Below are 55756 nucleotides of genomic sequence, written 5' to 3'. Positions count from 1 at the left end.
GTGCCGATCGACACCCGCGGCCTGCCAATCACCGTCCTCAGCGTCGCCCCGCTGCTCGGCGAGGCGCTCGTGCGCATCAACAGCAACGAGTCCGTCACCAGCCTTTTCAAAATCAAAGGCTTCTGAGGGCGATTGCGGAACGAGCGGAGCCGGCTAGTGTCCGACTCCGCCTCCCTTACTTTCCATGAAAGCCAAAGCGTTCGTTCTTTCGTTGTGCGTTGGCCTCGCGGCCGGCCTCATCACCCTCAGCGCTCAGACCAAGCCCGCCGTCGCGAAGGGCGCCAAAGCGTCCGCGACGAAGTCAGAGCTGAAACATCCTGACCTCAAGCTCGACACCACGCCCGTCGGCGAGGGCAAAGCGCCCGTCCTCACGAGCTACGCGGACGTGTTGACCGACGTCCGCCCCGCCGTCGTCTCGGTCTACTCCAGCAAGATCGTGCGCCAGCGCGTGCCGGAATTTTATCGTCAGCTCTTCGGCAACATCCCCGACCGCGAGCAGAAGCTCAGCGGCCTCGGCTCTGGCGTCATCATCTCGCCCGACGGCTACATTCTAACCAACAACCACGTCGTCGAGGACGCCGACGAGTTGAAAGTGGCGCTCTCCGACGACCGCGAGCTCCCCGCTAAACTCATCGGCACCGATCCTAAGACCGACGTCGCCGTCATCAAGGTCGACGCTGACAAGCTCCCGCACGTCACCATCGCCGACAGCGACCGCCTCCGCGTCGGCGACGTCGTGTTCGCCATCGGCAACCCGCTTGGCATCGGCCAGACGGTCACGATGGGCATCGTCTCCGCGACGGGCCGCAAGAACGTCAACCTCCTCACCGACCGCGAGCCCGACGCCTACGAGGACTTCATCCAGACCGATGCCGCCATCAACATGGGCAACTCCGGCGGCGCGCTCATCGACGCCAAGGGCCGCCTCGTCGGCATCAACTCCGGCATCGCCACCACCAACCGCGGCAACATCGGCATCGGCTTCGCCATCCCGATCAATCTCGCGCGCTCGGTCATGACCAGCCTCATTGAAACCGGCACCGTCGTGCGCGGCTATCTTGGCGTGTCGAGCGAGACGCTCACGGCCGAAGTCGCCGAGTCACTCGGCCTCCCCCGCGAGACGCGCGGCGTCGTCATCACCGATCTCAGCCCGAAGGACGGCCCCGCCGCCAAGGCCGGCCTGAAGCGCGAGGACATCGTCACCGCCGTCAACGGCCGCGCCATCGCTTCGCGCGACGACCTCCGCCTGACTATCGCGCAGACGCTGCCCGGCACCAAGGTTCGCATCGATTTTCTCCGCGACGGCAAGCCTCAGAACGCCGAGGTCACTCTCGGTAAACTCGAAGACACCGGTGCCGACGGCGAATTCCTGCCCGGCGTCGTGGTGCAGCAGCTCAATAACGACCTCCGCGGCGAGCTCCGCATTCCCAACGAGGTCGAAGGCCTCGTCATCACCGACATCGCGCCGACTTCGCCCTTCGGCGACGTCTTCCCGGTCGGCGCCGTGATCGAGCAAATCAACCGTGTCCCCGTCGCCGATGTCGCGTCGGCCAAGCGCGCCCTGCGCGAAGGCCGCAACCTCGCGCTCATCTACTACCGCGGCAATTACCGCTACGTCGGCTTCGTGCAGCGCTGAGCGCGCGAACCTCTGAACTCAAAGACGAAGGCGCGCCGACCGGCGCGCCTTTTTGTTCTCCGCTTTATCGTCTCGGTCTTGGAGGGCGCGGCTACTGCCGCGCCGAAAGCACCCGCAGCCCTCGCGTTGTTCGTGGCGCGGCAGTAGCCGCGCCCTCCGAAATTCGCGCATCGTGCAGATCGCCCCGTCGACGTGGCGGCGGCTGCGCGATTGCACTCAGCTGCCCGGCTTGCTCGCCGGAATCGCCGCCAGCTCCGGAGGCAGCTTGTCGGCTTCGTAAGTCGGAAAACTCAGCTCCAGCAGCGAAATCGTCGGCACGCTGAACTTCGCCTTGCCCTCGCTGCGGTCGACGAGCACGGCGACCGCGACCGCGTGCCCGCCCGCTTTCGCGATGATGTCGAGGCATTCCTGCACGCGACCACCGCGTGTGATGACGTCCTCGACGACGAGGATCTTCTCGCCCGGCGCGAGAGTGAAGCCACGGCGCATCACGAGCACGTTGTTTTCCTTTTCCGCGAAGATGAACCGGCTCTTGAACTGCCGCGCGACTTCCTGGCCGATGACGAGGCCGCCCATCGCGGGCGCGAGCACCGTCGTGAACTGGACGCCAGCGAGCCGGTCCTTCAACAGCGCGCCGAGCCGCTCGACTTCGGGCATGTATTGGCAGACCTGGGCGCACTGGAAGAAATGCCCGCTGTGCAGGCCGGAGCGCAGCACGAAGTGGCCCTGCAGGAGCGCGCGGGTGCGTTTGAAGATGGCGATGACTTCAGCCTGGACGTCCATGGGGCCGGAAACGTGTGGCAATCGTTGGCGAAATGGAATTCATTTCTGGTCGACTCCGCATGGACTCGACTGTCGCACCTCCGCTGGAAGACGAGCTGGGTGACGTCCTGGAAAAGGCCGCTCGCCACGCGGCGATGACTTATGAGGCGATTGCGAAGGCGGCCAACGTCGAGCTCACGCGGATTCACGACGCCGTCGACTATCGGCCAGATTTGAAGCCCGCCGAAATCAGCCGCCTCGCGCGCGTGCTGGATCTCAACGAAGTCGGTCTCTGCGCGCTCGCACAAGGGGCATATCCGCGGCCGGAGATCGGCGGGCTGCCGTTTTGCCTGTTCCCGCTGCGCATGCCGTTCGGCGTCGGCGTGGCCAACGCTTACGTCCTGTCGCAGGGCGGCGACACCGGCATCCTCTTCGACACCGGAGCGAGCGGCGCCGAGTTGCGCCGCGCGTGGCCGGCGCGGATCAAGAAGCTCGCGGCGGTTTTCGTGACGCACTACGAGGCCGAGCACATCGGCGGGCTCGAGGAGGTGATGGCGGAGTTCGGCTTGAACCATTTCTACGGACCGCCCACGGGACGCTGGCCGCGCTGTCTCGGGCTGGGGGAGGGGCAAACGGTCGAAGTGGGCGGCTTCACCATCCGGGCGATGCTCACACCGGGACACGCGGCGGAGCACAACTGCTATGTCGTGGCGTGCACGGCGCGGCCGGTGCGGGACGAGTTGGTGATTTCGGGCGACCTGATTTTCGCCGGCTCGCTCGGCGGCGGATATTTTTGCTGCCAGCGCCAGCTGAAGCACGCGCGGCGCGTGCTCGAGGCGTTGCCGGCGGAGGCGCTGATCGCGCCGGGGCACGGCCCGATTTCCACGGTGGCGAACGAGCGACGCTTCAATCCGTTTCTCGGTTGAGCGCTGACTCGCCGCGCGCTCGACAGCGTGCGCGTGACGCGGTCCAATCGGCGCGCGATGAAAAAGATCAAGGTCGCGCAGTTCGGCCTCGGGCCGATCGGATTGGAATCGTTGCAACTCGCCGCGCAGCAGCCGTGGCTGGAGATCGTCGGCGCAGTCGACATCGACCCGGCGAAGGTCGGGCGCTCGTTGACGGACGTGACCGGTCTCGGTCAGCTGGACGGATTGCGCGTCGTGCGCGATTTGGAGGAATTGTTCGGCGACACGCCGCCGGAGGTGATCCTGCACACGGCCTCGTCGAATGCCGCTGTGACGCTTGCGCAGATGCGGCCGGCGTTGGAGCTCGGAGTGAGTGTGGCTTCGACGTGCGAGCAGTTGATTTTCCCGGCGTTGAAGGCGCCCGATCTGACGAAGGAATTCGATGCGCTGTGCCGCCACACCGGGGCGCGCTTGGTTGCGACGGGCGTGAATCCGGGGTTTGTCATGGATGTGCTGCCGATTGCGGTAACCGGCGTGAGTCGGAGCGTGGAGAGCATCTTCGTGGAGCGCGTGGTCGACGCCTCGACGCGGCGTCAGCCGTTGCAGGCGAAGATCGGCAGCGGGCAGGAAGCGGAGGAGTTTCGCGCGAAGCTCCAGTCGGGCAGGGCGGGACACGCGGGCTTGCTCGAGTCTGCCGCGCTGGTCGCGCACGCCATGGGTTGGGAGCTCGACAGTCTCACCGAGGAGGGCGAGCCCGTGCTCGCGGAGCGCGAAATCGTGACGCGCTTCTTCACGGTGCCGCGCGGCAAGGTGTGCGGGATTCGGCAGCGCGCGGTCGGTGCGGTCGGCGGCGTGGATCGTGTCGTGCTCGATATCGCGATGTTCCTCGGTGCGCCTGAGCCGCATGACCGCATCGTGGTCGGCGGGCGCCCGCCGCTCGACGTGTGCGTGCTGGGCGGAGTGGCTGGAGATGATGCGACGGTCGCTGCGCTCATCAACGTCGTGCCGCGATTGCTGGCGGCGGTTCCGGGAGTGCGACTGGCGACGGATTTGACGCTGCCGAAGTGGGCGGGGAATTCGTGAGGCTTGTCGCAAAAATTAGCGGCCTTACCGTGTAGGAATTTCCTATGTTTCATAGGGGAATGGTGTTGACACCACATGCTCCGCGCCAAGGTTTGTCCTTCTGATTTTCTGGCTTCCTAGCTCAATGGTAGAGCAGCTGACTCTTAATCAGTAGGTTCGGGGTTCGAGTCCCCGGGGAGCCACCAAATTTGTTGTTTGAAGTTCCGAAGTCTCAGTGCGCAGCGCGCCTTGCCGGCGTAGCTCAACGGTAGAGCACCTGTTTTGTAAACAGGCGGTTGCGGGTTCGAATCCCATCGCCGGCTCCACTTTCTTGAACCTCCGGCAGGCCCACCCCACGCCGCGCGCACGATCACTTGCCACTGCCCGATGGTGTAATGGTAGCACGAACGACTCTGACTCGTTCTGTCTAGGTTCGAGTCCTAGTCGGGCAGCCATCACAACCAATGCGCGACTCATCGCAATCGCCGAAAAAGAAAGCGCATTGACAGGGCAAAGTGATTCTCAAACTTTTTGGCTCTCGTCCGCACACACCTCTTGCCCCGTAGTTACAACGCTTTCCCCGATACGCGCCCGGCCTGCAACAAAGGCGGTCGCTCGGCGTCTAACCTCCCCGCGCGGGACGTAGTCTAGCGGCGCTTTCCAGATTTCCACCCAGATAAACTTCATTCCCGGAAAATCTAATCCCTAAATCGCACTATGATCACTGCACACCTGCCCTTGGCGTTCCTGATGAACCAGACTCCGATGGAGCTGTTCAAGCACGGCGGCCCCATCATGTGGCCCATTCTGCTCGTGTCGTTCCTCCTCATCACGGTCGCCGTCGAGCGCATCATCTTCATCATCCGTGAAGCGACCCGCCGTCAGCCCGAGGTCGTTGAGAAGATGCTTGAGAAAGTGGAGACCCGTGACGTCGACGGTGCCGTCGAGATGGGCAAGAAGAGCCAGGACTACGTCGCGCGCATCCTCGTCTACGCGCTGACCCACAAAGAGCACTCTCTCGGCAACGCCTTCACCCGCGCCGCCAATCAGGAGCTCCAGCGCTTCTCGCAAGGCCTCCCGACGCTCGACACCTGCATCACCGCCGCCCCGCTGCTCGGTCTTCTCGGCACGGTCACGGGCATGATGAACACCTTCGGCGCCCTCTCCGGCGGCGACATCGCTTCGGCGGCCGGTCAGATCACCGGTGGTGTGGCCGAGGCGCTCATCGCGACGGCCTGCGGTCTCGCGATCGCCATCACGGGCCTGCTCCCCTACAACTATCTCAATGCCCGTCTGGAAGAAGCCCGTCACGAAGTCGAAGACGCTTCCAACTCCCTCGAGATCATCATCAACAAGTCCGAGAGCGTGAACCGCTAAGCGCGGGTCACCTTATCGGTAACCCTCGACCCATCCAGACATGCACGGCGGTGGTGGTGGCACAGGCCCCGGCGGCACCAAGAAGGCGCGCATTGAGATCATCCCTCTCATTGACGTCATCTTCTTCCTGCTCGCGACGTTCGTCCTGTTCACCCTTTCCCTCAACAAATCCAACGGCCTGAACGTTCAGCTCCCGGTCTCCGCGACCGGCGAACCGCGCGATCCCGCCGGCTCGGTCACCATCACGGTGACTGACGAAGGCACCCTCGCGTGGAACAAGGACCTCGTCACCCTCGACGAGTTTCTCCAGCGCCTCCAGCAGTTCAAGGCGTCGGACCCCGAAGGTCGCATTCTCATCAACGGCGACGAACGCGCGTTTTTCGCGCAGGCGATCTATGTTTTCGATGAAGCCCGCAAAGCCGGCTTCACGAAGGTGTTCATCGAAACCCGCGCCCGCTGATCTAAGAAAACGACGCGTCGCGCGTCACTCGTTAAGCACCCTCACACATGCAGCAAGGCACCAAAATCAAAGTCGCGAAGCTCAAGAAGGCGCGCATTGAGATCATCCCGCTCATTGACGTCATCTTCTTCCTTCTCGCGACCTTCGTGCTCTTCACGCTCTCGCTGAACCGCATCAACTCCGTTCCGGTCGACCTCCCCGCTGGCGTGCCCTCCACGAACAACAAGCAGGACGAGCCAACGACCATTCAGGTTTCCGAAGCCGGTAACATCTTCTGGAACCGCGAGCTGATCGACATGCAGGAGCTGCCTGCGCGCATCGCGCACTACAAGTCGCAGACGGAGGACCCGAAAATCCTCATCGCCGGCGACGAGAAGGCGCGCTTCGGCGCGACCGTCCAGGTGCTCGACGAAATCCGCAAGGCCGGCATCCAAAAATTCTCGGTCGAAACCCGCACCCGCCCCACCGGCAAGTAATCCATGCGTAGAGATCTCATCATCGGCCTCGTCGTCTCGATCGCGCTCCACGCGACGTTCCTCTACGGCTTCAACACCAAGCCCAAGCCCAAAGCCAAAGCCGCCGAGGAAAAGACCGAACTCATCCAGATGGAGATGCCTGTCATCGAACCTGAGAAGGAGGAGACGGTGGAGGAGCTCTCCGAGGAGGCTCCCACCAACCAGCTCGCCCCGCCGAGCCTCGCCGACGTTCCATCCGTGTCCGTGACTGCCTTCACGCAGCCGCTGCAGCCTCCGCCGCCTCCCGGCCTCACCGCCGCGAAGGGCGCGATTTCGATTCCGGTCGTGAAACCCGGCACCAAGCTCGGTGCCGGCATGAAGGACCTCTTCGACGTCGCCAACCTCGACCAAGTCCCGGTCGCTCGTGTGCAAGTCGCGCCGAATTATCCGTTCGAAATGCGCCGCGCCGGCATCACCGGCACGGTCACTCTCGAATTCATCGTCTCGTCCAGTGGCGATGTGGTTGCTGTGCAGGTCGTGAAGTCCAGCCAGCGCGAGTTCGAGCAGCCCGCCATGCAGGCGGTCTCGAAGTGGAAATTCAAGCCCGGCAAGAAGGGCGGCCGCTCGGTCAACACGCGCTGCCAGATCGATATTCCGTTCACTCTCTCCGAGGACTCCTAAATCATGTCTTCCCTCCTCTCCCGCTTCTCCGCTCGCGCGCTCGCGGCTTTGGCCGTCGCGCTGCTGACCGGCAGCGCGTTCGCCCAGGCTGAGAAGCCCTACAACCTCTCCGAGCCCGTCAGCGAGTTCCTGGGCGGCCCCTACAAGACCGCTGCGGAAGCCAAGAACTACGACGCGGTCCTCACGGGCGTGGATGCCCAGATGGCCAAGCTCAAGGATCAGGGCAGTTTCGATGCCGCCGTTCTCCTGCAAATCAAAGCGCAAACGCTCCTGCAGAAGACCGACTACAGCGCCGCAATCCCGCCGCTCGAACAAGCCCTCCAGCTCTCCGAGTCGCACACGCCGAACTACTTCGAGGAGCGCACCACGCTCGAGTTCCTCTACTTCCTCGCGCAGCTCTACTATCAGGAAGCGACGACCAGCAAGAATCCGGCCGTCATTGGCGGCTACTTCGATAAAGCGGACGTCTATATGGGCCGCTGGATGAAGCTGAACAAGAAACCGAATCCCGACGCGCTCCTCTTCTACGCTTCGCTGCTCTTCAACCGCGCCGCGCAGGATACCGAGCACCCCGACGTCGAAGCCGTCAAGAAGGCCCTCGATATCGTCGACAAGGCCATGCGCATGTCGACCCGCCCGAAAGACAATCTCTACCTGCTCAAGCTCGTCTGCCTCCAGCACCTCAATCGCAACGCCGAAGCCACCGAATTGCTCGAATTGCTCGTCAAGCAGCACCCGGACAATCGCAACTACTGGCAGCAGCTCGCTGCGCTCTACCTCGGCCAGCAGCAGGACATCCGCGCCATCCTCGCCTTCGAGCGAGCCCAAGCCAATGGCTTCATGAATGCCCCGAAGGACAACTTCAACCTCGTCGGCATTCACTTCAACATCGGTCAATACGAGCGCGCCGCCGAACTTCTCGAAAAGGGCCTCCACAGCGGCACGATCGAGAACGACCAAAAAAACTGGGAACTGCTCGCCTATTCCTATCAGCAGATGAATCGGGACTTCAAAGCCATCGACACGCTCAAGGAAGCGGCGAAGGTTTTCCCGAAGGCCAACGGTCAACTCGAATATCTCATCGCCCAAAATTACTACGCGATGGAGAAGCTCGATGAAGCGCTGCCCTTCCTCCAGTCCTCCGTCAAGAAGGGCGGCGGCAACAAGCCGCACTCCACCTACCTCTTCCTCGCCTTCATCGCCTACGAATTGAAGAAGTTCGACATTGCGCTCGACGCCGCAGAACGCGCGATCGCCACGCCCGAAGGCAAAGCCGAAGGCACCCGCATGAAGCAGGCGATTCAAGACCTCATCAAGGAACGCGAAGCCAAAGCCGCGAAAGCTCTCTAACCCCTTAAACGAAACATGAACAAGATCTACATCCTGGTCCCCCTGCTTGGATTGCTCGCCTTCGGCGGCATCTACTGGAACTTCACCAAGGAATACGAGGCGAAGCAGGTCGCCGTCCGTAAGGCGAAGGACGACGAGAAGAAGGAAAAGGCCAAGAAAGACATCCTCGCTCGCGAAGCCGCAATCAAGACCGCCATCGAGGCGACGGAAAAGCGCAAGAAGGAGCGCGAAGAGAAAGAGCGCCTCGATGAAGCCAAGAAGAAGGCCCGTCTCGAAGCCGAAGACCGCCGTCAGCGCGCATTCGACGACCGCAAGCGCACGCGCGACCAGCTCGAGCGCCTCAAGAAGGACGTCGAAGGCGTCAAGGCCGAGGTTGCCAAGCTTGAGGACGAGAAGAAGAAGAATGCCGATGAGCAGGCCTTCCTCCGCACCTATGTGAAGCAGGCCGAAGCCAACGTGAAGTATTACTACGATCTCCTCGATAAGCTCGCCGCCGCCGAAGCCGCCAAGGCCGCCGCCGAAGCCGCCGCCAAGGCCCAGAAGAGCTAACCCCTTCGTTTCGCACACCCATCATGAACAAGTTTTACATCATCGTTCCCGTCGTGCTGCTCGGCGTGTTCCTGTTTTTCTACAACGGCGCGCTGAAAGAAATGCACGAAAAGGAAGTCGCGAAGCAGGTCCAGAAAGACAAAGAGAAAGCCGCCGACGACGCGCGGCGCGCCGAGATCGAAAAGAAAGCCGCCGCCGACGCCAAGAAGCGTCAGGACGAGCGTGACGCCGAAGATCGCGCCAAGGAACAGAAGAAGATCAAGGAATACGAGGACGCGATGCGCCAGCTGAAGGACGAGGCCGACAAGTATCTCGCCGAAGCCGACAAGAACCAGAAGGACGCCAACGCCCTCGAGCTCCAGCTCAACGATCTCCGCTCCCTCAAGGAGAAGACCAATCGCGAAGCCTTCGAGCTCTCGAAGCAGGTCGAACTCGCCAAGATCGCGCGCCGCAATGCGGAGCTCGAAATCCAGCGCATGGTCGACATGGTGGCCACGAAGGTTGGCGCCAGCTCGTTCGCCGCGATGCCGCCGCCGCCCGCGCCGAAGAACTGATTTCTCCCTGACATGAACTTTCAGCCGCGTCGCGAGACGCGGCTTTTTTCTTTTCCTGCGCGTGACGTGTGCAGCGACAAGATTCTGCTTGCTTCGCCCTCGCGCAGGCGACTGATTAACCGCTCTCTTCCGCTGTCGGGGCGTAGCTTAGCCTGGTAGAGCGCTACGTTCGGGACGTAGAGGTCGTGAGTTCGAATCTCACCGCCCCGACCATTTTCGCCGCCTTTTCAGGCGGCGTTTGTGTTTCTGGTCGTCGCTTGGGCGGGATCGCGGTTTGGTCGGTAGAGCCTCACGAAGTCGCTTTCCACCCGCCTCGCCCCGAGAAAGAGAAACGCCGCGCGTGCGAAACCACTGAATGCCCCCAATCCGACGCCGAGCCCGAGATGCCGTCCGTCAGGATATGCGCAAAGTGCGGGGAAAAATAGAAAGGAGGCGAGCAGCCAGATCGACTCTCTTTTCGATAGATACTCCAGGCTCAGCCAAACAGAGATGCGAGAATCCTGATCGGCGCGAAGCAGCACTTGCGCTGGATAGCGAAACGGACCGGAACGGCCGTGGGGAGGCGCAGAGCACAGCAAGTCAGCGCCGTCCCGTCTCAGCGTGCCTCGAATGTGTTTCCAGTGCTGCATGGCCTTTCCCAAGGTCGACAAGGCCTCATCAGTGGTGCGGAAGCCTTGGGCGAGGAGCGTCTCTTTCGTGAGCATTTGATGCCGTCTGATCTGGCTGAGATGGTGATGCTCGAGTCTTACGCCTTTCAACCACGTTCAGATGAAGCTTCTCGAGGTGCCAAACGAAACAACCCGCGCTGCACCGCGCGGGTTGTGTTTTGCAGTTGGGACTATGGCCCCAGGTTCACTCCCGCCAGAGCTGGAGCGAACGAAGGTAGTTGCCGCGTTCGTAGGCTTCGGGGTCCGGGCAGTTGCGCAGGCTGAGCGCGCCGCGCATCTCGGACACCGAGGTGTATTCGAACTTGTCCATCCAGAGCTTCAGCTCGGTGAGGATGTTGCCGAGCGTGTCCGGGCCGTCGCGCAGGAGCGCGGCGACCACTTGGACGGCGTCGGCGCCGGCGAGCAGAGCCTTCACAACCTCGGCGGCGCTGTGCACGCCGCCGGAGCACGCGAGGCTCAGCTTCACCTGGTCGCGGAGCAGCGCAAGCGCGCGGAGGCGCAGGCGCAGGTCCTCGGGCGAGGAGAGGCCGAGTCGCGGCACGACGTCGAAGGTCTCGATGTCGATCTCGGGTTGGAAGATCCGGTTGAACAACACGACGCCGTTCACGCCGACCGTCTCGAGTTCGGCCACGAGATGGACGGGCGAGGTGAAGAACGGCGAGAGCTTCATCGCGATCGGGATCTGGACGCTGGCGCGCACGGTGCGGGCGATCTCGAGCACCCGGTCTTCGATCTCGGCGGACGATTCGTCGCGCCGGGTGGCGAAGAAGTAGGTGTTGAGTTCGATCGCGTCGGCGCCGGCCTTCTCCATCAGGCGCGCGTAGTCCGTCCAGGAACCGAGGTGCGTGCCGTTGAGCGACGCGATCACGGGCAGGTTGGTGGCGGCCTTGATGGCGGTGAGGCGGTCGAGGTATTCGTCCGGCCCGAGCAGGTAGTCCTGCCCTTGCGGGAAGAACGACGTCGCTTCGGCGAAGTTGTCCTGCCAGCGCTCGATGTGGCGCGAGACCGCGACGGCGTTGCCCTCGATCTGTTCGGCGAACAGCGAGTGCATGACGATCGCGGACGCGCCGGCATCCTCGAGCTTGCGGATGTTATCCAGGCGCATCGCGAGGGGCGACGCGCCGGGCATCAGCGGGCTCTTGAGCTCGAGGCCGAGATACTTGGTCGTGAGGTTCATGGGGTGGGGCGGGGTTCCTCAGTTGTTCGGTTTGACCTCGGTCGCCGGCGCGGCCGGGGCGGCGGGCTTCGGTGCGGCGGCGTTGGCCGCGAGCTGCTGGTAGCTGGCGACGCGCTTGTCGACGGCCTTCTGGGCTTGGTCGGCGAGGTTCGCGGCGCGCTCCGGGTTGGCCTTGAAGAGGACCTGGTAGCGCAGCTCATTCTTCGTGTAGGCGCTGAGCGGCTGCTTGGGGGCGCCGGAGTCCATGATGTCGACCGGCAGGTTCTTCGCAGCGCGCTCCGGATCGTGACGGAACAGCGGCCAGTAACCGGTATCGACCGCGAGTTTTTGTTGGTCGAGGCCGGCGGAGAGGCCGTAGCCGTGCGCGATGCAGTGCGAGTAGGCGATGATCAGGGACGGGCCGGGGTGTTTTTCGGCTTCGATGAAGGCCTGCACCGTCTGGCTGTCCTTGGCGCCGAGAGCGACGCGGGCGACGTAGACGTGGCCGTAATGGGCGGCCATCTGCGCGAGGTCCTTTTTGTCGGTGTCCTTGCCGGCAGCGGAGAACTTCGCGACTGCGCCGAGCGGCGTGGACTTCGAGCGCTGGCCGCCGGTGTTCGAGTAGACCTCGGTGTCGAGGACGAGGATGTTGACCTTGCGGCCGCTTGCGAGGACGTGGTCGAGGCCGCCGAAGCCGATGTCGTAGGCCCAGCCGTCGCCGCCGATGATCCACACGGACTTCTTTACGAGGTAGTCCGCGAGTTCGAGCAGGCGCTTGGCGCGTTCGTCGCTGGCGAGGGCGGGGAGGAGTTTCTTCAGCGCCGCGACATGGCCGCGCGCAGTGGCGATGCCGGCGTCGGTGAGTTGGTCGGCGGCGGTGATGCCGTTGACGATTTCAGCGGGCAGTTGCGGCGCGAGTTCCTTGAGGAGTTGCTGCGACTGGACGGCGAGTTGGTCGACGCCGGCGCGGATGCCGAGGCCATATTCGGCGTTGTCCTCGAAGAGCGAGTTGGACCAGGCCGGGCCGCGGCCGTCACGATTGGTCGTGTAGGGCGTGGTGGGCAGGTTGCCGCCGTAGATCGAGGAGCAGCCGGTGGCGTTGGCGACGAGCAGGCGATCACCGTAGAGCTGGGTGAGCAGCTTCAGGTAAGGCGTTTCGCCGCAGCCGGTGCAGGCGCCGGAGAACTCGATGAGCGGCTCGCGGAATTGCGTGCCCTTGACCGTATCCTCGAGCAGCGCGGCGGGAGCCGGCGGGAGCTGGAGGAAGAAGTCGAAGTTCTCGCGCTCCTTGGCCAGCAACGGCTCGATCGGCGCCATCATGAGCGCCTTGCGCTTGAGGTCGGTCTTGTCCTTCGCCGGGCAGACCTTGTGGCAAAGCGTGCAACCGGTGCAGTCTTCGGGCGCGACTTGGATCGAGTATTGGTAATTCGGCGCGGCGGCGCTCTTGAGCTTGGTGCTCTTGAACGTTTCGGGCGCGCTGGCCTTGTCGGCGTCGGGGAAGGCGGCGCAGCGGATGGCGGCGTGCGGGCAAACCATCACGCACTTGTTGCACTGGATGCAGAGCGCGGGGTCCCACGTGGGGATTTCAAGCGCGATGTTGCGCTTTTCCCACTTCGTCGTGGCGGTTGGCCAGGTGCCGTCGACCGGGAACGCGCTGACGGGCAGCTCGTCGCCGCGGTTGGCGAGCATCATGGACGTGACGCGCTGGACGAATTCCGGCGCGGATTTCGCGACGACGGGTGGGCGCGAGAAGCGCGCCGTGACCGCGGCCGGGACGGCGACTTCGTGCATCGCGGCGAGAGCGGCGTCGACGGCGGCGTTGTTCTTTGCGACGACGGCGTCGCCCTTCTTGCCGTAGGTTTTCTTGATCGCGTATTTGATGGCGGCGATCGCTTCGTCGCGCTTCAGCACGCCCGAAAGCGCGAAGAAGCACGTCTGCATGATCGTGTTGATCTGGCCGCCCATGCCGGCGGCGCGGGCGACGGTGTAGGCGTCGATCGAGTAGACCTTGAGCTTGAGATCGATGATGCGCGCTTGGACTTCGCTCGGGAGGCGGTCCCAGACCTTGTCGGCGGGTGTCGCAACATTGAGGAGCAGCGTCGCGCCCGGGCGGGCTTGCGCGAGGACTTCCATGCGCTCGACGAACGGGAAGTGGTGCACCGCGACGAAGTCGGCGTTGGCGATCAGATACGGCGCGCGGATCGGCTTCGGGCCGAAGCGCAGGTGCGAAATGGTCATCGCGCCGGACTTCTTGGAGTCGTAGACGAAGAAGCCCTGGGCGTTGAGGTCGGTGCCTTCGCCGATGATCTTGATCGAGTTCTTGTTCGCGCCGACGGTGCCGTCCGCGCCGAGGCCGAAGAACATCGCGCGGCGCGTGTCGTCGGTTTCGAGATCGAATTTCTCGTCGTAGGGGAGGGAGAGCTTGGTGACGTCGTCGTTGATGCCGACGGTGAAACGCTTCTTCGGCGAAGCGGTGGCGAGATCGTCGTAGACGGCCTTGGCCATCGCCGGTGTGAATTCCTTCGAGCCGAGGCCGTAGCGGCCGCCGACGAGTTCCACTTTGCCCACGCGGTCGCTCTCGTAGAGCGCGGCGGCGACGTCGAGGAACAGCGGTTCGCCGATCGCGCCGGGCTCCTTCGTGCGGTCGAGCACGGAGATCTTGCGGACTGTCTTCGGCAGCGCGGCGAGGAGGGCGTTGGCGTCGAGCGGGCGGTAGAGGCGGACTTTGAGCACGCCGGTCTTCTCGCCCTTGGCGTTCAGCCAGGCGGAAGTCTCGGCGACGGTCTCGGCGCCAGAGCCCATGACGACGACGACGCGATCGGCATCTGGCGCGCCTTCGTAATCATACAGCTTGTAAGCGCGGCCGGTGCGGACGGCGAAGCTATCGAACAGTTCCTGCACGACGCCGGGGACGGCATCATAGAACTTGTTCGCGCCTTCGCGGGCTTGGAAAAACACGTCGGGATTCTGCGCAGTGCCGCGGATCGACGGACGATCGGGCGTCAGCGCTTTTTGGCGGAAGGCCTCGATCGCACCCTGCGGCAGGAGCGCGCGCAGGTCGTCGTCGGAGAGGAGGTTGATCTTCTGCACCTCGTGCGAGGTGCGGAAGCCGTCGAAGAAGTGGATGAACGGCACGCGCGTGCGGAGCGTCGCGGCGTGGGCGATGGCCGAGAAGTCGAGCGCTTCCTGCACCGAGTTGGCGCAGAGCATCGCGGAGCCGGTCTGGCGGCAGGCCATGACGTCGCCGTGGTCGCAGAAGATCGACAACGCGTGCGTCGCAAGCGAGCGCGCGGTGACGTGCAGCACGAAGGGATGCAGCTCGCCCGCGATCTTGTAGAGATTCGGGATCATGAGCAGCAGGCCCTGCGAGGCGGTGAACGAGCTGGCGAGTGCGCCGGCGTTCAGCGCGCCGTGCAGTGCGCCGGCCGCGCCACCCTCGGATTGCATCTCGATGACCTCGGGCACGTGATTCCAGAGGTTTTTGCGGCCTTGGGCCGACCATTCGTCGACCCATTCGCCCATCGGCGACGACGGCGTGATCGGATAGATGGCGAACAGTTCGCTGAGGCGATATGCGACGGTGGCGACAGCCTCATTGGCGTCCAAGGTCGCGGTTTGCGGAACAGGGCGTGAGATCATGGTGGAAAGCTGCGGCAAGGCCGCGCCTCTGTTGTATCCGCTCCGATGCCTGCTCTCTCCGCGTCCTTTGCGCATTCGTGCGCACTGTCTTCGCCGATGCGGGTGCAGCGTATTTTCGCTGCGTAAATCGCTGCCGGTCAGGTGACGCGTCGCGCCGGTCTGAGTTTGGAATCTGGGCGATTGTTTGACCAATTTCCCCTTGCCAACGCGGGCGCGGCTCTCTGTTTTCGTCCGCTCTCGTCATGCAAAAGACCAAAAAGTCCGTCGCCAAGCGCTTCAAGCTGTCCGCCAAGGGCAAGCTGATCCGCCGCACGCCCGGCTTCCGTCACCTGCTGGCCGCGAAGAGCACGAAGTCCAAACGCCGTGCTTCCCGCGACAAGCTCGTGGCCGATGGCCATGCGGAGCCGCTCAAGCGCTGCCTCCCGTTCGGCCTCTAAAACCAGCCGCAACGAAAACCACAACTTCGCCAGGCGGGTGAACGTCTAACGAACCGACCCGCCGGCGACCCAAACCAAAACTAAACATGGCTCGTGTCACCAACTCCCCCGCGTCGCGCAAGCGCCGCAAGAAAGTGCTGAAATACGCCAAGGGCTATTTCGGCAACAAATCGAAGCTGTTCCGCTACGCCAAGGAAGCGGTCCAGCACGCTTGGCAATACGCCTACGCTGACCGCAAGAAGAAGAAGGCCAACATGCGTGGCCTTTGGATCGTGCGTCTCAATGCGGCGTGCCGCGAAGCCGGCATCAGTTACAGCCGCTTCATCGAAGGCCTCAAGGCCGCCAACATCCTGCTCGACCGTCGCGCTCTCTCCGAGATCGCGATCGCCGATGCCGTCGCTTTTAAGGCCCTGGTCGCAAAAGCCCAGGACGCGTTGAAGGCGAAGGCCGCCAAGGCCTGAGCAACACACACGCGAGCCGGCTAGAGGCTCGCCTTCGGTTTAACAACCACTTCCCTGAAGGACGGGCTGCCCACAGCGCCCGTCCTTTTTCTTTTCCCGATGCAAGACACCCTGAACGCCCTCCTCGCCAAGGCGCCCGCGGAACTCGCGGCGCTGAAGTCGCGTGCCGAATTCGAGGCCGCCAAGGCCCGCTACGTCGGCCCCAACGGCGAGTTCACCGCCTTGATGAAGCAGCTCGGCACCGTGCCGAAGGAGCAGCGCCCCGTCATGGGCAAGCTCATCAACGAGGCCAAAGGCCAACTGCAAGCCCAGCTCGATGCCACGCTCGCGCGCATCGCCGACGCCGAGATCGCCGCCCAACTCGGGGCCGCCGTCGATCCGACACTCCCGTCGCCCGATGCCGGCCCCGGCACCTACCACCCGCTCACGCAGGTCCGCGAAGAGATGTGCCGCATCATGCGCAAGGCCGGCTTCACCGTCGTCGAAGGCCCGGAGGTCGAGACGGAGTATTACTGCTTCGACGCGCTCAACACCGCGCCCGATCACCCCGCCCGCGACGCGCAGGACACGTTCTATTTCCCGGAGGCCGCGCGCTTCGGCAACGTCTTGCGCAAGGTCGACGGCGAGAAATACCTCCTCCGCACGCACACCTCCTCCGTGCAGATCCGCACGATGCTGAAAGGCCAGCCGCCCATTCGCGTGATCTCGCCCGGCCGCGTCTATCGCCGCGACACCACCGACGCCACGCACAGCGCCAACTTCCATCAACTCGAGGGCCTCTACGTCGACAAGAACGTCACCGTGCGCGACCTGAAGGCGATGCTCGACTACATCTTCGCCTCGCTGCTCGGCAAAGGCACGACGACGCGCTTCCGCCCGCACTATTTCAGTTACACCGAGCCGTCCTTCGAGGTCGATCTCTCCGCCAAGCACCTCCCGAAGGTGAACAAGGAATGGATCGAGATCGGCGGCTGCGGCATGGTCGATCCGGCCGTGTTCGAGGCCGTCGGCTACGACACCAACGTCTGGACCGGCTACGCCTTCGGCATGGGCCTCGAGCGCCTCGCGATGCTGGTCTACGGCATCGATGACATCCGCTATTTCTACCAGAACGACGTCCGCTTCCTGAAACAGTTCGCCTGAGTTGATCCTAAACACAGAGGACGCAGAGGTCACAGAGCCTCCGTGTTCTCTGTGCTCTCTGTGTTAAAAATCCTTCCGTGAAAATTTCCCTCAACTGGCTCAAACAATACGTGAACCTCGACGGCGTCTCCGTCGACGAGCTCAAGCGCGCGATCACTTTCGTCGGCTTCGAGGTCGAAGGCGTCGCCACCGCCGGCCTCCAGCCGCTGCAGCATGTCGTCGTCGGCGAGATCAAGACGCGCGAGAAGATTCCCAACCTCAAAAAGGAAATCTCGCTCTGCACCGTCGACGTCGGAGCCGACCACGGTGGCATCCGCCAGATCGTGTGCGGCGCGCCCAATTGCAATCCCGGCAACCGCGTGCCGGTCGCGCTCCCGGGCGCGGTTCTCCCCGGCGGCTTCGCCATCGCGCTGCGCAAAACCTACGGTCACGAATCGCAGGGCATGATGTGCGCCGCCGACGAACTCGGCCTCGGCGACGATCACGCCGGCCTGCTCCTGCTCGATCCGGCCACGCCGATCGGCACGCCGATCAACGCCGTGCTGCCTCCGGGCGACACCGTGTTCGACATCGAGATCACGCCGAACCGCCCCGACGCGCTCAGCCACATCGGCATCGCGCGCGAGATCGCCGCGTGGTTCCGCAAAGACCTCTGCTACCCGCAGGTCAAATTCCGCAACGAGACGCAGGGCTTCCGCGGCGACATCCTCGCCGATATCCGCGTCGAGGCGCCCGAGGATTGTCCGCTTTACATCGGCATCGCCATCGCCGGCGTGAAGGTGGGCCCGAGCCCCGCGTGGATGCAGGAGCGCCTGAAGGCCGTCGGACTGCGCCCGATCAACAACCTCGTCGACGTGGGCAACTACGTGATGCTCGAGCTCGGCCAGCCGTTGCACGTCTTCGACGCCAAGAAAATCGGCGGCCGCAAGGTCGTCATCCGCCGCGCTGTCGACGGCGAAAAACTCACCACGCTCGACGGCAAGGAGCGCGCGCTGAACAGCCGCATGCTCGTCATCGCCGACGAGAAGAGCCCGATGGTCGTCGCCGGCATCATGGGCGGCGCCAACGCGGAGGTCGACGCGACCACGACCGACGTTGTCCTCGAAGCCGCTTACTTCCGCCCGCAGTCGATCCGCTGGACTTCCAAGCGCCTCGGCCTCGCGTCCGATTCTTCGTATCGCTTCGAGCGCGGCGTCGATCCGCACAGCACGCTCGAGGCCGCCGGCCGCGCGGTAGATCTGTTGCTCGAAACCGCCGGTGGCACTGTCGTCGGGCCGTCGTTCAAGGTCGGCGGCGAGCAGCCGTGGTCGCGCGAGATCAAGGTCACGCCAGCCTACATCCGCGCGCGCCTCGGCTTTGAAATCGCCGACGCCGAAATTCGCGCCGCTCTCACCGCGCTCAACCTCGCCATCGTGGGCGAGAGCCAGCTGGTCGATGGCACGCCCGAGTGGACCGTCGATGTTCCCAGCTACCGCGGCGACCTCGACCGCCCGATCGATTTGGTCGAGGAGGTCCTGCGCATCTACGGCACGGAGAAAGTCCCGCCCGCGCCCGCCGTCGGCCCTGCGCTGCCGGAAGCAGAGGACGACCCGATCGCGGTGTTCAACCGCAAGGTCACCGACTACCTCGTCGGCCAGCATTTTCACGAGTGTGTGAACTACACGCTGCGTTCCGCCAAGGAGCTCAAGACCTGGGTCTCCGATGCTGCGGCCCAGGAGCTCGCGCTCTCGAACCCGTTCGTCGAGGACCAGTCGAGCCTGCGTCCGACGCTCGTGCTCGGACTGCTCGAATCGCTCAAGCTCAACCAGTCCCGCGGCCTCTCCGTGTCGCGCCTGTGCGAGACCGGTCGCGTCTTCGTCGAGATGAACGGCACGGTGCACGAGTGCGTCGGCGTCGGCTTCATCGTCGCCCACAACCCGAAGGATCGCGCCTGGCTCGCGCGGCCGGAGCCGGATTTCTTCTCCGTGAAACGGCACCTGGAAATCCTGCTCGCGCAGGCCGGCCTCAACCTGAACGCCCAGCCGATCGTGCCGGTCACCGGTGCGTTCTGGGGGTGGCAGGAAGGGCACGCCGCCGCAGCAGGTGAGATGAAGGACGGCTGGGCCGCGCGCTTCGGCCTGCTCAACCTCGCCATGGTCCGCGCGGCCGGCGTCGAGGGCAAGGTCTGGGGCGGCATGTTCGCGATCCTGCCGGACAAGCTCTCGGCTGAGAGCGGGCACCGCCGGTTCCAGAACTTCAGCCTGTTTCCCGCCGCGTTGCGCGACATCGCGCTCGTGGTCGACGCGACGCGCCACGCCGAGGAGGTCCGCCAGCAGCTCCTGCAGGTCGCCCGCCAGGCCGCGACAAAGTTCGCAGTCGAAAGCGTGGACGTGTTCGACGTCTACCAAGGCACCGGCCTGCCCGAAGGAAAGAAGAGCGTGGCCTTCTCGCTCTCGTTCCGCTCCGCCGAGCGCACGCTCACCGACGACGAGGTCAACGTGGCCTTCGCCGAAATTCAGAAGAAGATCGTCGCCGACGGCACGATGGCGGTGCGCGCGTAGCGCGGGCTGCTTGATTCACTTCCAAGCCGGGCGCTTGCGCCCGGCTTTTTTGTGCCCATCTTGGGGTGCATGAAATCCACGACTACCCCGGGAATGACGCGTCGCGATGCTCTCAAAACCCTCGGCGCCGGCGTGGCGCTCGCCAGCCTCGGCGCGATGAACGTGCGTGCCGTCGCCGGTGAAACCGCCACTGTCGCCAGCGGCACCACACTCGGTTGGGAATTGCCGAAACTGCCCTATGCCTACGCCGCGCTCGAGCCGCACATCGACGCGCGCACGATGGAGATTCACCACTCGAAGCACCACCAGGCCTACATCACGAACGCGAAGAAGCTCCTCGTGTCGCACCCGGAACTACTCGCGAAAGGCCCCGAAGCGCTCGTGCGCGATCTGGCCAGCGTGCCCGAAGCGATCCGCACCGGCGTTCGCAACAACGCTGGCGGCCATGTGAACCACACCTTCTTCTGGAACCAGCTCGCGCCCGCCGGTTCGTCCGCGCTCGGCGAAAAGCTCGCAGCGGCCATCGCACGTGATCTCGGTTCGCTCGAGGACTTCAAAAAGCAGTTCGCTGACGCGGCGATGAAGCGCTTCGGCAGCGGCTGGGCGTGGCTCAGCGTGAAGGGCGGCAAGCTCGTCGTGCACTCGACCGCCAATCAGGATTCGCCGCTCAGCGAAGGTCTAACGCCCGTGCTCGGTCTCGACGTGTGGGAGCACGCCTACTACCTGCATTACCAGAATCTGCGCGGCGATTACGTGAAAGCGTATTGGAACGTCGTGAATTGGGCGCAGGCCGAAGCGAACTACGCGCTGGCCATGCGCGGGTGAGCGGGAAATGGACGCTGTTGCGAAAGGCTTCGAGAAAGCCGGCCTGTCGTCCGCGCGCCGTCACTTGTTCCTCTGCCGCGGCCCCGAGTGCTGCGCGCTCGAGGACGGCGAGCGGACGTGGCAGCACCTCAAGGCCGAGGTGAAGGCGCACAATCTGCCCGTGATGCGCACGAAGGCGGACTGCCTGCGCGTGTGCACCGAGGGCCCGTGGCTCGTGGTGTATCCGGAAGGCGTGTGGTATTCGCAGGTGACGCCGGAGCGCTTCGACCGCATCCGGCGCGAGCATCTGCAAGGCGGCGTGCCGGTCGCCGAGTGGGTGCGCGCGACGCAGCCGCTCGCGGGCGGCGTGCATTGACGCTCGCGCAGTTGCAGGTGGTCGCCGCGATCCCGGGCGCGGCAGGCGTGCGCAGGCGGGATTCAGTTGTTCGCGATACCGTCGTCGGACAGCTCGCCCTGTAGTTTTTTGCGCAGGCGCTGCTGCTCGATGTCGAGCCGCAGTTGCGCAGCGAAGAGCTTCAGACGCTGGCGCGTGTCGAGTTCCTCGAGCAGGCGCTGTTTCACTTTCGTGTCGTCGCAAAGGTTGAACACGGCCACGTCGGCGAAGGTGTCGAAGTCTTCGATGCTCTCGAGAAATTGCGTCATGCCTTTCGGGCCGGGAGCGCCGAGACGGCGGCGCAGGTTCAGCAGCCGCAGCACTTCGAGGCGCATGATTTCGAGTTGGGTGTGATTGCCACCGCGCACGCTTGCGAGCGGTTGCACGGCGATCATCCGATACGGCACCTCGCGGAGGATTTCGCGAATCTCGACCCGGCAGACGCCTTGGAGCAGGAGATTGGAAGTGCCGTCGTCGGCTTCCTGACAGGCGCGCACAATCCCGACCGAAGCGATGCGATGCGGCGGCTCGACGGCACCGGGCTCGTCCGTGCGCGCCGCGTCGAGATGCGCGACGGCAAAAAGCCGGTTCGTCGCCAACACGTCGCGCAGCATAGCCCGATAGCGGGACTCGAAGATGTGGAGTGGGAGAAGAGATTGCGGAAAAAACACCGTGTTCGGCAGCGTCATCACCGGCACGGCGTCTGGCATTTCAATCGTCTCCATGCGGGCAACTTAGGCCCTCGGACGCGGAAAACAAACGCGACGTGTGGCACAGTGTGACAGCGCGCCGCGGCGCGCTGTGTGACATAGTGGCCCGTGGGGCAGTGGAATGGAGCAAAGGTCGGGTCTCGGAAATCGCGTAAGATGTTATTGTTCAGTATTCGACAAATTGCATGAACACTGGGCACGCCCTTTGCGAAGAGGCTGGCATCATGAGCAGAATTCTAGGCATCGATTTGGGCACAACGAACTCGTGCATGGCCGTCATGGAGGGTGGCGAGCCGGTGGTTATCCCGAACGCCGAGGGTGCCCGCACCACGCCGTCCATCGTCGCATTCACCAAGAGCGGTGAGCGCATCGTCGGCCAGGCCGCCAAACGCCAGGCGGTGACAAACCCGAAGAACACGATTTTCTCCGCGAAGCGTCTTATCGGCCGCAAATTCACGGAAGTCTCCGAAGAGGCGAAGAACCTCCCTTACAAGGTCGTGGCCGGCAAAAACGGCGACGCCTACATCGAGGTGCAGGCCGGCGACAAGACCGAGACCTTCGCGCCGCAGCAGATCGCGGCCTTCGTGCTCGGCAAGCTGAAGGCCGACGCCGAGTCCTACCTCGGTGAGAAGGTCACGCAGGCCGTCATCACTGTCCCCGCTTACTTCAACGACGCGCAGCGCCAAGCCACCAAGGATGCCGGCAAGATCGCCGGCCTCGAAGTGCTCCGCATCATCAACGAGCCGACGGCAGCGTCGCTCGCCTACGGCCTCGACAAGAAGAAGGACGAGAAGATCGCGGTGTTCGACCTCGGCGGCGGCACGTTCGACGTGTCGATCCTCGAGATCGGCGACGGCGTCTTCGAGGTGAAGGCCACCAACGGCGACACGCATCTCGGCGGTGACAACTGGGACGACGCCATCATCTCGTGGCTCGTCGAGAGCTTTAAGAAGGAAAACGGCATCGACCTCCGCAAGGACGCCATGGCGCTCCAGCGTCTGAAGGAAGAGGCCGAGAAGGCGAAGATCGCCCTCTCGTCCGCCACGACCTACGACATCAACCTGCCGTTCATCACGGCGGACGCGTCGGGCCCGAAGCATCTCAATCTCCAGCTCACGCGCGCCCAGATGGAGCGCATCTGCGATCCGCTCTTCGAGCGCTGCCTCCAGCCGTTCAAGAACTGCATCAAGGACGCCGGCGTTTCGACCGACAAAATCGACGAGCTCGTCCTCGTCGGCGGCATGACCCGCATGCCGAAGGTCGTCGATATCGCGAAGAATCTCGGCGGCAAGCCCCCGCATCAAGGCGTCAACCCCGACGAAGTCGTCGCGGTCGGTGCGGCCATCCAAGGCGGCGTGCTTAAGGGCGAGGTTCGCGACGTGCTCCTCCTCGACGTCACGCCGCTCACTCTCGGCATCATGACCGCGGGCGACGTTTCGACGCCGATGATTCCGCGCAACACCACGATCCCGACGAAGAAGGCGCAGGTGTTCTCCACTTACTCGGACAACCAGCCCGGCGTCGAAATCGTCGTCCTCCAAGGCGAGCGCCCGATGGCGCGCGACAATAAGATCCTCGGCACGTTCAAGCTCGACGGCATCCCGCCGGCGCCGCGCGGCACGCCGCAGATCGAAGTCACCTTCGACATCGACGCCAACGGCATCCTCCACGTCACCGCGAAGGACCTCGGAACCGGCAAAGACCAGAAGATCACGATCCAAGGTTCCTCCGGTCTCTCGAAGGAAGAAGTCGAGAAGATGACCCGCGAAGCCGAGGCCAACGCCGCCGAAGACGCCAAGCGCAAGGAATCCGCCGAGGCGAAAAACCAGCTCGATACGACCATCTACCAACTCGAAAAGACCCTCAAGGACGCGGGCGACAAGATCCCCGCCGACGTGAAGGGCAAGTTCGAGACCGCCCTCGCGGACGCGAAGAAGGACCTCGAGTCCAACGACGTCGTCCGCATGAAGGCCGCGCTGGAAAACCTCCAGAAGATCGGCGCCGAGCTCTACCAGCAGGCCCAGGCCGCGGGCGGCGCCGCCGCCGGCGCGCAGCCGAACGCGGGCGCCGGAGCTTCTGCTTCCGAGCCGAAGAAGGCCAAGAAGGCCGACGGCAAAGTCGTCGATGCCGACGTCGAGATCGTCGACGAGGACAAGAAGTAAGCCCATTCACCGTGAACCCGCGCCGCACGCTGCGACCGGGTTCGCTTCATTTTCTCCCCAATCAACCTCCAACTAAACCCACTAAACCAACATGGCTAAAGTGAACATCAAACCCATCGGTGATCGCGTGCTCGTGCAGCACATCGAGGAAAAAGAGCAGGTCCGCGGTGGCATCATCATCCCGGATTCCGCCAAGGAAAAGCCGCAGGAGGCCAAGGTCATCGCCCTCGGCACCGGCAAGAAGGACGAGAGCGGCAAAGTCACGCCTTTCGAAGTGAAGGTCGGCGACCGCGTGCTCATCTCCAAATACGGCGGCACCGAAGTGAAGATCGAGGACCAGAAGTATACGCTGGTCCGCGAAGACGACATCCTCGGCGTCATCGGCTGATTTCTTCCGCTTCAACTTAAACCTTAAACTTCAACTTACTCTAGTATCATGGCAGCCAAACAACTCCTGTTCGACGAGGCCGCTCGTCAGAAAGTTCTCCGTGGCGTCGAGCTCCTCTCGCGCGCGGTGAAAGTCACCCTCGGGCCCAAGGGCCGCAATGTCGTCATCGACAAGAAATTCGGTTCCCCGACCGTCACCAAGGACGGCGTCACTGTCGCGAAGGAAGTCGAGCTTCCCGATCCCTACGAGAACATGGGCGCGCAGATGGTGAAGGAAGTCGCCTCCAAGACCAGCGACAGCGCCGGCGACGGCACCACCACCGCCACCGTGCTCGCCGAAGGCATCTATCGCGAAGGCCTGAAGAACGTCACCGCCGGCTCCAACCCGGTTTACCTGAAGCGCGGCATCGACAAGGCCGTTGAGGCCGCCGTCGCCGAGCTCGCGAAAATCTCCAAGAAGGTCAACGACCGCGAAGAGATCCGCCAGGTCGCCACCGTTTCCGCCAACTGGGACACCGCCATCGGCGAGATCATCGCCGACGCGATGGACAAGGTCGGCAAGGACGGCACGATCACGGTCGAAGAGGCCAAGTCCATCGAGACCACCCTCGACGTCGTCGAAGGCATGCAGTTCGACAAGGGCTACCTCTCGCCCTACTTCGCGACCAACATGGAAGCCCAGGAGGCCGTCCTCGAAGACGCCTACGTGCTCATCCACGAGAAGAAGATCTCCAACCTCCAGGAGCTCCTCCCGCTCCTCCAGACCGTCGCGAAGAGCGGCAAGCCCCTCCTCGTCATCGCTGAAGAGGTCGAAGGCGAAGCCCTCGCCGCGCTCGTCGTGAACAAGATTCGCGGCACCCTCAACGTGTGCGCCGTCAAGGCCCCCGGCTTCGGCGACCGCCGCAAGGCCATGCTCGAGGACATCGCGGTCCTCACCGGCGGCAAGTGCATCACCGAGGACCTCGGCCTCAAGCTCGAGAACCTCACCGTCTCCGACCTCGGCAAGGCCAAGCGCATCGTCGTCGACAAAGAGAACACCACCATCGTCGAAGGCTCCGGCAAGGGCTCCGACATCCAGGGCCGCGTGAAGCAAATCCGTCGTCAGATCGACGAAACCACCTCCGACTACGATCGTGAGAAGCTCCAAGAGCGCCTCGCGAAGCTCGCCGGTGGCGTTGCCGTCATCAATGTCGGCGCCGCCACCGAAGCCGAGATGAAGGAAAAGAAGGCTCGCGTCGAAGACGCCCTCCACGCCACGCGCGCCGCGGTTGAGGAAGGCATCGTCGCCGGCGGCGGCGTCGCTCTCCTCCGCACCGCGAAGGTCATCGAGAACCTGAAGCTCGAAGGCGACGAAGCCTTCGGCGCCCAGATCGTGCGTCGCGCCATCGAGCACCCGATCCGCATGCTCTGCACCAACGCCGGCGTCGATAGCGGCGTCGTCGTCAAGGAGGTCCTCGCGGGCAAGGGCAACTTCGGCTACAACGTCGCCACCGGCGACTTCGAAGACCTGGTCAAGGCCGGCGTCGTCGACCCGACCAAGGTTACCCGCACTGCGCTGCAGAACGCCGCGTCGATCTCGGGCCTCCTGCTCACCACCGAGTGCATGATCACGGAGATTCCTGAAAAGGAAAAGGCTCCGGCCATGCCCGCCGGCGGCGGCATGGGCGGCATGGATTACTAAGCCGATGCGTAGGGGCGCAGTCTTGCTGCGCCCATGCCCTCAGCCTCCAGCCCACAACTTCAAGGCGCGCTCTATGGAGCGCGCCTTTTCTTTTGCGCAGGCAGAGCGTGTGGTTCTCGCGCAGTCAAGCTCGCCGCTTCATCTAATCGGTGTGGTTTGAGCGACTGACGGGAGTGATGAGGCCGGTAGTTTCGCATGCAACACTCACGGGCCCTCACCGAAGAAACCCGCCGCCATGCAGCTCTCGCTCCGCAGAATCGTCCACCTTGTCGTCTGCGCACTCGCGTTCGTCGTCCCCGCGTCGGCACAGGATGCCGCATCCCCGGGCGCGGACGCGGTTCGATTGCAGCACCTCCGAGCGGTGATCGCGCATCACGATGAGCTGTATTTCAAGAAGGCGGCCCCCGAGATCACCGACGCGGAGTATGACGCCCTCAAGCGCGAGCTCCGCACGCTTGAGCAGCGTCTTCTGTCGGATGATCGGGAAAAACCTGAAAGCGCGCCTCTGGGCGACGATCGGACCGGCGCGTTTGCGACCGCGCGACATGTCGTGCCGGTGCTTGGACTTGAAAAGAGCCACAGCGAGACGGACCTGAAGAAATTCCTCGGCAAGATCGCGCGAACGTTGGGCGACGAGGAAGTGCTCTACATCGTCGAACCGAAATACGACGGCCTGTCGATCAGCGTGACCTACGAAAACGGCCGACTCACCCGCGCGGTCACGCGCGGCAACGGGCGCGAGGGTGACGACGTGACCGCCAACCTGCTGGAATGCGCCGAAGTGCCGGCAACATTGTCCGTGAAGCACGGTGAGGCGCCCACGCGCGTGGAGTTGCGCGGCGAGGTCTTCATGCGGCACGCGGAGTTCGAGCGCCTCAACGCCGCGCGCCGCGAGGCGGGCGAGGAGCCGTTTGCGCATCCCCGTAACGTCGCCGTGGGCACCCTCAAATCCACCGACGCGAGCGAGCGAGCCGGCCGAAAACTGGAAGTAGTGTTCTACGGTTGGGGCGCGTGGACACCGGCGGTTAGCGCACCAGCTTCGCAGCGGGAATTGCTCGAGCGGTTGGCGGAGTGGGAGCTGCCGCGGCCGGAGTGGGCGCGCGCGGCGGTCGGATTCGCCGCGGCTTGGCGCGAGGTGAAAATCGTCGAGGCGGCGCGTCCCAAGTTGGGTTTCCCGATCGACGGTGCCGTGGTGAAAGTGGACTCGGCCGCGCAGCGGGAAAAACTGGGCGATGCCGAGAATACGCAGAATTGGGCCGTCGCGTATAAATTCGAACCGGAGCGCGCCGAGACGAGATTGCGCGCGATCACGCTGCAGATCGGTCGCACCGGCGTGCTCACGCCGGTGGCGGAGGTGGAGCCCGTGAAGCTCGGCGGCGCGACCATCCGCCGGGTCTCGTTGCACAATCGCGACGAGATCGCGCGCCGTGATTTGCGAGTGGGGGACTTCGTCACGGTGGAGAAAGCGGGCGAGATCATCCCGGTCATCACCGAGGCCAACCTCAGCCGGCGATCGGCTGACGCCGCACCGTTCGCGTTTCCGGCTGATTGCCCGTCTTGCGGCACGGCGTTGGCGGCGGAAGCAGGGCAGGCGGCGGTGCGTTGCTCCAATCGCGATTGTCCGGCGCAAGTGCGGCGACGTCTGGAGCACTTCGCTTCCGCCGAGTGCGCGAACTTGAAGGGCTTCGGCCCGGGAATGATCGATAAGCTGGTCGCGAGCGACATGCTGCGCGAGCCGGCGGATTTTTTTCGTTTGGAGCAGCGAGCGCTGGAGAAAGTGGTCGGCGAGCGCACCGCGGCGAAGTTGCTGGCGGCCGTGCCGCCGGCGAAGCGGCAGGAAGCATGGCGCCTCGTGCTCGGGTCAGGGATTGCGGAAATCGGGCCCGCTGGGGCAAAGGCAATCGTGAACCATTTCCCGAGCATCGGTGCCTTGGCGCGGGCCACTCGTGGCGAGGTGCTCGACGGTGCGCGCTCGCGCGTTCCAGGGTTGAGTGACGACGCGGCGCAAGGATTGGTGGCCTTCCTGGAAAATCGGGAGTGTCGCGAAGCGCTCGAGCGACTCGGCGCGTCGGTCGGAGTCGATTAGTCGGCGACCTCGCCGGCGAGCTTCGGAGCGGTCGCGGTGCACGACCTTGCCAGCGCGCGCCGGATGCCATTCGCTGCTCGCATGGAAGTGGTCTTTCTCGGCACGGGCACGTCGCAAGGCGTGCCGATGATCGCATGCGATTGCTCCGTTTGCACGTCGCCCGATCCGCGCAACCGGCGGACGCGTTCCAGCATTCACGTCACGATGGGCGATCTGCACGTGCAAGTGGACGCGACACCCGAGTTCCGCCTCCAATGCGTGCGCGAGAACATCCGGCAGCTCGACGTTTTCATCCTTACGCACGGCCATGCCGACCACATCACGGGCATGGACGATCTTCGCCGCTTCTGCGATTTGATCGGGGGTGAAGCACTCACGGTCTACACGACCGATGAAGGCATGGCGCGCGTGCTCTCGATTTTCCCTTATGCGGTCGCCGAGCGGCCGGTCTCGAGGGGCTACGCCGCTTTCCGGCTCCTCGAGATGCCGCCCGCGCTCGAGTTTCCGCAAGGAACGATTCGTTCGACGCTCCTGCCGCACGGCGGCTTGAACACGCTCGGGCTGGTCTTCGAGGAAAAGGCGACCGGCGCGAAATTCGTCTACTACAACGACTGCAAACGCCTCCCGCGTGAAGCGGTGACCTTGGCAAAGGGGGCCGGCCTCGTCGTGCTCGATGGCCTGCGCCCCGCGCCGCACCCGACGCACATGAACATCGCCGAAGCCTGCGCGGCCGCGGTGGAGATCGGTGCGCCGCTCACGTATCTCACGCACCTCACGCACGCGATCGATCACGGTCCCTTCGAGACGACGCTACCGGCAGGAGTGAAGCTCGCTTACGACGGGCTTCGGTGTAAGTTTTAGGAATTTATCCGACGGCGTATGACGCCCAAGTTGCTGATATTGTATTTGATTTAAACCCCACTTATTTAATGTAGTTTAATCAACTCGTGAAACTCTCCAAGCGTGGCGAATACGCCCTCCGATCGCTCATCAACCTCGGTATTGCGGCCAAGGTGGGGCGTCCGCTGCTGCGCGTTTCGGAGCTGGCGAAGGCAGAGGATCTGCCGGTGAAGTTTTTGGAGCAGGTCATGCAGCAGCTCCGTGAGGCCGGTCATGTCGAGGCCGAGCGGGGCAAGCACGGCGGTTATCGCCTCGCCAAGCCCGCAGCGGAAATCCGCGTGGGCCAGATCGTGCGGTTGATCGACGGCCCGCTGGCCCCGATCGGGTGCGTTAGCCAGACGGCCTACGAACCGTGCAATTGCCCGGACGAGGCGCATTGCGGGTTGCGGATGCTCATGCTGGATGTGCGCAACGCCATCGCGAACATCCTTGATCGCTACACGCTGGCCGACGTCGTCGACGTCACGACGCGCAAGATGATCCGCGACGGCCTGCCGCTGCCCTTCAGCGAGCCGGCTGCGCCTCCCGCTTCCGCCCGATCGGGCCGCACGCGAAATGCGAAGTCGCGCCTCAGCCCGGCTGAGGGCGTGGTGCACGAACTTCTAGGAGATTACGCCATATGAGACGTGCATTCCTTGGGATCTTGGCCGCGGTTCTTCTGCTGCCGGCTGCCGGTCGCGCCGTGACACTGCGCGTGGGCTATTTCCCGAACATCACGCACGCCCAGGGGGTGATCGGGGCCCACGGCACGCAGGGTGGCCGCGGCTGGTTCGAGCAGAAACTGGGCTCGGACGTCACCATCCAATGGTATCCGTTCAACGCCGGACCGAGCGCGATGGAAGCGGTCTTCGCCGGCTCGATCGATCTCACCTACGTCGGGCCGAATCCGGCGCTCAACGCCTACATCAAATCGCGCGGCGAGGAGATCCGCGTGCTCGCCGGCGCGGCGGAGGGCGGCGCGGCCTTGGTGGTGCCGGGGGACGGACGCCTGCAGGCGCCGTCCGATTTCAAGGGGAAGCGCATCGCGACGCCGCAGCTCGGCAACACGCAGGACGTGGCCGCGCGAGCCTGGCTGAAGCAGAACGGTTTCCGCGTGGCGCTGACGGGGGGCGACGTGCCGGTCATTCCGACCCCCAATCCCGACCAACTGGCGCTCTTTCACCAAGGCAAGATCGACGCCGTCTGGACGGTCGAGCCGTGGGTATCTCGCCTGGAGCTCGAGGCCGGCGGCCGCGTGCTGGTGGCGCAACCCGAGGCCGTGACGACCGTGCTGGTGGCGAGCGTGCGTTTCCTGCGCGAACAGCCGGCGTTGGCCGGGCGGTTCGTGGCGGCGCACCGCGAACTGACCGACTGGCTGAATGCCCATCCGGCCGAGGCGCGGGAGCAGGTGCGCGCCGGCTTGGGCGCGCTGATGCGGCGGGAGGTGCCGGCGGCCCTGGTCGAGCACGCCTGGCCACGCCTGCACTTCACGGCGCAAGTGGAGCGCGCCCAGTTCGAGCAGCTCGTGAGCGAGGCGCGCAGCGTCGGCTTCCTGCGGAACGCGATCGCGCTCGACCGCCTTTTTTCCGGACGGCCATGAACCCCGCGCTCGAAGAAACCGCCGCCCCGCCGGCCAAGCTGGTCATCGCGGATGTCTCCAAGACGTTCGCCACCTCGCGCGGTCCGGTGCACGCGCTGGATCACGTGAGCCTGCAGGTCGCGGAGGGCGAGTTCGTCTGCCTCCTCGGCCCCAGCGGGTGCGGCAAGTCGACGCTGCTGAACCTGGTCGCGGGATTGGAGACGCCGGACGACGGCAGCGTGGCCGCCGACGGACGCGCAATCCGCGGCCCCGGACGGGAGCGCATGGTGATGTTCCAGGAGTCGGCGCTGTTTCCCTGGCTCGACGTCTTCGGCAACGTGATGTTCGCGCTCAAGCTGAAGACCGGCCTGACTGATGCGGAACGGAAGGAGATCGCGGGCTATTACCTGCGCCTCGTCGGGTTGGAGAAATTCGTCCACGCCAACATCCACGAGCTCTCCGGCGGCATGAAGCAGCGCGTCGCGCTCGCCCGCGCCCTGGCGCCGAACCCGCGCGTGCTGCTCATGGATGAGCCGTTCGCGGCTCTCGATGCGATGACGCGCGAGCAGCTCTACGGCGACCTGCAGCAGATCTGGCAGCAGCGGCACGTGACGATCCTCTTCGTGACGCACAACGTGCGCGAGGCGGTGTGCCTCGGCGACCGCGTGGTCCTGTTCTCGCCGCATCCCGGCCGCATCCGGGGCGAGTTCACCATCGCGCTGCCGCGGCCGCGCGACATCAACAGCGTGGAGGTCGCCGCGCACGCGACCCAGATCACCCACGCGCTCAAGGGGCACCTCGAACACGGAGCGGGCATCTGATGAAACGCTACCTTGCCGCCGCGCTGTTTTTCTCCGGCCTGATCGCGCTCTGGCACTGGGCGTGCGTGAAGCAGTTCTGGTCGCCCGTGCTCGTGCCGTCGCCGGAGAGCGTGGGACGCTACCTCTGGGAGGCGACACTCGACGGCTCGCTCGCGGAGGCGACGCTCGTGACCATGAAGCGCCTGCTGGCGGGCTACCTGATCGGCATCTCGGCGGGATTGCCGGTCGGCCTGCTGATCGCGCGTTTCCGCCTGCTGCGGGATACGCTCGGGACGCTGGCGCTCGGCCTGCAGGGCCTGCCGAGCGTCTGCTGGGTGCCGCTGGCGTTGCTCTGGTTCGGGCAGACCGAGGCGGCGATGCTCTTCGTGGTGGTGATGGGCACGATCTGGTCGGTGGTGCTCGCGACCGAGACGGGCGTGCGCAACGTGAACCCGATCTATGTCCGCGCCGCCCGCACGATGGGTTCGCGCAACCTGCACACCTGGCTGAGCGTGATCCTGCCCGCGTCGCTGCCTTTCATCGTCAGCGGCATGAAGCAGGGCTGGGCCTTCGCCTGGCGCTCGCTAATGGCCGCGGAGATCTTCGTGACCATCCTCACCGGCTTCGGCCTCGGTCATCTCCTCCACTACGGCCGCGAGCTGCAGGCGATGGAGCAGGTCATCGGCATCATGCTGGTCCTCGTGCTGCTCGGCCTGCTCGCCGACAAGCTCCTGTTTTCCCCTTGGGAGAAATGGATGCACCGCCGCTGGGGCACCGACCGCGCCGCCTGACGTCCTTTCCGCCGACAACCTCAACCCCACCCGAACATGGCCAAGATCCACAACGACATCACCGAAACGATCGGCAACACGCCGCTGGTCCGCCTCAACCGCACCGCCCGCGAGCATGGCGCGCTTGCCGACATCGTGCTCAAGCTGGAGTTCTTCAATCCGCTCTCGAGCGTGAAGGACCGCATTGGTTTCGCGATGATCGACGACGCGCTGAAGTCGGGGAAGATCAACCCGAGCACGGTCCTGATCGAGCCGACGTCGGGCAACACCGGCATCGCGCTGGCGTTCGTCGCGGCGGCCAAGGGGCTGAAGCTCATCCTGACGATGCCCGAGACGATGAGTCTCGAGCGCCGCAAACTCCTGAAGGTGCTCGGCGCCCGTCTGGTGCTGACCGAGGGCGCGAAGGGCATGAAGGGCGCCATCGCCAAGGCGGAAGAGCTCCAGAAGCAGATTCCCAACAGCGTCATTCTCCAGCAGTTCGCCAACCCCGCGAATCCCGCGATCCACCGCGCGACCACCGCGGAGGAAATCTGGCGCGATACCGACGGCAAGGTCGACATCGTCGTTTCCGGCATCGGCACCGGCGGCACGATCACGGGCGTCGGCGAGGTCCTGAAGGCGAAGAATCCCGCCATCAAGATCGTGGCGGTCGAGCCCGATGCCTCGCCGGTGCTTTCGGGCGGCGCGCCCGGCCCGCACAAGCTGCAAGGCATCGGCGCGGGCTTCGTGCCGCCGGTGCTCAACACCAAGGTCTACGACGAGGTGGTGCGCGTGAAGGACACCGACTCCGGGCCGGTGTCGAAGCAGGTGAACCAACTCGACGGCATCCCGATCGGCATCTCTTCCGGTGCGGCTGTCTGGGCGGCGCTGCAGCTCGCGCAGCGACCCGAGAACAAGGGCAAGTTGATCGTCGCCATCATCCCGTCGAGCAGCGAGCGCTACCTCTCGACTTGGCTCTTCGCCGACGTCGGCAGCGAGAGCGATTCGATCGACGATCTGCTCGCCAACGCCTGAGCGGTCAGACGCCGTCCTTTCCGCGAAGCCGCCGGTCCCCCGGCGGCTTTTTCAGAACTGCCAGAAGATCGGAATCAGGTAGATCGCGATCGCGAAGCAGATCACGTTGAGCGGCAGCCCGAACTTCAGGAAATCGGCGAACTTGTAGCCGCCGATGCCGTAGACGTAGGTGTTGGTCTGGTAGCCGATCGGAGTCGCGAATGCGGCCGAGGCGGCGACGCAGATCGCGATCATGAACGGCTGCGGATTCACGCCCATTTTCCCGGCGAGGCTGATGGCGAGGGGCACCATGAGTGCCGCCACGGCGGTGTTGGAGAGGATTTCCGTGAGGATCGTCGCCGTGAGGTAGAACGCGGCCAGCATGATCATCGCCTTGTGCGCTGGCGGGGCCCAAGCGTCCACGGCGGCAGCGAGGTGATCGACCAGGTAGGCGGAGGTGCCGGTCTCCTCCATGGCGACGCCGAGCGCGAGCATGCCGTAGATCAGGAAAATGACGTTCAGCTCGATGGTGCGGTAGGCATCCTTGGGCTTGATGCAGCCGGTGAGCAGGACGACGGCGCAGGCGAGGATCGAGGCGACTTCGATCGGCAGCAGCTTGAGCGACGACGCGGCGATCACGCTCAGGATCGCGGCGAGCACGATGACGAGGTGGCGTGGGGAGCGTTTGGAAGGCACTGGCGGGCGGTCGATGAGCAGGAGGTCGTGTCCGGCGCGGGTGTTCTCGATGGCCTGGTCCGTGCCCATGAGGAGGAGGATGTCGCCGAAATGCAGGGGCACGTCCTCGACCTTTTCGCGGACGTTCTGGCCGCGGCGGTGGACCGCGAGGGCGATCATGCGGTAACGCTCGCGGAACCCCACTTCGCGGATGGTGCGGCCGATGAGCTCGGAGTTCGGTCCGACCACGGCTTCGACCATGGAGCCTTCGTGTGCAGTGATCTGGTGCAGCGGCAGCGCGAGGTCGGTGGCGGTCTCGATGCCCGCGATGGAACGCGCATGGGCAACGCCCTTGGGGCGGCAGGCCAGCACGAGGCGGTCGCCGGCGCACAGCGCCGTGCCCTTCGGATCGAAGGGGATTGGGACGTCGTTGCGGACGAATTCGATCACGCGGATGCCCTTGCCGGCCGTGAGCCCGAGATCGATCAAGGTGCGTCCGATCGCCTCGGTGGCGGCCTGGACGAACACCTCGGTGACGTATTCCCGGCGTTCGTCCTCGGTGAAGAGGGCGCCGAGCGATTCGCGGCTCGGAAGAATTCGCCAGCCGAAGACCGCGATGTAGAGCGCGCCGGCGGCGAGCATGGGGACGCCGACATTGGCGAGTTCGAACATGCCCAGCGGAGGGAGGCCGCGCGACGCCGCGATGCCGGAGACCACCAGGTTCGTGCTCGTGCCGATCAGCGTGCAGAGGCCGCCGAGCACGGCGGCATAGGAGATCGGGATAAGGAACTTCGACGGCGGCAGCTTCATGCGGGTGGCGAGTCCGAGCACGACGGGCACAGTGACGACCACCACGGGCGTGTTGTTCATGAATGCGGAGACGACGCCGACGCCGAGGGTGAGCAGGAGCGTGACGCTGAAGTAGCTGAAATTCGACACGCGGCCCAAGGCGTTGGCCAGGCGCTCCATCGCTCCCGATCCGGCGAGCGCCGCGCTGAGGATGAACATCGCGCCGATGGTCAGCGGGGCGGGGTTCGCCAGGACGCCGAGCACGCGCTCCCGCGGCACGATGCCGCTGACGAGCAGGACGCCGAAAAGGGCGATCGCGGTCACATCCGGGGAAACCCGTTCCCACACGAACATCGCGACGGCGATCACGAGCAGGCCGAGCACGAAGGCGATTTCCCAAGTCATCGCCCGAGCAAGAACGGGGCGTGCGAAACGTCAATCCGGACGACTCTCGTGGAGGCCGGCAGCGTTCAGGACCGCGGGCTTCGCTCCGTCTGCTGATACCAGCGGTAGAATGCGACGACGAATGCCCCCATCATCACGGACATGCCGATGAGTTTCATCATCGCGCCGCCGAGGACCTGATCTTCGTGCGGGTCGAGGCGCTCGAAGAGGCGCGGGGCGAATTCGTAGGTGGGGTAGAGGACGTCGCTCGAGAAAGTGATGTAAGCGAAGACCGGCGTCATGCCGATGGTGACGCTGAGGAAATAGAGCATCTGCCACGCGTAGCTGGTCGGCGGGTATTCGCGCGATGGGCTGCACACCGGCCACCAGAAGAAAAGCGCGGCGCCGAAGAACGAAAAATGCTCGGCGATGTGCACCCAACGGTTTTGCAGCGCCCAGTCGTAGGCGCTCGGGAAGTGCCAGCACGACATCACCAGCACGTAGATCAGTCCGCAAATGATCGGATGGGTGAAGAAGCGCAGCAGACCACGGAGAGAGTCGCGTCCGGTGACGAGGCTCACCATCCAGTCGGGCAGCCCGCGGAGAAACAGGATCGCAGCTGGATAAATGATCAGCTGGTGCTGCAGCATGTGCGCGCTGAGCAGGAAGCGTTCGCCCATCTGGTCGAGCGGAGAGCCGACGGCCAAATAGAAGATGAAGAGCGCCGAGTAGAATTTGATCGCGTGCGCGCGCGGGTAGGGCGTGCCAGCGGGAGCTAGGCGGTCGCGCAGCGGGCCGGTGGCGATGGCGTAGAGCCAGCCGAGGAAGATGAGGCCGCCGATGAGGAACGGTTCGTTGTGCCAGTGGGTCCAGTCGATCATCGCGTCCGAGAAGCGTGCACCGATTGCCGGGAGGAGGAAATGCGGAAATGAAAAAGCCGCACGGGTCGCGTGCGGCTCGCGTGGAGGGGAAAAGGGTTTCGCGATCAGAGCAACATGCCGATGATCGAGGAGAGAGGCTTGCTGGCCTCGGCGCCGAAGAGGTGCAGGAGCGCCCACATGGTGCCGCCGGCGAGCACGAGTCCGATGAAGAACAGGATCGTGCAGAAAACTTTGTCCCACTTCAGGTGCATGAAGTAGAAAATGACGTAGAGGAACTTCACCGCGGAGAAGAACACCAGGCCGCCGATGACAAGCCACTTGGCGAGCGGCAGGTAGACGAGGACGATTTCGATGCCGGTGATCACACCGAGAAGCATCGCGATCTGGACGTAGGTGTGGAATTTGCTCGGCTCGTGATGGCCGGCGGCGGGGGCGGTGGCTGCGTGAGCGGACATGGGCGAAAAGGTTAGACGTATTCGAGCAGGTAGACGGCCGTGAAGATGATGATCCACACGATGTCGACGAAGTGCCAGTAGAGGCCGACTGCCTCGACATCGATGGCGTTACGCTCGCCGAAGTCGACGCCGTGGCTGGCGCGCGCGAACCATGCCATCACGCCGCCCGCTCCGATGAGGCCGAGGATCGGCATGAGATTGTGGCTGAAGAACTCGGCGACCGTGCCGTGGCCCTTGGCGAGGCCGATGCCGGCGGGGACGATGAAGATGAACGTGAGCGCGATGGCAGCACAGACGGCGGCGACGTGCAGGACGGTCTTGGCGAACTCGCCCCAGCCGCCGCTGTCGGGCGACGACGACTTGAAGGAGCGCACATACATCAGGCCGAGGATCAGCACGCCGATGGCGACGTGCGTGCCGTGGGTGCCGGTGAGCGTGTAGAACGTCGAGCCGAAGAGGCTGTTCGAGAGCGTCATCTTCTTCTCATGCACGAAGTGCACGAATTCGTAGACTTGGCAGCCGAGGAAGATGCAGCCGAAGAAGATCGTCGTGAGGAGGGAATTCCGCATCGAGCGCAGCTGACCGCGCTGGATGGCGTTCACGGCGAGCGCCATCATGAGCGACGACATGAGGAGGATGAACGTCGAGAAGGACGTCAGCTCGATGTCGAAGATCTTGGTCGGTTCCGCGTTACCCGGAGGCGGGTTGAGGCGGTAGACGAGGTGCGTGGAGATCAGCGCCCCGAAGAACATGCAGTCCGAAGCGAGAAAGGCCCACCAAAGGAGCTTCTTGTTCGGAATGCCCGTCGCGGTGGACGGGTCGTGGTGGTGGTCGATGGCGCCAGCGGCGGCGTTGCTCATGGAAAGTTGCGAGTTGAGGGCTGAGAGTTGGAGCCGGATGGGCTTAGTGGCGCGAGATGGTCTCGTTGCCCTTTTCGTCGAGGTGAATGTGGTAACCGCCCGGGCCTTCGAGCGACCAGAGGTAGCAGCCGATGAAGGTCACGATGAGGCCGCCGAGGGCGATGGGGATGTGATGGAACGCGAACGAAATCGCGCCGACGAGCAGGCCCAGCGCCGCGATGAGCGGATACCAGGATTGGTCGGGCATGTGGATGCCGCCGTGCTCGGTCTCGGCCTTGATGTGTTCGGCCTGTTCCTTGGCGATCTCTTCCTTGTGATGCTTCTCATACCACCAGGCGTCGCGGGCATGGACAGTCGGGATGGCCTTGAAGTTGTATTCCGGCGGCGGCGACGGGATCGACCACTCGAGCGTGCGCGCGTCCCACGGGTCGTTGCCGCACTTCTCGCCCTTGAAGTAGGTGTAGATGAGCACGGCGAAGTAGGTGAAGACGCCGAGGCCGAGCGTGTAGGCGCCGATGGTGGCGATGAAGTTGCCCTCGTTCCAACCCATGTTGGCGTCGTAGGTCCAGGTGCGGCGCGGCATGCCGTTCAGGCCGAGGAAGTGCATCGGGAAGAACGTGGTGTTGAAGCCGACGAAGATGATCCAGAACGAAAGCTTGCCCCAGAACTCCGGCACGAGGCGGCCGAAGAACTTCGGGAACCAGAAGTGGATCGCGGCGAGCAGCGCGAAGGTCGCGCCGCCGATCAGCACGTAGTGGAAGTGCGCGATGACGAAGTAGGAGTCCTGCTGCTGGGCGTCGGCCGGCGCGGCGGAGTGCATGATGCCGGAGAAGCCGCCGAGCATGAACATCCAGATGAAGCCGAGGGCGAACATCATGGGCGTGCGCGTCACGATCTGGCCGCCCCAGAGCGTGCCGATCCAGTTGAAGATCTTCACGCCGGTCGGGACGGCGATGGCCATCGTCGCGAGCGAGAAGGCCGCGGTGGCGACCGTGCCCATGCCGGTGGTGAACATGTGGTGCGACCACACGCCGAAGCCGATGAAGCCGATCGCGGCGCCGGAGAAGACGATGATCGGGTAACCGAAGAGCGGCTTGCGCGAGAACGTCGGAAGAATTTCCGAGACGTAACCCATCGGCGGGAGAATCAGAATGTAGACCTCGGGGTGACCGAAGACCCAGAAGAGGTGCTGCCAAAGGATCGGCTGGCCGCCGTTCGAGGCTTCGAAGAAATTCGTGCCGAAGTTGCGGTCGAACATGACTTCGACGAGCGCGATGGCGATGGCGGGCAGGGCGAGGACGAGGAGGAAGCTCGTGATGAGCGCCATCCAGGTGAAGACCGGCAGCCGCATCATCGTGAGGCCGGGCGCGCGGAGATTGATGATCGTGACGATGAAGTTCAGCGAGGCGACGATCGAGGAGAGGCCGAGGACTTGCAGGCCGAGGACCCAAAGATCAGTTGCCGCCTCGGGCGTGAACGTCTTGGACGTGAGCGGCGCGTAGCCGAACCAGCCGACGGCGGGCAGCCCGGACTTGATGCCCGGGAAAACGTAGGAGAGCCAGCCGACGTTGAGGATGATGGCGCCGGCGACGAAGACCCAGAGCGAGAAGGTGTTCAGGCGCGGGAAAGCGACGTCGCGTGCGCCGATTTGCAGCGGGATGAGCAGGTTGAAGAACGCGGCGTTCAGGGGCATCACCGCGAGGAAGATCATCGTGGTGCCGTGCATCGTGAACAGCTCGTTGTAGAACTGCGCCGAGATGAAGCGGTTGTTCGGCACGATCAGCTGCGTGCGGATGAGGAGCGCTTCGAGACCGCCGACGAGGAAGAAGAGACACGCGAAGCCGGCATACATGAGGCCGATCTTCTTGTGGTCGACAGTCGTCAGCCACGCGACGAGGCCGTTCTTGGCCATCGGGCGCGGAAGGAGTGAGATCGGTTTCGGGGCGGCGTGCTCGGTGCCGCCGTGATACTCGGACTTAGCCAGTGCTTGGGCCATGGGAGGAATCGTGTGAGTGTGTCGGAAAGGGTGGGGCGCTTACTTCAGGCTCTGCAGGTAGGCGACGAGAGCGTCGATTTCCGTATCATTGAGTTCGAAGAGGCGCTTGCCGGTGGCCACGTCGGTGTAGCCGCCGTTGAACATCTTGTTGCCGGGTTTGAAATACTCCGGGTCCTTGATCCACTGGTGCATGCGCTCCGGCGTGTTCTCGAGGACGCCGGCGGCGATCGTGGTGCGGGAGCCGACGTGCGTGAGGTCGGGGCCGGTGATGCCGATGCCTTCGTGGCCGCGGATCGTGTGGCAGGAGATACAGGTCTTTTCCTGGAAAAGCTTGCGGCCTTGGGCGATCAGTGCGGCGTTCTCGCCGGCGTTCGGGCTCTGCTTATGTTTCCACCCCGCGAGCGGGTCGGCGTCGAATTGAGCGGAAGCAGCGAGCGTGCTGCCGGGACCGACTTGGGTGTTGGCGGCGGCCGGCGTGGGCAGCGCGGCGAATTGCACGCGGACCTTTTCGTCTTCGGCACGGATGGCGGCGGCGGTCGCGGTGCGCGCGGGGTTCTTTTGGTTGTCGAGCCACTTCACGTAATCGGACGGCGAGAGCGCGATGACGCGGAAGCGCATGATCGCGTGCGAGGCGCCGCAATACTCGGCGCATTGACCGTAGAAATAGCCGGGCTTCTCGGCTTTCAGCCAGAGGTAGTTGCCGCGGTTCGGAATCATGTCGACCTTGCCGGCGAGCTTCGGGACCCAGAAGGAGTGGATGACGTCGACGGTGCGGAGATTGATCTTCACCGGCACGCCGGCGGGGATGACGACTTCGTTGCCGGTCACGAGCGGGCCTTCGCCGCCGGTGGGAAGAGCCATCTTGTCGTTCGGGTATTCGAAGCGGAACCACCACTGATAGCCGGTGGCGTTGATTTCCATCGCGCTGGCTTTCTCAGCCTCGGGAATGTCGTGGGTATACCAGATGTTCTTCAGCGTCGGGATGGCGATGATGACGAGCAGCGCGACGGAGGCGCCGATGAGGGCGATCTCGATCAGCGGGTTGCCGTGCCCCTGCGGCGGCGGCTCAGCATGCTCGTCGGCTTCGCTCTTCGCGCGGAACTTGATCTGCGCGTAGGCGAGCACGGCGCCGACGATGACGAAGATGAACATCGTCACGTAGACCGTCACCATGAAGAGATCCCATTGCGCGCGGGCGACGGGCCCGTCGGCGAGCATCGTGGATTGCGGGCCCTTGAGGTTGAGAATTTTCTCGCAGCCGGTGAGCAGGGCGAGAGTCGTGCTCGCGAGCGCGAGCGCGCTCCAGCGGGAGAACGAGCGGGAAACGAAGCGTGTGCGGGTCATGTGTCGAGTGGGGCAACGGCGTTGCGTGACGCCGCCGCGGGAGAATGACGCGCCAGCGTTCCCAACTTGCCGAGCATTTCAACAGCAAAAGAAAGACAATTTATGCGTAGCGCGATTGGCAAAAATCGTTCCGGGCCGGGGTATTAAGGCACTTCGCCGGACCGATAAGTCGGGTGGAATCCTTGCTCTGCGCCATTGCGCGACGCGCTTGGGTGTGCGAGGGTGCGGCCCTCTTATGAAAAACCACACGCTCACCCTCGCCCTTTGTGCCGGTGCCCTCTTTTTTGCGGGCTGCGGCAAGAACGAATCCGCCGGCGGCTCGGCCACCACCGCCGATGCCAACGCCGTCGCCACCTTCGAGCTCACGGCCAATGACTCGATGAAGTTCAGCGCCACCCGCTTCGAGGTGAAGGCCGGTCAGGAGATGAAGGTGATCCTCACGAACATCGGCTCGATGCCGAAGCAGGTCATGGGTCACAACTTCGTGCTCCTCAAGAAAGGCGCGGACGTCGAGGCCTTCGACAAGGCCGCCATCGCCGCCGCCGCCACCGACCACATTCCGGCGAGCATGCAGGATCAGATCATCGCCCACACGAAGCTGCTCGGGCCGAAACAGACGGACGAGATCACGTTCAAGGCTCCGACCGAGCCCGGCGAATACACCTTCATCTGCTCGTTCCCGGCGCACTTCCAGGCCGGTATGAAGGGCGTGCTCGTGGTGAAGTAACCCGCCGCGACTGCCGCGAAAAACGAAAGCCGGGCGCGCGCCCGGCTTTTTTATTTTCCCGCTGCGAAATCCGCGCGCGTCACGCCGCCTTCGGCCACCACACGTAGAGGAAAAAATACACCAGCACGCCGGTGACGCTGACGTAATACCAGATCGGGTAGGTGAACTTCGCCCAGCGCTTGTGCGCGGCGTAGTCGCCCTTCATCGCGAGCAGGAAGGTGCGCGGCACGAGGTAGGCGATCGAGATCGCGAGCAGGATGTGCGAAATCAGCATCACGTAATAGACCGTGCGGATCGCGCCCTCGCCGCCGAATTGCGTGTGCAGCGCGCCGCCCGCGCCCATCGCGGCTCCTTTCAGCGCCTTGTGCGTCAGGTAACCGACGAGGAAGATCGCCGAGACGCCGCCCGCGCTGAGCATCACGAAGCGGTGCTGGCGCTCCTTGCCCTGTTTGATCAGCACGAAGCCGATCGTGATCAGGATGGTGGCGAGGCCGTTCAGCGCGGCGTTGAGGGGAGGAATGTCGTTCAGCGTCATGTGGAGCGCGTCAGAGTTTGAAGAAGAAGCGGTCGACCACGAGCAGGCCGAGCACCAGCGGCAGATAGGCGAGCGAGTAGTAGAAGAGCCGGCGCGCTTCCTTGTCGCGCTTGGCGGGATTGAGGAAATCGAAGGCGGATTTCAGCATCCACAGGCCGAGCGCGGCGGCGAAGGCGAAGTAATACCACGTGCAATAGCCGAGCAACGTCGGCGACACGCCGGCGACCGCGAGCAGCACCGTCCAGACGAAAGTCTGCGCGGCGACGCGCCGGCCGCTCGGATCGAGGACCGAGATCATTTTCATGCCGGCCGCGGCGTAGTCCTTGCGGTAGGTCCACGCCAACGAGAAGAAGTGCGGCATCTGCCAGGTGTAGAGAATGGCGAACAGGGCCCAACCGAGGCCGGGATTGGTGCGGCCGGCGGCGGCCCAGCCGATCATCGGCGGGAGCGCGCCGCTGATGGCGCCGATCTCGGTGTTCCAGCGCGAGCGACGCTTGGCCGGCGTGTAGATCGAGATGTAGGCGACGATGGTGGCGAGCGCGAGGAAGGCGGAGAGGCCGTTGACCCATTTGAACAGGGTCGCGAGACCCGCGACGCACAGCAGCCAGCCGACCACGAAGGCCGAACCCGGCGGCACGGCGCCGCAGGGGATCGGGCGGTCCGCGGTGCGCGCCATCAGGGCGTCGGTGTCGCCTTCCATCCACATGTTGAGCGCAGCGGCGCCACCGGCGCACAACGCGGTGCCGAGCACGACTAATCCCGTGCGCGCCCAATCGACATACGAGTAGGGCACGGCGGCGAGATAGCCGAGCATCGCCGTGATGACCGACATCAGGCTCAGCCGCGGCTTGGTGAGTTCGAGGTAATGCCGCCACAGCGGGCGCGGCGCGGCATCGGCTGTCGCGGCGTGGCTCATGCGCGCGCAGCGCCGTCGGACGACGGGCGGTGGGTCAGGAAAACTAAGAGGAATGTCGTCGCGAGAAACAGCGCCCCCATGACGACGTGGCCGACGGTCACGGCCACGCTGCGACCGGTCCAGACGGTTTGGATGCCGAGATAGATCTGCGTGGCGACGAGCGTGACGAGCACGACGCTGCCCGCGCGGACGCCGTAGGCCAGCGAGCGCTCGCGCGAAAGAAAATGGCCGTAGACGAGGATCGCGACCGCGAGCGCGGCGGCGATCACGCGATGCACGAATTGGAGCGCGATGAGATAATTCCACGCGGCCGGCAACAGCGGCGCGCCGTGCTCCGGGAAGGCGCCGATGGAGGGCGGCGCATGATTGTGGCGCATCGTCACCGCGACGGTGAGTTGGAGCAGCAGCAGCGCGGCGCAGAGCAGGCCGAGTTTCTTCACGCGCGGGCCGGCGTGGCCGAGCGAGCCCTCGACCCAGAATTTGGAGACCCCGGCGGCGATGGCGAAGAGCAGGCAGACATAGATCTGCGCGAGCATGCCGTGCGGGATGCGGAGCATCTGGCCGAACGTCATCTCGAAGCCCGGCACGGCGAGCGAGTCGAGCAGCACGCGTTTGCCGCCGATGAAGCCCTGCACGATCACGATGGTCAGCGCCCACCAGCCGAGCTTGCGCAGCCACGCGCGCGACTCGCGCAGATGCAGCCAGAGCGCCAGGCCGATGGTCACGAGGCCCATGACCGCGCCGGAGAGGCGGTGGGAGTGCTCGGCGAATTTGTCGATCTCGGTCAGCCAGCCGTGCGGGTTGACCGAGCCGTTGGACAACGGCCAGTCGGGGAACGCCATGCCGGCGCCGATCGTGGTGGTGAGCGCGCCGAGAGCCACGAGCACGAAGACCCAGGCGCTGCCGAGCGCGGCGAACCAGGCGAGGGCGGGTTTGTAGTCGGAGGTGCGTTGCATCAGGCGTGGGCGGACGGAAGGAAACGCGAAGTCATACTTCGCCGGAACGGGGCGCAAACTTTTTGACAATTTCCGGCTTTGGCAAATGGGTCACGGGCATGACTCCGCGTTATTCGTTGGGTGCGCGCTGCGCGCTCGGTGTGCTAATGACCGCCGCATTGCTCGCCGGCGGCTGCAACCGCGAGGCCGGCAAGACGGCCGCACCGACTGAGGAGGTCACCGCCGTTTGGGACAAGGACGCGATGAGCGCGGCCGACTACGTCAAGCGCCAGGAGTCGCGCGATCAGCCGAGGCGTTTTCCGATGGTCGGCGAAATCGTGAGCGCTGACGCCGCGCGGAAGACGCTGCTCGTCACGCACGAGGAAATTCCCGGCTACATGCCGTCGATGACGATGGAGTTCAAAGCCTCCGCCGGCGACCTGATGAACGCGAAGGCAGGGCAACGCATCCGCGCGGTGATGGTGGAATACAAGGGCGAGTATTCGCTCGAGAAAATCTGGCCGGACGACGCCGTGACGGTGCGCGCCCTCGACGCCGCCGCGAAGGCGCTCGCGCAGGACACCGCGACGCGCGGCAAGGGCGTCTATCGCGAGGTCGGCGAGGCGGCGCCGGATTTCACGCTGCTCGATCAGGAAGGTCGCACCGTTTCCGCGAATCGTTTCCGCGGGAAGAAGGTCATGATGAATTTCATCTTCACGCGCTGCCCGGTCGCGACCATGTGCCCGGCCTCGACGGCGAAAATGTCGGCGCTGCAACAAGCCGCGAAGAAGGCCGGCGTGAAGGACGTGGAGTTCGTCTCCGTCTCGCTCGATCCCGAATACGACACGCCGGGAGTGTTGAAGGATTACGCCGATGCGCGCGGCCTCGATCTGAGCAACTGGTCGTTCCTCACCGGGCCGGACACGGCGATGCGCCAGCTCTTCGCGCAGATGGGCATCATCCGCGAATTCGAGGGCGGCACGATCAAGCACAACCTCGCCACGCTGCTCATCGACGCGAACGGGCGCATCATCCATCGCGTCGACGGCTCGCAGTGGGACACGCAGGAATTCCTGCCGAAGATGAAATGAAGTCGGCGTGGCCGACCGCTCGGTCGGACCAGTCCGCGCCACTTCTGAACCACGACAGCGCATGAATTCCTCTCCGCCGCTTTCCCGCCCGCAGCTCCGCTCCATCGGCCTCATCACGGCCGCGGCGCTCGCGCTCTACGTCACGGTGCGGCTGCTGCCGACCGGCTCGAACCTGAATCACATGGACTTTCGCGTGACCGGGAAGGACGCGATCGAGTTCTGCGATCCGGCGAGTCCGCAATTCATTCCCGTCATCGCGGCGAAGTCTCCCGTGCAACTCTCGCTCGTCAGCGAAACGCCGCCGCAACGTGACAAGGCGACGAAGTTCACGCTCACGATGCGCACGGCCAACGGCAAGCCGATCGGCCCGGCCGACCTGCTCGTCGCGCACACGCGCAAGCTCCACCTGCTCGTGGTCGATCCGACGCTGAACGATTACCAGCACATCCATCCCGAGCCCGGTCGCCGGGACGGAGAGTGGCACTTCGAGATGGCGCCGAACCGGGCCGGCACGTATCGCGTGTTCGCCGATTTCACGCCCGCGGCGACGCAGCGCGGGCTCTACGCCTCGGTGGACTTTGCGGTGCCCGGCGACGTCGCGCGCGTCTCGCGAACGGCGAACACCCAGTGGCAGACTAACGGGTTCAACTTCACGCTCGATGTCCCCTCGTATTTCCGCGCGAAGACTCCGGCGGATCTCACCTTCCGCGTGGAGAGTCCCGGCGCGGAGAAACGGCCGGTGCCGTTGCAGCCCGTGATGGGCGCATTTGCGCATTTGGTGGCGTTCGACGAGGAGCGCAGCGGCTTCGCGCACCTGCATCCGACGGAGACGGACCTCACGAAACCGCCCGCGGCGCTGAAGCCCGAGCTGCATTTCAAGGTTACGATTCCGCAACCGGGCCGCTACGTGATCTGGGCCCAGGTGAACCTCGGCGGCGACGAAGCCTTCGTGCCGTTCTGGGTCGAGGTGCTGCCGTAGAACTCAGGAGCCGTAATACTCCCGAACGGTTTTGGATTTCTGATCGCCTCGGTATCCGGGAGAGGTGCGAACTCTGGCCTCGACGTCGGCGCGGAACGTCACGCGTGCGTCCGGCGGCAGCATTCGATCTAGAGTTTCAATCAGGGTGCTTAGCTCCGGTAGCCAAGAATTCTGAACCTCAACGCGATCGTCGCGAAGACTCCCGTCGGAGGAGAATGAAATTCGCAGCATGATGCCGTCCTGCACGTGCGTGTAGTAAACGCGGCCGCGAGACTGGCGGGGGATATCTACGATCGCCTGCTTCAATGCCTCTACGCAGGCATTGTTAATGGCAAAACTAGTCGCGTTACGGTCGATTGTCCCATTGTCGTCGCGCTCGAAGCGGCGAACGACGTGACTTTCACAGCTCCATACGGTGGCACTGCGGCCGTGCCAGTATTCGATTGTTAGGATCCGAGTTGCGGGCTCAGCGGCAATGAGCACTGAGGCCGAAAGCGCAAATACGGCTGCGACGAAGAGTTTCACTATCGACCGTCAGCCCTTCGCCTTCCGCTCCAGCGGGTGGCGCAGCGTCGCGATGGCGCCGCCTTTCGGGTTCTCGTGGAGATTCACTTCGCCGCCGAGGTTGCGCATGGCGTGACGGGCGACGGTGAGGCCCATGCCGACGCCGACCGTGTGTTTCGAGCTGATGAACGGTTCGAACGCGTGGTCCTTGATTTCGGCCTCGATGCCGCGACCGTTGTCCTCGACGTGCACGAGCAGGTGCCGGCCTTCGTCACCCTTGTCGAGAGTTTCGGTGCGGATCGTGATGGGGCGCTGATCGTCGGGCGCGTCGCCGTAGGCTTCCCAGGCATTGATGAGCAGCTTGGCGACGGAGTCTTCGAAAACTTCGACGTTCGTTTCGAGGGCGACGTCGCCGACGGGGTTTTCGATCGTGACCGGCTGCTCGATGCGGAACTCGGCTTGGTAGCGCGCGACGCTGCTGGCGAGCAGCGCGTTCAAGTGTGCGGTGCCGACGTGCGGCTTGTTCTTCACCACGAGGTTCGTGAGCTGCTTGATGATCGCGACGATGCGGTTGACGGCGTCCTCGAGGCTCTGGGCGTTCTTTTTCACGAGTTCGGGTTTCTCGTGATAGGCCTTGATGAGATCGACGTAACCGATGACGACGCCGAGAAGATTGTTCAGATTGTGCGCGATGCCCTGCGTGACGGCGCCGAGGGTCGCGGCGCGGCGGGAGTCGCCGAGGCGGCGCTGCAACTCGACCAGCTCGCGGTTCATCGTCACGAAGCGCAGCTGCGTCTGCACGCGCGCGAGCGTCTCGTCGAGATCGATGGGCTTGGTGATGTAGTCGACGGCACCGACGCCGAGGCCCTCGATTTTTCCCTCTTTCGAGGTGCGTGCGGTGATGAAGATGACCGGGATGATCTTCGTGTCCTCGCTGGCCTGGAGGCGCTGGCAGACTTCGATGCCGTCCATGTCGGGCATCATGACGTCGAGGAGAATCAGGTCCGGTTTGTCGGCCGCGACAAGGTCGAGCGCTTCGCGCCCGGAGAACGCTGTGGCGACTTGCATGCCTTCGCGCTCGAGTTTGCGCTTCAGGAGCTGAACGTTGATCGGCTGATCGTCGACGACGAGAATCTTGGAAGGCATGGACGGAGCGAGTATCCCAAGGAAGCGCGCGCCGCGTAACGACGCAAGCCCCGCCTACATCCGCCGGGCGATTCCCTGCAAGGCGAGCGTGAGACCGTGGCGCGCGACGGAGGAGAGCGAGTTTCCTAGGGTGAAATCCCGGGCCGGCACGAGCAGCTGCCACGCGTGTTTCGGCGCTGAACCGAAGGCCGCGCGGGCGAGCGAGAGCAACGCGGCGGGAGTGAGCGCGTGGTCCAAACCTTCACGCTCGGGCGTGGTCGAGTTCACGGGCACGAACACGACGCCATCGGTGTGCAGCGCGGCGTCGACGAAGATCACTTCGTCGGCGGCGGCGACGTCGGCGGCGAGTTCGGGCGTGAGCTCGTGGCGCGCGAGCGCGAGCACGCCCGGCACGGCCCAGTCGGCGACATGCTGCGCGATGAGTTGGCCGAGGCCGTCGTCGCCGAAAAGCGTGTTGCCGTAGCCGAGCACGAGCAGGCGCGTGCGCACGGGGCTGGGTGGGTGCGGATAATCGGGAGAAATCATCGCGCGCTAGTCGCGGGCGACGGTGTTGAGGATCGCGCCGGTGGGCGAGACGAGTTGGACGAGGAGCGGCATCTTGCCGACGGCGTGCGTCGAGCAGCTCAGGCACGGATCGTAGCAGCGGATGCCGTGTTCGACGCGGTTGAGCAGCGGCTCGGGAATCTCGGTCGAGCCTGGCTTGATCCACGCGCGCGCGATTTGCGCGACGGTGCGGTTCATCGCGAGGTTGTTGTGGCCGGTGGCGATGATGAGATTCACCTTCGTGAGCAGGCCGTTCTCGTCGACGGTGTAGTCGTGGATGAGTGTGCCGCGCGGCGCCTCGCTCACGCCGACGCCGTGCAGGTGGTTGATGCCCGCGTCGGAGCGGATGTGATCGCGCAACAGGTCCTCATCGTCGCAATAGAGCGCGATGCGCTCGAGTGCGGCGAGGATCTCGATCAGGCGCGCGTAGTGGTAGAGGAACGATGACGTGACCGCACCGCCGCGGCCGAAGCTGCGGAAGTTCGCGAGTTCGGCGTCGGCCTTCGGTGTGCCGATCGTCGTGCAGACGTTGAGGCGCGCGAGCGGACCGACGCGATACAGGCCGGCCTGCGGACCGAGCGCGCGGTAGTAAGGCGACTTGAGGTAGGACGACGTCTGCACCTGCTCGGCGATGAGCGAGGCGTATTCCTTCGGGTCGACCTGGTCCTGCACGATCTGGCCGGCGCTGTCGGTGAAACGCAGTTTGCCGCCGTGGTGTTCCCATTCGCCGCGCGGACCGACGAGGCCCATGAACATCGAGGGAAAATCGCCGTAGGTCTCGATCTCGCGGCCGTGCGTTTCGAGCACGTGCTTGAAAAGTCCGATCCCGAGATTGGTCGTGGCGAACGCCTCGGGCAGCCACGCCTTGATCTTGTCGAGCGTGGCGCGGTCGACGCCGCTGCGCACGCCGCCGGGCACGGCCCAGCCGGGGTGAATCTTTTTTCCGCCGAGCAGCTCGATGATCTCCTGACCGAACTGGCGCAGGCGGATGCCGGCGCGCGCGAGCTCGGGTTTTTGCGCGGCGAGGCCGAAGACGTTGCGCTGCGCGGGCGGTGTGTCCCAGCCGAGCAGGAAGTCCGGCGAGCTGAGGTGGAAGAAACTCAGCGCGTGGCTTTGCACGATCTGGCCGAGGTTCATCAGGCGGCGCAGCTTGTCGGCCGCGGTGGGGACGCGGACGGCGAGGATGGCGTCGCCGGCCTTCGCGGAGGCGAGGAGGTGCGAGACCGGGCAGATGCCGCAGATGCGCGCGGTGATGCCGGGCATCTCGGCGAGCGTGCGGCCTTCGCAGAATTTTTCGAAGCCGCGGAATTCCGTGACGTGGAACTCGGCGTCGGCGACGTGGCCGTCCTCGTCGAGGCGCAGGCTGATCTTGGCGTGGCCTTCGATGCGGGTGACGGGGTCGATGAGAATGCGACGGGTCATGGGGAAGCGTGAGGTAGCCCGGCCTCTCCGAGGGCGGGGAAAGACCCGCGCCCGGAGGTCGCGGGCCACCATTGCGGACAATTGTGAGGGTGAGTCATGAGGGCGGCGGGGCGCTCAGCCGAATTTGAGTTGGGAACCGCTGAGCGCGGGCGCGGCGTCGAGGAGGTGGAGGAGCAAGGCCTTGATGCGATCGGCCGGCGGCGGGCAGCCGGGCAGGCAATGGTCGACCTTGATGAGTTGGTGCAACGGCACGACCTTGGGCAGCAGCGGCGGGAGGACTCCGTCGAGCGCGGGTTTCACGGGGTTCGCCTCGGCGGCCTCGACGTAGGCGCGCTGGAGGACGTTGTCGGCGTTTTTCGCGCCGAGGACGTTGCGCATCGCGGGGACGTTGGCCGTGACGGCGCAGTCGCCGAACGAGACCACGATCTTCGTGCGCGCGCGGATCTGGTGCGCGAGCTCGACGTGGTCGACGTTGCAGATCGCGCCCTCGACGAGGCAGAGGTCGACGTTCTCGGGATAGGTTTTGAGGTCGGCGATCGGGCTGTAGACCACCTCGACGCGGCCGGCGAGTTCCAGGAGGAACTCGTCGAGGTCGAGGAAGGACATGTGGCAGCCGGCGCAACCGCCGAGCCAGACGGAGGCAAATCTCAGGCGTTCCATTGTTGTTTCTCCCGGGCGGTGACGATGAATTCGAGGCGCGAGCGGTCGCGGACCATCTCGCCGGCGGAGGCGCCGCGATAGAAGAGTGCGCCGGTCGGGCAGCTCATGACGCACTTGCCGCACGAGGTGCAGGTGTCGGCGTCGGCCCACGGCTGCTTGAGGTCGGTGATGATCTCGCACGCGGCGCCGCGGCCGGCGACGTTCTTGGTGCCGGCGCCTTCGATGTGCCAGCAGACGCGGACGCAACGCGTGCAGAGGATGCAGCGGTTGTGGTCCATGCCGTAAAGCGCGTGCGACTGATCGACAGGCCAGCGCGGCGATTGGTAGTCGTAGCGCACGTGGTCCATGCCGCAATCGGCGGCGAGCGACTGGAGCTCGCAGTGACCGTTGGACACGCAGACGGCGCAGGTGTGGTTGCGCTCGGCGAAGAGCAGCTCGAGCGTGAGCTTGCGGTAATGGCGCAGCTTCGGCGTGTCGGTATGGATGTCCATGCCTTCGCGCACGCGAGTCGTGCAAGCGGGCAGGAGCTTGTTGTTGCCGGTGACCTCGACGAGGCAGAGGCGGCAGGCGCCGACGTCGTAGACGCCGTCGAGGTGGCAGAGCGTCGGCAGCTTGATGCCGGCCTCGGTGCAGGCCTGGAGGATGGTCGCGTCCTCCGGCGCGGAGACGGGGCGTCCGTCGATGGTGAGGGTTTTAACAGCCATGGCGGGGCGAGGTCAGGAGTGGTTCGAGTTGGGCGCGTGCGGCGCGGACGCGGGTTGGAGGAGCTCCTCGTATTCGTGGCGGAAGAACCGCAACGTGCTCAGGACGGGGTTCGGCGCGGTCTGGCCGAGGCCGCAGAGGCTGGTCTGGCGAACCATGTCGCAGAGTTCCTCGAGTTGCTTGAGGTCTTCGGCGGTGGCGCGGCGCTCGATGATTTTGTTCAGGATCTGGTGCATCTGCACCGTGCCGGCGCGGCAGGGGATGCATTTGCCGCAGGATTCGTCGCGGCAGAATTCCATGTAGAAGCGCGCGATCTCGACCATGTTCGTGGTGTCGTCCATCACGACCATGCCGCCGGAGCCCATGATCGAGCCGAGCTGGCCGAGCGAGTCGTAGTCGACGGGCGTGTCGAGGTGTTGTTGCGGAATGCAGCCGCCGGACGGGCCGCCGGTTTGCACGGCTTTGATCTCGTGGCCGTCGGGTGCGCCGCCGCCGAGATCTTCGACGATCTCGCGGAGCGTGATGCCCATCGGGACTTCGATGAGGCCGTTGTTCTTCACCTTGCCGGTGAGCGCGAAGACCTTTGTGCCTTTGCTCTTCTCGGTGCCGATGGAGGCATACCACTCGGCGCCGCGCTGGATGATCGGCACGATGTTGGCGAAGGTCTCGACGTTGTTCAGCAGCGTCGGCTTGCCCCAGAGGCCGGATTCGGCGGGGAAGGGCGGGCGCGGGCGCGGCTGGCCGCGCTTGCCTTCGATGGAAGCCATGAGCGCGGTCTCTTCACCGCAGACGAAGGCGCCGGCGCCGATGCGGACCTCGACGTTGAACGAGAACGGCGTCTCGAAGATGTTCGCGCCGAGGATGCCGATGGCCTTGGCCTGCTTGATGGCGAGGTTGAGGCGGCTGATCGCGAGCGGATATTCGGCGCGGACGTAGAGGAAGCCCTGATCGGCGCCGGTCGCGTAGGCGGCGATCGCCATGCCTTCGAGGACGAGGTGCGGGTCGCTCTCGAGAATCGAGCGGTCCATGAACGCGCCCGGATCGCCCTCGTCGCCGTTGCAAACGACGTATTTCTTCGGGCCGGCGGCGCGCGCAACGGTGGCCCATTTCAAGCCGGTCGGATAACCCGCGCCGCCGCGGCCGCGCAGGCCGCTCTTCGTGACCGCTTCGACGACGCCCGCGGGCGTGTTTTCGGTGAGAACCTGCAGCAGCGCGCGGTAACCGCCGGCGGCGATGTAGGCTTCGATGCGCTCGGGGTCGATGACGCCGCCGTTCGCGCGGACGATGCGCATCTGGCGGGCGAAGAACGGGTGCTTCTCGTCGCCGAAGGGCAGGCCGGACGGTTTGCCCTGGAGTTCGCCGACGAGCTTGGTGGCGTCGTCGGGCGTGAGGTGTTCGTAGAGTTTGCTGTGGCCGTCGGGATGGTCGACGCCGACGAGCGGGCCCTGGCCGCAGAAGCCCATGCAGCCGACGCGGCGGACTTCGACGTCTGCGGTGAGGCCGGCGGCGGTGACGGCGGCGTCGAGGTTCTTCTTGAGCTTGTCGGATTGCGACGAGAGGCAGCCGGCGGACATGCAGGTGCGCAGGCAGGTTTTCTTGTGCGTCGCGTGCTCCTTTTCGGCGAGGGCGTTCAGGTCTTCGAGTTGCATGGGGCGGCGAGGAGTTTTTCGACGGCGGCGAGCGCGGAGTCGGGGGTTTGTTTCGCGGAGACGGTGCCGTCGTAGACGACAGCGGGCGCGATGCCGCAGGCGCCGATGCAGCGCGCGGTGACGAGCGAGAGCTTGTTGTCGGGCGTGGTCTCGCCGCTCTTGATGCCGGTCCGCTTTTCGAGGGCGGCCATGATTTTGTCGGCGCCTTTCACGTAGCAGGCGGTGCCGAGGCAGACGACGCAGTTGTGTTCGCCCTGGGGTTTCAGGGAGAAGAAATGGTAGAACGTCGCGACGCCATAGACGCGGCTCGGCGGGAGCTTCAGCGACTTCGCGATGTAGAGCAGCAGGCCGTCGTCGAGGAACCCGAAGAGTTCCTGGGCCTTGTGCAGGACCTCGATGAGAGCGGCGCCGCGGAACTGCTGGCGCTTCATGAAGGTGTCGAGGATGACGAGGCGCTTGTCGCCGCTCGGGTGAGGGGTGGCGGCGGCTTTCTTGCGCTCGAGTTTACGGTGGGCTTCCGTGAGTAGCATAGGCGGGGGCGGCCAATCCGGACCTTCCCGCACCGCCTCCAGCGGTCCGTTTGGGCTAGGACCGGCCGGTTGATTTGGCGCGAAAAGGGTAGCCGGAATGCGGGGCCCGGACTGAGCGCGCATTGCGCAAGGGCCGGCGTGGATTGGTGCGCAGATATTGGCGCAAATTTCTTCCGGCGCGAAGGTTCCTCCTATGAGGAAAGCGTGCCAACAGGCGCGCTCGCCGCTCCAAGAACGGTTGGGGGAAGAGTGTCCTAAAATCGGCGATGGCGAACACCATCAGGGAAAACGCACGTGATGCCGCGGGACGGATTCCCGTGAGGCGGTCGCGGACGCGCGGGCGAACGACGGCAAGGTTGGTCGAGTCCGCTACGAGCGAATTCCCACCGAGAATTAGCTAACGCAGTGCGCCGCTGCGGTTGGGCGCGCGGGTTCGCAGGCGGTGTTCGATGAAAGTGGCGGGAGATTTCCAGCTCCCGTCGCGCGCGCGTCCCTAAAGCCGGGAGCTGGAAGCGCCCGCTATTTCAGGCCGTGCGGTTCTGGCGGTAGGCCTTGACCGTGTTCTTCATCAGCATGGCGACGGTCATCGGGCCGACGCCGCCGGGGACCGGCGTGATCTTCGCGCACAGCGGGGAAACGGTTGGGAAATGCACGTCGCCGGTGAGGCGGTAGCCGGTTTTCTTGGTGGCGTCGGGCACGCGGTTCACGCCGACGTCGATCACGACGACGCCTGGCTTCACCATGTCGGCGGTGACGAACTCGGCCTTGCCGATCGCGGCGATGAGCACGTCGGCCTGGCGCGTGATGGCGGGCAGGTCTTTCGTCTGCGAGTGGCAGATCGTCACGGTGGCGTTGGCCCAAGCCTTGCGCTGCACGGCGAGGAGCGCGGCGGGTTTGCCGACGATGAGCGAGCGGCCGAGCACGACGACGTGTTTGCCGGCGAGTGAGACTTTCGCGCGCTGGAGCAGCTCCATGATGCCGGCAGGCGTGCAGGCGACGAAGCCCGTCTCGTCCTCCTGCGCGAGTTTGCCGAGGTTGAGCGTATGGAAGCCGTCGACGTCCTTCTCGGCGGCGATGCGGCGGAACACGGCGACCTCGTTGATGCCTTTCGGCAGCGGCGACTGGACGAGGATGCCGTCCACGGTGGCGTCGGCGTTGAGCGTGTCGATGAGCGCGCAGAGTTCGTCCTGCGTGATCGTGACGGGCGGGAAGATCAGGCGGCTCTCGATGCCGATCTCGGCGGCGGTCTTCTCCTTTTTCTTCACGTAGGAAACCGACGCCGGGTCGTCGCCGACGCGCACGAGGGCGATGCAGGGCTTGCGGCCGGAGTAGCCGGCGACTTCCGCTTTGAGTTCCGCGACGATCTCGGCCGCGACCTGGTTGCCGTCGATGATTTCCATGGGGAGAAAAAGAAAAGCCGGCGCGAGCGCCGGCTAAAGTTTCGCGAGTGTCTTATTTGCGCTGGATCGATTCGGCGGCGACCACGAGGTCCTTGCCGTCGACGGTGTTTCGCACCGTGCCGGTGATGACGACCTGCAGGTCGAGGTAGCTCTCGATCTTCTCGGTGAGGACGAGGCGCTTCATGTCGACGTAGGCGAAGCGGCGACCGTTGGTGTCGGTGAGCTGGTAATCGTAGACGGGCGTCGAGCCGAAGAGCGTGGCGCGCGCGGCGACGAACGTGCCGGTGAACAGGCGCGGCGTATCGGCGCTGTTGGCGGAAACCGGGACTGGGCGGCCGGGCTCGGTGCTGGCGGCGGCGGGCGCGGAAGATGTCGCCGGCGCCGGAGCGGCCGTGAGCGGCGTGACGGACGGGCGATTCGCGGTGGCGCCGACGGCGATGAAGCCCTGGAGCTTTTTCTGGACGCGCACTTGGAGCCAATCGCCGGTGGCGAGGCCGACGACTTCGGATTGGTCGCCCTTTTGCGAGACAGTGAGGACGGCGGACGTGACCTTCGGCTCGCTGTAGATGTTGGCGCCTTCGCGGACGCTGAGGGCCTTCGTGATTTCTCGGCCGCGCGAGTAGCCGTTGAACGTGCCGTCGACTTCGACGCGGCGCCAGCCGGCGGGCGCTTCGCCGACGACCGTGATCGTCGCGCCGGCGGTGAGGCGGGTGAGGACGGGTGACTTCGCGTCGGCTTGCTTGAAGACGGCGGTGTCGGTCGCGACGGTGTCGGCGACGAGGCGCGTGGCAGCGGCGAGCGCGAGGGCGAGGAGAGGGAGCTTAATCTTCATGGTCGGTGAACGCGGGCTGTTCGGGAATCGCGCGGGGCGTCGCGAAGAGCAGTGAGATTTCCTTCGTAGAAAGTTGTTTCACCCCGCGCAACGGGATTCCTTTGAGCCGCAGCGCGCCGATCTGGTAGCGACGCAGGCGCTTTACGGGAAAACCGAACGCAAGGAAGAGCTGCCGAATCTCGCGCTTCTTGCCGTGGTGCAGGTGGACGTCGAGCGAGGTGGAGAGCTTGTCGCGGTTCGGGTTGAGCAGGAGCGCGTGCTCGACCTGGAGGTGCTCGTTCTCGACCTTCACGCCCTTGAGCAGCTGGCCGACTTTGCCGGCGGGGAAGGGGCGCTCGAGGATCACATGGTAGCGCTTCACGACCGTGTTGGACGGGTGCATGAGCTTGTTCGCGAGCTCGCCGTCGGTGGTGAGGATGAGCAGGCCCTCGCTGTCCTTGTCGAGACGGCCGGCGCAGAAGAGCCGGAGCTTGCGCCACTCGCGCGGCAGCAGGTCGAAGATCGTGCCGTCCTCGGCGTGCGGGTCGCTGTTCGAGCAGACGAGGCCGCGGGGCTTGTGCATCGCGAGCGTGACTTTTGGCTGCGCGGTGGAGCGCACCGCTTTGCCGCGCACGGTGACCTTGTCGACTCCGGGTTCGACCTTGCGGCCGAGCTCGGCCTTTTCGCCGTTCACGTAAACCTCGCCCGCGGCGATCAACGC

At 64.7% G+C, this 55756-nt stretch carries 55 protein-coding genes and 4 tRNA genes (2 of these 59 only partly in view); 34 read left to right on the top strand and 25 right to left on the bottom strand.

Annotated features, from left to right (window positions below; all coding sequences use genetic code 11):
• Both KF715_06075 and KF715_06070 read left to right on the top strand, forming a co-directional pair.
• A protein-coding gene (locus KF715_06075; protein MBX3736233.1) for a ribose-phosphate pyrophosphokinase crosses the window boundary here: on the top strand, positions 1-126 show its final stretch. 822 nt of this gene lie to the left of the window's left edge; only the last 126 of its 948 coding nucleotides appear in the window; the start codon falls outside the window, past its left edge; the stop codon is at positions 124-126.
• 58 nt (positions 127-184) lie between these two features.
• Positions 185-1636, top strand: coding sequence for a Do family serine endopeptidase (locus KF715_06070; GenBank protein ID MBX3736232.1), 1452 nt, complete (start codon positions 185-187; stop codon positions 1634-1636).
• Between the two features lie 216 nt (positions 1637-1852).
• Here the strand turns inward: KF715_06070 and pyrE are convergent, their stop codons facing one another.
• A complete protein-coding gene (gene pyrE / locus KF715_06065; GenBank protein MBX3736231.1) occupies positions 1853-2419 on the bottom strand; it encodes an orotate phosphoribosyltransferase in 567 nt (188 codons plus the stop codon).
• 59 nt (positions 2420-2478) lie between these two features.
• Between pyrE and KF715_06060 the strand changes: the two genes are divergently transcribed.
• The 13 genes from KF715_06060 (at position 2479) to KF715_06000 (ending at position 10004) form a co-directional block, all read left to right on the top strand.
• Positions 2479-3324, top strand: a complete 846-nt coding sequence (locus KF715_06060) for an MBL fold metallo-hydrolase (protein MBX3736230.1) — start codon at positions 2479-2481, stop codon at positions 3322-3324.
• Positions 3325-3381: 57 nt separating this feature from the next.
• Entirely contained in the window at positions 3382-4386 is a 1005-nt protein-coding gene (locus KF715_06055; GenBank protein ID MBX3736229.1) for a hypothetical protein, read from the top strand.
• A 110-nt stretch (positions 4387-4496) separates the two neighbouring features.
• Positions 4497-4571: transfer RNA gene (locus KF715_06050), tRNA-Lys, on the top strand.
• A 45-nt stretch (positions 4572-4616) separates the two neighbouring features.
• Positions 4617-4691, top strand: a tRNA-Thr gene (locus KF715_06045).
• Positions 4692-4746: 55 nt separating this feature from the next.
• Positions 4747-4820, top strand: a tRNA-Gln gene (locus KF715_06040).
• Between the two features lie 262 nt (positions 4821-5082).
• Complete coding sequence (locus KF715_06035; protein MBX3736228.1) at positions 5083-5742, top strand: MotA/TolQ/ExbB proton channel family protein; 660 nt, start codon at positions 5083-5085, stop codon at positions 5740-5742.
• A gap of 40 nt (positions 5743-5782) precedes the next feature.
• Positions 5783-6202, top strand: coding sequence for a biopolymer transporter ExbD (locus tag KF715_06030; protein MBX3736227.1), 420 nt, complete (start codon positions 5783-5785; stop codon positions 6200-6202).
• Positions 6203-6249: 47 nt separating this feature from the next.
• Positions 6250-6678 (top strand): biopolymer transporter ExbD, encoded by a 429-nt coding sequence (locus KF715_06025; GenBank protein ID MBX3736226.1) that lies wholly within the window; start codon positions 6250-6252, stop codon positions 6676-6678.
• Positions 6679-6681: 3 nt separating this feature from the next.
• A complete protein-coding gene (locus tag KF715_06020; GenBank protein ID MBX3736225.1) occupies positions 6682-7338 on the top strand; it encodes an energy transducer TonB in 657 nt (218 codons plus the stop codon).
• A 3-nt stretch (positions 7339-7341) separates the two neighbouring features.
• The gene (locus KF715_06015) at positions 7342-8688 is read left to right on the top strand and encodes a hypothetical protein (protein MBX3736224.1); all 1347 of its coding nucleotides are present in this window, start codon (positions 7342-7344) and stop codon (positions 8686-8688) included.
• A 15-nt stretch (positions 8689-8703) separates the two neighbouring features.
• A complete protein-coding gene (locus KF715_06010; GenBank protein ID MBX3736223.1) occupies positions 8704-9237 on the top strand; it encodes a hypothetical protein in 534 nt (177 codons plus the stop codon).
• Between the two features lie 23 nt (positions 9238-9260).
• Positions 9261-9791 carry a hypothetical protein gene (locus tag KF715_06005; protein MBX3736222.1) on the top strand — a complete coding sequence of 177 codons (531 nt, stop codon included), beginning with the start codon at positions 9261-9263 and terminating at the stop codon, positions 9789-9791.
• A gap of 136 nt (positions 9792-9927) precedes the next feature.
• Positions 9928-10004 (top strand) — tRNA-Pro (locus tag KF715_06000).
• 14 nt (positions 10005-10018) lie between these two features.
• Here KF715_06000 and KF715_05995 read toward each other — a convergent pair.
• The 3 genes from KF715_05995 to nifJ form a co-directional block, all read right to left on the bottom strand.
• Positions 10019-10495 carry a hypothetical protein gene (locus KF715_05995; GenBank protein ID MBX3736221.1) on the bottom strand — a complete coding sequence of 159 codons (477 nt, stop codon included), beginning with the start codon at positions 10493-10495 and terminating at the stop codon, positions 10019-10021.
• A gap of 148 nt (positions 10496-10643) precedes the next feature.
• On the bottom strand, positions 10644-11636 hold the full coding sequence (locus tag KF715_05990; GenBank protein ID MBX3736220.1) for a dihydroorotate dehydrogenase-like protein: 993 nt from the start codon (positions 11634-11636) through the stop codon (positions 10644-10646).
• A gap of 18 nt (positions 11637-11654) precedes the next feature.
• On the bottom strand, positions 11655-15254 hold the full coding sequence (gene nifJ / locus KF715_05985; protein ID MBX3736219.1) for a pyruvate:ferredoxin (flavodoxin) oxidoreductase: 3600 nt from the start codon (positions 15252-15254) through the stop codon (positions 11655-11657).
• A gap of 242 nt (positions 15255-15496) precedes the next feature.
• Here nifJ and rpmI point away from each other — a divergent pair, with 242 nt between their 5' ends.
• The 6 genes from rpmI (at position 15497) to KF715_05955 (ending at position 21015) form a co-directional block, all read left to right on the top strand.
• Positions 15497-15691: a 50S ribosomal protein L35 gene (gene rpmI / locus KF715_05980; GenBank protein MBX3736218.1), complete on the top strand. Its 195-nt coding sequence runs from the start codon at positions 15497-15499 to the stop codon at positions 15689-15691.
• A gap of 86 nt (positions 15692-15777) precedes the next feature.
• Positions 15778-16152 carry a 50S ribosomal protein L20 gene (rplT, locus tag KF715_05975; GenBank protein MBX3736217.1) on the top strand — a complete coding sequence of 125 codons (375 nt, stop codon included), beginning with the start codon at positions 15778-15780 and terminating at the stop codon, positions 16150-16152.
• A gap of 99 nt (positions 16153-16251) precedes the next feature.
• Positions 16252-17295, top strand: coding sequence for a phenylalanine--tRNA ligase subunit alpha (gene pheS, locus KF715_05970; GenBank protein ID MBX3736216.1), 1044 nt, complete (start codon positions 16252-16254; stop codon positions 17293-17295).
• Positions 17296-17372: 77 nt separating this feature from the next.
• Complete coding sequence (gene pheT, locus KF715_05965) at positions 17373-19835, top strand: phenylalanine--tRNA ligase subunit beta (GenBank protein ID MBX3736215.1); 2463 nt, start codon at positions 17373-17375, stop codon at positions 19833-19835.
• Positions 19836-19991: 156 nt separating this feature from the next.
• Complete coding sequence (locus KF715_05960; GenBank protein ID MBX3736214.1) at positions 19992-20660, top strand: superoxide dismutase; 669 nt, start codon at positions 19992-19994, stop codon at positions 20658-20660.
• Positions 20661-20667: 7 nt separating this feature from the next.
• On the top strand, positions 20668-21015 hold the full coding sequence (locus KF715_05955) for a hypothetical protein (protein ID MBX3736213.1): 348 nt from the start codon (positions 20668-20670) through the stop codon (positions 21013-21015).
• A 62-nt stretch (positions 21016-21077) separates the two neighbouring features.
• On the opposite strand, the gene KF715_05950 is transcribed toward KF715_05955, so the two are convergent.
• Positions 21078-21758 carry an LON peptidase substrate-binding domain-containing protein gene (locus KF715_05950; protein ID MBX3736212.1) on the bottom strand — a complete coding sequence of 227 codons (681 nt, stop codon included), beginning with the start codon at positions 21756-21758 and terminating at the stop codon, positions 21078-21080.
• A 209-nt stretch (positions 21759-21967) separates the two neighbouring features.
• Here KF715_05950 and dnaK point away from each other — a divergent pair, with 209 nt between their 5' ends.
• The 10 genes from dnaK (at position 21968) to cysK (ending at position 33122) form a co-directional block, all read left to right on the top strand.
• Positions 21968-23905, top strand: coding sequence for a molecular chaperone DnaK (gene dnaK / locus KF715_05945; GenBank protein ID MBX3736211.1), 1938 nt, complete (start codon positions 21968-21970; stop codon positions 23903-23905).
• A 91-nt stretch (positions 23906-23996) separates the two neighbouring features.
• Positions 23997-24293 carry a co-chaperone GroES gene (locus tag KF715_05940; GenBank protein MBX3736210.1) on the top strand — a complete coding sequence of 99 codons (297 nt, stop codon included), beginning with the start codon at positions 23997-23999 and terminating at the stop codon, positions 24291-24293.
• A 48-nt stretch (positions 24294-24341) separates the two neighbouring features.
• On the top strand, positions 24342-25973 hold the full coding sequence (gene groL, locus KF715_05935; GenBank protein ID MBX3736209.1) for a chaperonin GroEL: 1632 nt from the start codon (positions 24342-24344) through the stop codon (positions 25971-25973).
• 235 nt (positions 25974-26208) lie between these two features.
• Positions 26209-28059, top strand: a complete 1851-nt coding sequence (gene ligA / locus KF715_05930) for an NAD-dependent DNA ligase LigA (protein ID MBX3736208.1) — start codon at positions 26209-26211, stop codon at positions 28057-28059.
• 81 nt (positions 28060-28140) lie between these two features.
• Positions 28141-28920 carry an MBL fold metallo-hydrolase gene (locus tag KF715_05925; protein MBX3736207.1) on the top strand — a complete coding sequence of 260 codons (780 nt, stop codon included), beginning with the start codon at positions 28141-28143 and terminating at the stop codon, positions 28918-28920.
• An 86-nt stretch (positions 28921-29006) separates the two neighbouring features.
• Entirely contained in the window at positions 29007-29582 is a 576-nt protein-coding gene (locus KF715_05920; protein ID MBX3736206.1) for an Rrf2 family transcriptional regulator, read from the top strand.
• Positions 29583-29602: 20 nt separating this feature from the next.
• A complete protein-coding gene (locus KF715_05915) occupies positions 29603-30538 on the top strand; it encodes an ABC transporter substrate-binding protein (GenBank protein ID MBX3736205.1) in 936 nt (311 codons plus the stop codon).
• Positions 30535-31338, top strand: a complete 804-nt coding sequence (locus KF715_05910) for an ABC transporter ATP-binding protein (protein ID MBX3736204.1) — start codon at positions 30535-30537, stop codon at positions 31336-31338. Before KF715_05915 ends, KF715_05910 begins: the two co-directional genes overlap by 4 nt.
• Positions 31338-32108: an ABC transporter permease gene (locus KF715_05905; protein MBX3736203.1), complete on the top strand. Its 771-nt coding sequence runs from the start codon at positions 31338-31340 to the stop codon at positions 32106-32108. Before KF715_05910 ends, KF715_05905 begins: the two co-directional genes overlap by 1 nt.
• A 36-nt stretch (positions 32109-32144) precedes the next feature.
• Entirely contained in the window at positions 32145-33122 is a 978-nt protein-coding gene (gene cysK / locus KF715_05900) for a cysteine synthase A (protein ID MBX3736202.1), read from the top strand.
• Positions 33123-33173: 51 nt separating this feature from the next.
• Here cysK and KF715_05895 read toward each other — a convergent pair whose 3' ends face one another.
• From KF715_05895 to coxB, 6 genes are all read right to left on the bottom strand, one after another.
• Entirely contained in the window at positions 33174-34970 is a 1797-nt protein-coding gene (locus tag KF715_05895; GenBank protein MBX3736201.1) for an SLC13 family permease, read from the bottom strand.
• 65 nt (positions 34971-35035) lie between these two features.
• Complete coding sequence (locus tag KF715_05890; protein MBX3736200.1) at positions 35036-35830, bottom strand: cytochrome c oxidase assembly protein; 795 nt, start codon at positions 35828-35830, stop codon at positions 35036-35038.
• Positions 35831-35934: 104 nt separating this feature from the next.
• Positions 35935-36285 (bottom strand): cytochrome C oxidase subunit IV family protein, encoded by a 351-nt coding sequence (locus tag KF715_05885; GenBank protein MBX3736199.1) that lies wholly within the window; start codon positions 36283-36285, stop codon positions 35935-35937.
• An 11-nt stretch (positions 36286-36296) separates the two neighbouring features.
• Positions 36297-37145 carry a heme-copper oxidase subunit III gene (locus KF715_05880; GenBank protein ID MBX3736198.1) on the bottom strand — a complete coding sequence of 283 codons (849 nt, stop codon included), beginning with the start codon at positions 37143-37145 and terminating at the stop codon, positions 36297-36299.
• A 43-nt stretch (positions 37146-37188) separates the two neighbouring features.
• Positions 37189-39141, bottom strand: coding sequence for a cytochrome c oxidase subunit I (gene ctaD / locus KF715_05875; GenBank protein MBX3736197.1), 1953 nt, complete (start codon positions 39139-39141; stop codon positions 37189-37191).
• A 39-nt stretch (positions 39142-39180) separates the two neighbouring features.
• The gene (gene coxB / locus KF715_05870; protein ID MBX3736196.1) at positions 39181-40485 is read right to left on the bottom strand and encodes a cytochrome c oxidase subunit II; all 1305 of its coding nucleotides are present in this window, start codon (positions 40483-40485) and stop codon (positions 39181-39183) included.
• Positions 40486-40720: 235 nt separating this feature from the next.
• Between coxB and KF715_05865 the strand changes: the two genes are divergently transcribed.
• Positions 40721-41212, top strand: a complete 492-nt coding sequence (locus KF715_05865; GenBank protein ID MBX3736195.1) for a cupredoxin domain-containing protein — start codon at positions 40721-40723, stop codon at positions 41210-41212.
• A gap of 79 nt (positions 41213-41291) precedes the next feature.
• On the opposite strand, the gene KF715_05860 is transcribed toward KF715_05865, so the two are convergent.
• Genes KF715_05860 through KF715_05850 form a run of 3 tightly spaced genes read right to left on the bottom strand, consistent with a single transcriptional unit; the run spans position 41292 to position 43619 of the window.
• A complete protein-coding gene (locus tag KF715_05860; GenBank protein ID MBX3736194.1) occupies positions 41292-41747 on the bottom strand; it encodes a DUF420 domain-containing protein in 456 nt (151 codons plus the stop codon).
• A gap of 10 nt (positions 41748-41757) precedes the next feature.
• Positions 41758-42663, bottom strand: coding sequence for a heme o synthase (cyoE, locus tag KF715_05855; GenBank protein MBX3736193.1), 906 nt, complete (start codon positions 42661-42663; stop codon positions 41758-41760).
• Entirely contained in the window at positions 42660-43619 is a 960-nt protein-coding gene (locus KF715_05850) for a COX15/CtaA family protein (protein ID MBX3736192.1), read from the bottom strand. Before KF715_05850 ends, cyoE begins: the two co-directional genes overlap by 4 nt.
• 98 nt (positions 43620-43717) lie before the next feature.
• Here KF715_05850 and KF715_05845 point away from each other — a divergent pair, with 98 nt between their 5' ends.
• Together KF715_05845 and KF715_05840 are read left to right on the top strand one after the other, a co-directional pair.
• A complete protein-coding gene (locus tag KF715_05845) occupies positions 43718-44689 on the top strand; it encodes an SCO family protein (protein ID MBX3736191.1) in 972 nt (323 codons plus the stop codon).
• Between the two features lie 61 nt (positions 44690-44750).
• Positions 44751-45668 (top strand): hypothetical protein, encoded by a 918-nt coding sequence (locus KF715_05840; GenBank protein MBX3736190.1) that lies wholly within the window; start codon positions 44751-44753, stop codon positions 45666-45668.
• A gap of 3 nt (positions 45669-45671) precedes the next feature.
• Here the strand turns inward: KF715_05840 and KF715_05835 are convergent, their stop codons facing one another.
• The 11 genes from KF715_05835 to KF715_05785 form a co-directional block, all read right to left on the bottom strand.
• Entirely contained in the window at positions 45672-46193 is a 522-nt protein-coding gene (locus tag KF715_05835) for a hypothetical protein (GenBank protein ID MBX3736189.1), read from the bottom strand.
• Positions 46194-46202: 9 nt separating this feature from the next.
• Positions 46203-47318 (bottom strand): response regulator, encoded by a 1116-nt coding sequence (locus KF715_05830; GenBank protein ID MBX3736188.1) that lies wholly within the window; start codon positions 47316-47318, stop codon positions 46203-46205.
• A gap of 54 nt (positions 47319-47372) precedes the next feature.
• On the bottom strand, positions 47373-47843 hold the full coding sequence (locus tag KF715_05825; protein ID MBX3736187.1) for a hydrogenase maturation protease: 471 nt from the start codon (positions 47841-47843) through the stop codon (positions 47373-47375).
• A gap of 6 nt (positions 47844-47849) precedes the next feature.
• Positions 47850-49283 (bottom strand): Ni/Fe hydrogenase subunit alpha, encoded by a 1434-nt coding sequence (locus KF715_05820; GenBank protein MBX3736186.1) that lies wholly within the window; start codon positions 49281-49283, stop codon positions 47850-47852.
• Positions 49284-49397: 114 nt separating this feature from the next.
• A complete protein-coding gene (locus KF715_05815) occupies positions 49398-49943 on the bottom strand; it encodes a hypothetical protein (GenBank protein MBX3736185.1) in 546 nt (181 codons plus the stop codon).
• Positions 49931-50647, bottom strand: coding sequence for a bidirectional hydrogenase complex protein HoxU (hoxU, locus tag KF715_05810; GenBank protein ID MBX3736184.1), 717 nt, complete (start codon positions 50645-50647; stop codon positions 49931-49933). The genes KF715_05815 and hoxU overlap by 13 nt, the downstream gene beginning before the upstream one ends.
• Before the next feature lie 12 nt (positions 50648-50659).
• Entirely contained in the window at positions 50660-52294 is a 1635-nt protein-coding gene (locus tag KF715_05805) for an SLBB domain-containing protein (GenBank protein ID MBX3736183.1), read from the bottom strand.
• The gene (gene hoxE, locus KF715_05800) at positions 52276-52824 is read right to left on the bottom strand and encodes a bidirectional hydrogenase complex protein HoxE (GenBank protein MBX3736182.1); all 549 of its coding nucleotides are present in this window, start codon (positions 52822-52824) and stop codon (positions 52276-52278) included. The genes KF715_05805 and hoxE overlap by 19 nt, the downstream gene beginning before the upstream one ends.
• Positions 52825-53348: 524 nt before the next feature.
• Positions 53349-54224 (bottom strand): bifunctional methylenetetrahydrofolate dehydrogenase/methenyltetrahydrofolate cyclohydrolase FolD, encoded by an 876-nt coding sequence (gene folD, locus KF715_05795; GenBank protein MBX3736181.1) that lies wholly within the window; start codon positions 54222-54224, stop codon positions 53349-53351.
• 52 nt (positions 54225-54276) lie between these two features.
• Positions 54277-55056, bottom strand: coding sequence for an SH3 domain-containing protein (locus tag KF715_05790; protein MBX3736180.1), 780 nt, complete (start codon positions 55054-55056; stop codon positions 54277-54279).
• Positions 55046-55756 carry the 3' portion of an rRNA pseudouridine synthase gene (locus KF715_05785; GenBank protein MBX3736179.1) on the bottom strand. It continues 66 nt past the right edge of the window, so the window shows 711 of its 777 coding nt (coding positions 67-777); the start codon falls outside the window, past its right edge — the gene reads right to left on this strand; it ends in the stop codon at positions 55046-55048. Before KF715_05785 ends, KF715_05790 begins: the two co-directional genes overlap by 11 nt.

The organism is Candidatus Didemnitutus sp. (assembly GCA_019634575.1).
Classification (GTDB): Bacteria; Verrucomicrobiota; Verrucomicrobiia; order Opitutales; family Opitutaceae; genus Didemnitutus.
Note: the sequence above shows the minus strand (reverse complement) of the source record. Positions and strands in the feature narration are given on the sequence as shown.

What these genes read in the sequence shown, in the direction of transcription:
- KF715_06070 (MBX3736232.1), top strand. Translation starts at nt 185, where the DNA reads ATGAAAGCCAAAGCGTTCGTTCTTTCGTTGTGCGTTGGCCTCGCGGCC.
- pyrE (MBX3736231.1), bottom strand. Translation starts at nt 2,419, where the DNA reads ATGGACGTCCAGGCTGAAGTCATCGCCATCTTCAAACGCACCCGCGCG.
- KF715_06060 (MBX3736230.1), top strand. Translation starts at nt 2,479, where the DNA reads ATGGACTCGACTGTCGCACCTCCGCTGGAAGACGAGCTGGGTGACGTC.
- KF715_06055 (MBX3736229.1), top strand. Translation starts at nt 3,382, where the DNA reads ATGAAAAAGATCAAGGTCGCGCAGTTCGGCCTCGGGCCGATCGGATTG.
- KF715_06035 (MBX3736228.1), top strand. Translation starts at nt 5,083, where the DNA reads ATGATCACTGCACACCTGCCCTTGGCGTTCCTGATGAACCAGACTCCG.
- KF715_06030 (MBX3736227.1), top strand. Translation starts at nt 5,783, where the DNA reads ATGCACGGCGGTGGTGGTGGCACAGGCCCCGGCGGCACCAAGAAGGCG.
- KF715_06025 (MBX3736226.1), top strand. Translation starts at nt 6,250, where the DNA reads ATGCAGCAAGGCACCAAAATCAAAGTCGCGAAGCTCAAGAAGGCGCGC.
- KF715_06020 (MBX3736225.1), top strand. Translation starts at nt 6,682, where the DNA reads ATGCGTAGAGATCTCATCATCGGCCTCGTCGTCTCGATCGCGCTCCAC.
- KF715_06015 (MBX3736224.1), top strand. Translation starts at nt 7,342, where the DNA reads ATGTCTTCCCTCCTCTCCCGCTTCTCCGCTCGCGCGCTCGCGGCTTTG.
- KF715_06010 (MBX3736223.1), top strand. Translation starts at nt 8,704, where the DNA reads ATGAACAAGATCTACATCCTGGTCCCCCTGCTTGGATTGCTCGCCTTC.
- KF715_06005 (MBX3736222.1), top strand. Translation starts at nt 9,261, where the DNA reads ATGAACAAGTTTTACATCATCGTTCCCGTCGTGCTGCTCGGCGTGTTC.
- KF715_05995 (MBX3736221.1), bottom strand. Translation starts at nt 10,495, where the DNA reads ATGCTCACGAAAGAGACGCTCCTCGCCCAAGGCTTCCGCACCACTGAT.
- KF715_05990 (MBX3736220.1), bottom strand. Translation starts at nt 11,636, where the DNA reads ATGAACCTCACGACCAAGTATCTCGGCCTCGAGCTCAAGAGCCCGCTG.
- nifJ (MBX3736219.1), bottom strand. Translation starts at nt 15,254, where the DNA reads ATGATCTCACGCCCTGTTCCGCAAACCGCGACCTTGGACGCCAATGAG.
- rpmI (MBX3736218.1), top strand. Translation starts at nt 15,497, where the DNA reads ATGCAAAAGACCAAAAAGTCCGTCGCCAAGCGCTTCAAGCTGTCCGCC.
- rplT (MBX3736217.1), top strand. Translation starts at nt 15,778, where the DNA reads ATGGCTCGTGTCACCAACTCCCCCGCGTCGCGCAAGCGCCGCAAGAAA.
- pheS (MBX3736216.1), top strand. Translation starts at nt 16,252, where the DNA reads ATGCAAGACACCCTGAACGCCCTCCTCGCCAAGGCGCCCGCGGAACTC.
- KF715_05960 (MBX3736214.1), top strand. Translation starts at nt 19,992, where the DNA reads ATGAACGTGCGTGCCGTCGCCGGTGAAACCGCCACTGTCGCCAGCGGC.
- KF715_05955 (MBX3736213.1), top strand. Translation starts at nt 20,668, where the DNA reads ATGGACGCTGTTGCGAAAGGCTTCGAGAAAGCCGGCCTGTCGTCCGCG.
- KF715_05950 (MBX3736212.1), bottom strand. Translation starts at nt 21,758, where the DNA reads ATGGAGACGATTGAAATGCCAGACGCCGTGCCGGTGATGACGCTGCCG.
- dnaK (MBX3736211.1), top strand. Translation starts at nt 21,968, where the DNA reads ATGAGCAGAATTCTAGGCATCGATTTGGGCACAACGAACTCGTGCATG.
- KF715_05940 (MBX3736210.1), top strand. Translation starts at nt 23,997, where the DNA reads ATGGCTAAAGTGAACATCAAACCCATCGGTGATCGCGTGCTCGTGCAG.
- groL (MBX3736209.1), top strand. Translation starts at nt 24,342, where the DNA reads ATGGCAGCCAAACAACTCCTGTTCGACGAGGCCGCTCGTCAGAAAGTT.
- ligA (MBX3736208.1), top strand. Translation starts at nt 26,209, where the DNA reads ATGCAGCTCTCGCTCCGCAGAATCGTCCACCTTGTCGTCTGCGCACTC.
- KF715_05925 (MBX3736207.1), top strand. Translation starts at nt 28,141, where the DNA reads ATGGAAGTGGTCTTTCTCGGCACGGGCACGTCGCAAGGCGTGCCGATG.
- KF715_05910 (MBX3736204.1), top strand. Translation starts at nt 30,535, where the DNA reads ATGAACCCCGCGCTCGAAGAAACCGCCGCCCCGCCGGCCAAGCTGGTC.
- KF715_05905 (MBX3736203.1), top strand. Translation starts at nt 31,338, where the DNA reads ATGAAACGCTACCTTGCCGCCGCGCTGTTTTTCTCCGGCCTGATCGCG.
- cysK (MBX3736202.1), top strand. Translation starts at nt 32,145, where the DNA reads ATGGCCAAGATCCACAACGACATCACCGAAACGATCGGCAACACGCCG.
- KF715_05895 (MBX3736201.1), bottom strand. Translation starts at nt 34,970, where the DNA reads ATGACTTGGGAAATCGCCTTCGTGCTCGGCCTGCTCGTGATCGCCGTC.
- KF715_05890 (MBX3736200.1), bottom strand. Translation starts at nt 35,830, where the DNA reads ATGATCGACTGGACCCACTGGCACAACGAACCGTTCCTCATCGGCGGC.
- KF715_05885 (MBX3736199.1), bottom strand. Translation starts at nt 36,285, where the DNA reads ATGTCCGCTCACGCAGCCACCGCCCCCGCCGCCGGCCATCACGAGCCG.
- KF715_05880 (MBX3736198.1), bottom strand. Translation starts at nt 37,145, where the DNA reads ATGAGCAACGCCGCCGCTGGCGCCATCGACCACCACCACGACCCGTCC.
- ctaD (MBX3736197.1), bottom strand. Translation starts at nt 39,141, where the DNA reads ATGGCCCAAGCACTGGCTAAGTCCGAGTATCACGGCGGCACCGAGCAC.
- coxB (MBX3736196.1), bottom strand. Translation starts at nt 40,485, where the DNA reads ATGACCCGCACACGCTTCGTTTCCCGCTCGTTCTCCCGCTGGAGCGCG.
- KF715_05865 (MBX3736195.1), top strand. Translation starts at nt 40,721, where the DNA reads ATGAAAAACCACACGCTCACCCTCGCCCTTTGTGCCGGTGCCCTCTTT.
- KF715_05860 (MBX3736194.1), bottom strand. Translation starts at nt 41,747, where the DNA reads ATGACGCTGAACGACATTCCTCCCCTCAACGCCGCGCTGAACGGCCTC.
- cyoE (MBX3736193.1), bottom strand. Translation starts at nt 42,663, where the DNA reads ATGAGCCACGCCGCGACAGCCGATGCCGCGCCGCGCCCGCTGTGGCGG.
- KF715_05850 (MBX3736192.1), bottom strand. Translation starts at nt 43,619, where the DNA reads ATGCAACGCACCTCCGACTACAAACCCGCCCTCGCCTGGTTCGCCGCG.
- KF715_05845 (MBX3736191.1), top strand. Translation starts at nt 43,718, where the DNA reads ATGACTCCGCGTTATTCGTTGGGTGCGCGCTGCGCGCTCGGTGTGCTA.
- KF715_05840 (MBX3736190.1), top strand. Translation starts at nt 44,751, where the DNA reads ATGAATTCCTCTCCGCCGCTTTCCCGCCCGCAGCTCCGCTCCATCGGC.
- KF715_05830 (MBX3736188.1), bottom strand. Translation starts at nt 47,318, where the DNA reads ATGCCTTCCAAGATTCTCGTCGTCGACGATCAGCCGATCAACGTTCAG.
- KF715_05825 (MBX3736187.1), bottom strand. Translation starts at nt 47,843, where the DNA reads ATGATTTCTCCCGATTATCCGCACCCACCCAGCCCCGTGCGCACGCGC.
- KF715_05820 (MBX3736186.1), bottom strand. Translation starts at nt 49,283, where the DNA reads ATGACCCGTCGCATTCTCATCGACCCCGTCACCCGCATCGAAGGCCAC.
- KF715_05815 (MBX3736185.1), bottom strand. Translation starts at nt 49,943, where the DNA reads ATGGAACGCCTGAGATTTGCCTCCGTCTGGCTCGGCGGTTGCGCCGGC.
- hoxU (MBX3736184.1), bottom strand. Translation starts at nt 50,647, where the DNA reads ATGGCTGTTAAAACCCTCACCATCGACGGACGCCCCGTCTCCGCGCCG.
- KF715_05805 (MBX3736183.1), bottom strand. Translation starts at nt 52,294, where the DNA reads ATGCAACTCGAAGACCTGAACGCCCTCGCCGAAAAGGAGCACGCGACG.
- hoxE (MBX3736182.1), bottom strand. Translation starts at nt 52,824, where the DNA reads ATGCTACTCACGGAAGCCCACCGTAAACTCGAGCGCAAGAAAGCCGCC.
- folD (MBX3736181.1), bottom strand. Translation starts at nt 54,224, where the DNA reads ATGGAAATCATCGACGGCAACCAGGTCGCGGCCGAGATCGTCGCGGAA.
- KF715_05790 (MBX3736180.1), bottom strand. Translation starts at nt 55,056, where the DNA reads ATGAAGATTAAGCTCCCTCTCCTCGCCCTCGCGCTCGCCGCTGCCACG.